Source organism: Mesorhizobium sp. M0317 (genome assembly GCF_040321555.1).
Taxonomy (GTDB): domain Bacteria; phylum Pseudomonadota; class Alphaproteobacteria; order Rhizobiales; family Rhizobiaceae; genus Mesorhizobium.
On record NZ_JAMYRV010000037.1, the window covers coordinates 1 to 55,684 of the forward strand.

Consider the following 55,684-nt stretch of genomic DNA (forward strand, 5'->3'; position numbering starts at 1 on the left):
TGGCGTCTTTTTTATAATCACCCACCAGTTTCTGCCCCTCTCTCTTTGGGGTGTTTTTTTTGACCGGGGGGCCGGCCCCCCCCCCGCGGCCCTGGCGGGGGCTGGGGGGGTCGCTGCCCGCCAACCCTCAATACGGGCTCGCTACATCCCCGGTCTCGACATACACCGCCTTCAGCTGCGAATAGAGCGCTAAAGCCGCCAGCGAGTTCTCGCGCCCGATGCCGGATTGCTTCACCCCGCCAAACGGAATTTCCACCGGCGTCAGATTGTAGGCGTTTATCCAGCAGGTGCCGGCCTGCAGTTCGGCGATCACCCTATGAGCGCGCTGCAGGTCGCGGGTGAAGACGCCGGCGGCGAGGCCGAATTCGGTGTCGTTGGCGCGGTCGATCACCTCGTCCTCGCCGTCGAACTTCAGCACGCTCATCACCGGCCCGAAAATCTCCTCGCGCGCAATGCGCATCTTATCGGTGACACCGGTGAACACGGTTGGCTCTACAAAGAAGCCGCCATCGAACCCTTGCAGCGACGGCACGTTGCCACCGCAGGCGAGCGTTGCTCCATCCTGCCTGCCGGCCGCGATGTAGGAAACGACCTTCTCCTGCTGCGCCTTGTTGACCAGCGGCCCCATCTGCGTCTCAGGATCGAGCGGATCGCCGATGCGGATCTTTTTCGTCCGCTCGACCAGCCGGTCGACGAAGCGGTCATGGATGCCGCTTTGTACGAAAACACGCGTGCCGTTGGAGCAGATCTGCCCGCTCGAATAGAAATTGCCGAGCATGGCGCCGCCGATGGCGTTTTCGAGATCGGCATCGTCGAACACGATCAGCGGCGACTTGCCGCCGAGTTCCATCGTCGCATGCTTCATCTTCGAACCGGCGAGCGACAGCACCTTGCGGCCGGTCGGCACCGAGCCGGTCACCGAAACCTTGGCAACGACATCATGGCCGACGAGGCCGGCGCCGACTTCGCCATAGCCTTGCACGACGTTGAACAGCCCGTCGGGCAGGCCCGCCTCTGAGTAGATCTCGGCCAGCGCCAGCGCCGACAGCGGCGTGTTCTCCGAAGGCTTGAATACCATGGCGTTGCCCATGGCGAGCGCCGGGGCGGATTTCCAGCCGGCGATCTGGATCGGATAGTTCCAGGCGCCGATGCCGACGCACACACCGAGCGCCTCGCGGCGCGTATAGGCAAAAGGTCCACCAAGATCGATCGCCTCGCCGTTGAAGGCGGCAACCGCGCCGCCGAAATATTCGAGGCAGTCGGCGGCCGATAGTGCATCCGCCACCAGCGTCTCCTGGATCGCTTTGCCGGTGTCGAGCGTCTCGATCCGCGCCAGATCGGCGTTGCGCGCGCGCAAAATGTCGGCGGCGCGGCGCAGGATGCGGCCACGCTCGACCGGCTTCATCCGCGCCCAGGCCGGTTGTGCGGCCCGCGCGGCTTCGATGGCGAGCTCCAGCACGTTCGGAGTCGCCGAATGCAAAGTGGCGATGACCTCACCGGTCGCCGGATAGATCACCGGCAGCGGCGCGCCGCCTTCGTCCTCGATGTAGCGGCCGTTGACATAGTGCGATGCCGTTGGCTGGGCGCGCATGCTGTTCTCCAGATGTATTCGCTATTGCGGAGCAGTCCGCCGGACAATGCCCTATCGATCCGCCACCTGCCAGCGCGGATTGATCCAGGGTTCCTGGTTGGATGGCGCCAGCGGCGTGCGGCCGAGAATGTGGTCGGAGGCCTTTTCGCCGGTCATGATCGAGGGCGCGTTGAGATTGCCATTGGTGACGCGCGGAAAGATCGAGGAGTCGGCGACCCGCAACCCGTCGATGCCGATGACGCGGCACTCCGGATCGACGACGCTCGTGATGTCATCGGCCCGACCCATCTTGCAGGTGCCGCACGGGTGATAGGCGCTCTCGGCATGATCCCGGATGAAGGCGTCGAGATCCTCGTCCGACTGGACATGCGAACCCGGCGAGATTTCCTTGCCGCGGAAGCCGTCAAAAGCCTTCTGGCCGAAGATCTCGCGGGTCAGCCGGATGCAGTGGCGGAACTCGGTCCAGTCGTCTGGATGCGACATGTAGTTGAAGCGGATGACCGGCGTCGCTTTCGGGTCGGGCGAGCGCAGCGTCACCGAACCGCGCGACTTCGACCGCATCGGCCCGACATGCGCCTGGAAGCCATGCGCCTTCGCCGCCGCCTTGCCGTCATAGCGCACCGCCGCCGGGATGAAGTGGTACTGGATATCGGGGTAGTCGACGCCGGCCTGCGAGCGCACGAAGGCCGCGGCCTCGAAATGGTTGGTGGCACCGAGGCCGGTCTTGAAGAACAGCCACTGCGCCCCGATCAGAGCCTTGGAGAATGGGTTGAGAACCGAATTCAGCGTGATCGGCTGGGTCGATTCCTGCTGGATGTAGAGCTCCATATGATCCTGCAGATTGCGGCCGACACCGGGCCGGTCGGCCACGACCTGGATGCCGTTCTCCTTGAGATGCGCGGCCGGGCCGATACCGGATAGCATCAGGATCTTGGGCGAATTGATCGATGATGCGGCAACGATCACCTCACGTCGCGCCTTAACGACCTGAATCTGTTTGTGAGCTTCGATCTCGACGCCGACAGCGCGCTGATTCTCGATAATCACACGACGGGCGAAGCCTTTGATCACGCTGACATTTTGCCGCTTGAGCGCCGGCTTCAGATAGGCTGATGCGGCCGACCAGCGGCGGCCGCCGCGTATGGTCTGCTCCATCGGCCCGAAGCCTTCCTGCTTCGAACCATTGTAGTCGTCGGTCAGTTCGAACCCGGCTTGGCGGCCGGCCTCGACAAAGGCGCCGTAGAGCGGATTCTTGCGCGGGCCACGCTGGACGTGCAGCGGGCCGCCGTGGCCGCGCCAGCCGTCCTCGCCCCCGTCACTGTCCTCCATGCGCTTGAAATAGGGCAGCACGTCGGCGAAGCCCCAGCCGGCCGCCCCCTGTTCGGCCCAGTGGTCGAAGTCGCGTGCGTGGCCCCTGACATAGACCATGCCGTTGATCGAGGACGAGCCGCCGATCACCTTGCCGCGTGGCGTCGCCAGCACGCGGCCGCCGAGATGCGGCTCCGGTTCGCTGGCAAAGCCCCAGTCGTAAAGGCTCATGTTGAGCGGGATCGACAGCGCCGACGGCATCTGGATCAGCGGCCCGATATCGGTGCCGCCGAACTCGATGACGATCACCGAATGCTTGCCGTCTTCCGACAGCCGGTAGGCCATGGCCGAGCCGGCCGAGCCGGAGCCGATGATGACGAAGTCTGCTTCAAGCATGGTTCACATGCGCCCATCGTTCATATGCGAAATAAAATCGGCGAGCGAGACATTGCCGCCGGTAGCCACAACCAGGACCGCTTTACCCGTCACATCCACCTTGCCGCCGAGCAGCGCCGCCAGAGAGGCGGCGCCCGATGGCTCGAGCACCAGCTTCATCCGTTCGAAGGCGATCTTCATTGCCCGCCGCACGGAGGCATCATCGACGGTGATGCCGCGCACGCCGGCGGTCTTGACCGCCGCAAACGGCGCGTCGCCCGGCCGCCGCGACATCAGCCCGTCGCAGATCGACTTCGGCGCGATCGGCATGGTCTCGATGGCGCCATGCGCTAGCGATGAACCCATGCCGTTGAAGCCTTCCGGTTCGACGCCGATGATCTCGGTTGCCGGCGACAGATAGTGGAAGGCGAGCGAGACGCCGCCGATCAGCCCACCACCGCCGACCGAGCAGAACAGAAGGTCGGCACTGGCGTCCTTTGCCTCGAGTTGTTCGAGTGCTTCGAGCCCGGCGCCGGCCTGGCCGGCAACGATCTCCGGATCGTCGAATGGATGCAGCAACGCCAGCCCTTCGGTCTCGGCAATCTCGCGGGCCTTGGCGGCTGCGACCTCTTCACGGGCGCGCTCGCCATGATCTGTCAGCACGACGCGCGCGCCATAGCCTGCGGTCGCATCGCGCTTGGCGGCCGGCGCGTCGATCGGCATGACGATGGTGACGGGAATGCCGAGCGCCTGGCCGGCAGCCGCCAACCCTTGCGCGAAATTGCCGGAGGAGTAGGCGACGACGCCTTTTCTGGCCTCATCCGGCGACAGCCGCTTCAACCGCCAATAGGCCCCGCGCACCTTGAACGATCCCGCCCATTGCAGCGATTCCGGCTTGATAAAGACGCGGGCCGCACCCGTCTCCTTGGCCAAGGCTGTCGATTCCAGCAAAGGCGTGATCTGCGTCGCCTTCGACGTCACGGCATAGGCCTGTCTGAGGTGCTCGAGGGAGGGGACAATTGTCATCATTCGCCTCGCGGAAAGCGTTTCTGTTCCTCGAGATTGTCGAGGTTCATGTGGTTGCGCATGTAGCGTTCCGACGCCTTCTGCAGTGGCTGGAATTCCCAGGGGTAATGCGTGCCGTTGCGCAGCGCGGGATAAACCACCCAGCGCCGCGCCTGGCTGACGCGCACCGCGGCATCGAATGCCGTCATGTCCCAGCGCGCTCGCACGGCTCCCGTGAAGGCCGCCACCAGATCGGCATGCGCCGGATCGGTGGCAAGATTGGTGCGTTCTTGCGGATCGGCTTCGAGATCGAACAGAAGCGGCGGGTCGATCTCGCAATGGATGAATTTGTAGCGGCCGTCGCGGATCGCCACCAACGGCGCGTTGGAGCCCTCGGCGGCATATTCCATCAGCACCGGCGCGGTGCGCTGTCCGCCATCAAGCAACGGCAGCAGCGACTGGCCATCGGTCCACGGCGCGATGGCAGAGATGTCGATGCCGGCGAGATCGCACAGTGTCGGCGTCACGTCGAGGTTGGAGACCGGCGCCTCGACCAGCCCGGCAGGAATACCCTTGCCGGCGATCATCAGCGGCACCCGCGCCGAACCTTCGAAGAAGTTCATTTTGAACCACAGGCCGCGCTCGCCAAGCATGTCGCCATGGTCGGAGCAGAACAGGACGACCGTGTCGTCCAGCATGCGCGTGCGTTCCAGCACCGACACCATCTCGCCGACCTTGTCGTCGAGATAGGAGATGTTGGCGTAGTAGCCGCGCCGCGAGCGGCGGATCTGCTCGGGTGTGATGTTGAAACTGTCGTAGTCGCTGGCCCGGTAGAGCCGCTGCGAATGCGGGTCCTGATTGGCATAGGGGATGAATCCCACCTCCGGCTCAAGCGCCGGACAGTCTTCATAGAGATCCCAATATTGCCGCCGTGCGACATAGGGGTCGTGCGGGTGGGTGAAGGAAACCGTCAGGCACCAGGGCCGGCTGGCCTCGTCCTCGGAGGTGCGGGCAAGATCGTAAAGTTTTTGCACCGCGTGGAAGGCGACCTCGTCGTCATACTCCATCTGGTTGGTGATCTCGGCAACGCCGGCGCCGGTGACAGAGCCCAGATTGTGATACCACCAGTCGATGCGCTCGCCGGGCTTGCGGTAATCCGGCGTCCAGCCGAAATCGGCGGGATAGATGTCGGTGGTCAGCCGCTCCTCGAAACCGTGCAACTGGTCAGGGCCGACGAAATGCATCTTGCCCGATAGGCAAGTGTAGTAGCCGGCGCCGCGCAGATGATGCGCATAGGTCGGGATCGAGGAAGCGAATTCGGCGGCGTTGTCATAGACCTGGATGCGCGACGGCAATTGCCCGCTCATGAAGGCGGCGCGGCCCGGCGCGCAAAGCGGCGAGGCCGTGTAGTTGTTGCCGAAGCGCGCCGAGCGTGCGGCCAGCGCCTTGAGATGCGGCACATGCAGGAAGTCCGCCGGCCCGTCCGCAAACAGCGTGCCGTTGAGCTGATCGACCATGACGATCAGGATGTTGGGTCGCCTTGATATCACTGAGGCTGTCACTGTGTCTGTCGCCCGCCGAGTTTGATTTCGAGATAATCTTCGACCAGCGCGATCGCGGTTTGAGCATCCGGCACGCCGTCCTTCAGCGCGCGCCTGATGTACAGCCCGTCGATCATCGCCGCGACCGCTTCCGCCGCGCGGTCGGCTTCGTTGCGCGGCAGTATGCCGATCAGTCCGCTCATCAGGTTGGAATGCAGCCGCCGCGCATAGACCCTGAGCAGCCGGCGCAAGGCCGATGATTTCTGCGCCTCGACATAAAAGGCGAGCCAGGCCGCGATGGTTTCCGGCCGGAACTGGATGTCGGAGAAGTTGACGGCGACCACCGCCGAGACGCGTTCGCGCGGCGAGCCGGCGGATTGCAGGGCACGCCGCATGTCGATGGTCAGTTCGGCCAGAATGTGCCGCATCGTCGCCAGAAGGAGCTCGTCCTTGGCGCCGAAATAATGATGGGCGAGGGCTGAGGATACACCGGCACGTCCGGCGATCTCCGACATGGTCACATCAAGCGAGCCGCGCTCGCCGATCGCCGAGATCGTCGCGTCGATGAGCGCCTTGCGGCGCAACGGTTCCATTCCGACTTTCGGCATTGGGGAGATCCAGATCAAAACAGAGATTATTTTTTATTGACGGATCAATCAATAAAAAACTCGCGCTCGGATCAACCGATCATGTCGCTCTGGCCCATCCCTTGGACTGGAAAACAGTTCACTGTTGAACAATATTAGAGGCTAATGCCGCGCTTAGACATGTTAGGCTTGCGGCAAACGGAGGTTGCCATGACCGCATGCATCGTCGGATGGGCGCATTCGCGCTTCGGCAAGCTGGAAGGCGAGACGCTGGAAGGCCTGATCACCAAGGTCGCGGTCGACGCGCTCGACCATGCCGGCATCGGTCCGGACGAGGTCGACGAGATTGTGCTCGGCCATTTCAATGCCGGCTTTTCGCCGCAGGATTTTACCGCCAGCCTGGTGCTGCAGGCCGATGATCGGCTGCGCTTCAAGCCGGCGACCCGCGTCGAGAATGCCTGCGCCACCGGTTCGGCAGCGGTTCGCCAAGGCATCCGCGCCATCGACGCCAATGCCGCCCGCATCGTGCTGGTGGTCGGCGCCGAGCAGATGACGACGACGCCCGGACCCGAGATCGGCAAGAACCTGCTCAAGGCTTCCTATCTGCCGGAGGAGGGCGACACGCCGGCCGGCTTTGCCGGCGTCTTCGGCGAGATCGCACAGGCCTATTTCCAGCGTTATGGCGACCAGTCGGATGCGCTGGCGATGATCGCCGCCAAGAACCACAAGAACGGCGTCGACAATCCGTACGCGCAGATGCGCAAGGATTTCGGCTACGAATTCTGCCGCCAGGAAAGCGAGAAGAACCCCTTCGTCGCCGGTCCGCTGAAGCGCACCGACTGCTCCCTGGTTTCCGATGGCGCCGCCGCCCTTGTGCTGACCGACACCTCGACGGCGTTGAAGATGCGCCGCGCCGTCGCCTTCCGCGCCAACGAGCATGTCCAGGATTTCCTGCCGATGTCGAAGCGTGACATCCTGTCCTTCGAAGGCTGCGAGCAGGCCTGGAACCAGGCTTTGAAGAAGGCCGGCGTGACGCTCGACGACCTCTCCTTCGTCGAGACGCATGACTGCTTCACCATTGCCGAGCTGATCGAATATGAGGCGATGGGCCTGGCCAAGCCGGGCGAGGGCGGCAGGCTGGCGCTAGACGGCACGACTGCAAAAGACGGCAGGCTGCCGGTCAATCCTTCGGGCGGGCTGAAGGCCAAGGGCCATCCGATCGGCGCCACCGGTGTGTCGATGCATGTGCTGACCGCCATGCAGTTGACCGGCGAAGCAGGCGGCATCCAGGTGCTGGGGGCAACGCTCGGCGGCATCTTCAATATGGGGGGGGCGGCCGTCGCCAACTACGTTTCCATCCTCGACCGGATCAGGTAGAAGCGGCCCGTATTTTTGGGGCGTGGTGATGACAAATCCGGTTCTGGTCGAGGTCTTGCGCGGCGCGATCGTCGAGAGCGCCCATCGCGGTGCTGTCGCAATCTTCGACGGGGACGGCAAGCCTGTCCTGGAGATCGGCGATACGGCGCGGCCGGTGTTTCCGCGCTCGGCGGTCAAGGCGATCCAGGCGCTGCCGCTGGTCGAAACGGGTGCCGCCGATGCCTATGGCTTCGGCGACCGCGAACTGGCGCTGGCCTGCGCTTCACATTCAGGCGAACCCGCGCATGTCGAACTGGCGCAGGCGATGCTGGCCAAGGCCGGCCTCGACGAGTCGGCGCTGGAATGCGGCGCCCATTGGCCGTCGAGCCACGACGCGACGATCGCACTGGCCCGCACAGGCGTCTCTCCGAACGCGCTGCACAACAATTGCTCCGGCAAGCATTCCGGCTTTCTCTGCACCTGCGTGCACTCTGGAATTGCCCATCAGGGCTACGTCAAGGCCAGCCATGCTTTGCAGGAGATGGTGCGCGACGCCATGCAGGCGGTGACCGGCGCTGCCCACGATGCGGATCACCGGGCAACCGATGGCTGCTCGATCCCCACCTATGCCGTGCCGCTGAAAAGCTTTGCGCTGGGCTTTGCCCGCATGGCGACGGGCAGGAGCCTTGGCCCTGAGCGCGCCAAGGCGGCCAAACGCCTGCTGTCTGCCTGTATGGCCGAGCCTTTCCTGGTCGCCGGCACCGGCAAAGTGGATGTGGCGCTGATGCAGGCCGCGCCCGGCCGCATATTCGTCAAGACGGGCGCCGAGGGTGTCTATTGCGCCGCCGTTCCGGAGCTTGGCCTCGGCATCGCGCTAAAATGTGATGACGGCGCCGGCCGCGCCGCCGAGGTGATGATTGCCGCTGTGCTGGCAAAACTTCTCAGCGCCGACGGCGCACTGGAGGCGAACCTTCTGGAGCGGGCCAATCCGCCGATCGAAAGCCGCATCGGCGCCAAGGCCGGCTCGCTGCGGCCGACGACGGCGCTCAGCTGACCCTGTTTCGCTCAACCGTCAGATGCGCATAGCCGCTTACGCTTGACCGCGCGAGGTCGCCGGTCGCCGGTTCGGCCCAGCGCTGGCCGATGATGGCGCCGTTCTTGGCGCCGTCGATGACGTTGTCGGAAATGATGGCGTTTCCAGCGCCTTCTACCACAGTGACGGCGATGCCGGTTCCGGCCTGACGGATGATGTTTCCCGTCGCCACAACATTGCGCATATAAGCGCCCCAGCCGATCTGCATGCCGTAGAGCGGCGCGTTCTCGATCACATTGCCCGAGACGGTGGCGTCGGCCTCGACGCTGATACCGACGCCGAAGCCCGGCGCGTCGGCGGGGTAGGGGCCGGTGGCCGAGAGGTTGCGCACGATGTTGTTCGAGCAGACACCCATACGGCCGCCGTCGTTGAAATTGACGATCGAGATGCCGTTAGCGGCACCATCGACGATGTTGTTGCCGATGATGGCGCCTTCGAAGGAGAATTCGGAATAGAGCGCCGTTTCGCCCGACCGCGAGCAGGTGTTGCCGGTCATCTGCAGATTGCTGGAACTGTTGGCGCGGATCGCCGAGAAGGCGCAGTCCGAGACGATGTTGCCGGTGACGGAGACATTGCCGGCACGGAATGCGTTGATGCCATTGCCGTTCTGCCCGGTGCCGCCGCTGCGCGCGCCGATCCGCTGCACGCGGTTGCCGCTGACGATCGTGCCGTCCTCGGCCTGCTGCCAGCGATGCACAAGAATGCCGCCATTGCCACAGTCGGATACGGTGTTGTCGGATATCGCCAGGCCAGCGGCCTCGACGGAGTAGATGCCGGCGTCCGCAGCCCCCGAAATCTCGGACCGCTCGATGCGGCCCGACGCATGCTCCAGCGCCAGCCCATGCTTGCCGCTGCCGGTGATCGTGCAATTGTCGATGACGAGATGGGCGACGCGGCGCAGGTCGAGCAGGCCTTGCGCATCGTCGGCCAACCCGCCGTTGGCGCCGTCGAAGACCAATGCGGTGAACTCTATATGCTCGGCCTGTTCGGCCGTCAGCAAATGGCCATTGCCGCCATAGAGGATGCGCGAGGCGCCCGGCACGCCCGAAAGCCTGACGCGGGCGGGCAGAGTCAGGTTGGACACGACATAGGTGCCCGGCGGCAGGAACACCGGCGCATTGCGCTGGCTTGCCTCGGCTAGCATCGTGGCGAAGGCCTTGCTCTGGTCGTCCGGTGCGTCCGGCTCCACGCCAAGCTCGGCGGCATTGATCGAGCCAAGCGCTGCCGTCTTCGCCAAGGCGTTGTCCAGCGAAACGCCGAGCACCGCAAAGCCGACAGTCCCCTTGAGAAGCGTTCGTCTGTTCAACATCGGCACAGATCCCTGCGATGAAATGGTTCTTCGCAGGAATTGGGCCAGCCGCATAGGTCTCCGCTCGGCGATAGTCCGGCCAATGACCGGGTCCGGCAAGTGGCTTGTACAGTCGCCGAAGCGGGCCTAAGTTTATCCGATGAGCAGGGCTTTTACCCGCGAGGAAGACAGCGAAAACGCCATTGCCGGCATCGGCGAGCGGCCGATCAGCCAACACCGCAATCTGGTGACGGAGCGCGGCCTGGCGATGATCGAGGACAATCTGGCCGATCTGCGCGACATTTTGGCGAAAGCCGAGCGAAAAGCCGATCGCGAGCGCATTGCCGTCGTCTCGCGCGACCTGCGCTACTGGACAGCGCGCCGCGAAAGCGCCGAGCTTTCCGTGCCGGAACCGGGCAGCGACCAGGTGCGCTTCGGCATGGGTGTCACGCTGGAAAGCGATGACCGCAAGAAAGTGCACTGGAAGATCGTCGGCGAGGACGAGGCCGACCCCTCAAAGGGCAGCATCTCACACGTCTCGCCAATGGCCGTGGCGCTGTTCGGCAAGAAGGTCGGCGACGTCGCAAGCGTCAACGGCAAGGAATGGGAAATCGTCAAGCTGTCGGACGCCTGACGCCAGCTCACCCTATTTGCACAGCCAGCTTTCGCAACGCGGGCTCATACTTGTCCATGACATCGCGAGCAGCACGCATTTGCCGTTCGACGTCGTCACACGGCACCGGCCTTAGGATGATGCCGTCGTCGGTTTCGATGATCTGGAGTTCATCGCCCACTTGCAGGCTCAAGCTGTCGAGCGTTTCCCGCGGCAGGATTACAACGCCCGATCCGTCCTCAAGTCCGTGAATGATGGTGTTCATAGCTATACCATAGGTTGCGCCCGATACTGTAACGCAACTTTGATAAGCAGTGCAACTGTTTTCCATCAGCTCGCCAGCAGCCGGTCCAGCAACCGATCCGCAGCCTCCGGAATAACCGTGCCTGGCGGGAAGATCTCCGCGGCGCCAGCTTCCAGCACCGCGTCATAGTCCTGCGGCGGGATGACGCCGCCGGCGACGATCAGTATGTCGGCGTGGCCGAGTTTCTTCAGCGCATCACGCAATTCGGGGATCAGTGTCAGGTGCCCCGCCGCCAGCGACGAGGCGCCGATGATATGGACGTCCTGCGCCACCGCCAGCCTGGCGATCTCCTCGGGTGTCTGGAACATCGCGCCGACCGTCACGTCGAAGCCGAGATCGGCGAAGGCCGTGGCGATCACCTTCTGGCCACGGTCGTGGCCGTCCTGTCCCATCTTTGCGACCAGGATGCGCGGCTTGCCGCCGGACTTCTTCTCGAAAGCTTCGAGCTTCTCCAGCAATCGGTCGACCGTCAGATTGTCGCCGAGCGCATTGCGATAAACGCCGGAGATCGTTTGCACCGAGGCGACGTGACGGCCAAAGACTTTTTCGAGCGCCAGCGAGATCTCGCCGACCGTGGCATTGGCGCGCGCGGCGCGGATGGCAAATTCCAGCAGGTTTTCGTTACCCTGCGCAGCGCGGGTCAGCGCATCGAGCGCGCTCTCGACCGCGCCGACATTGCGCGTGCCTTTCAGGTTCTGCAGCTTCGACAATTGCCGGGCCTTGACCTCGGCATTGTCGATCTTCAGCACGTCGACGTCGATGTCGTTCTCGGGGCGATGCGCGTTTACGCCAACCAGTATCTGCTCGCCGGAATCGATACGCGCCTGCGTGCGCGCCGCCGCTTCCTCGATGCGAAGTTTTGGAATGCCCTGTTCGGTTGCTGCCGCCATGCCGCCAAGCGCCTCGACCTCTTCGATATGGGCGAGCGCACGCGCCGCCAGATCGTGCGTCAGCCGTTCGATATAGGCCGAGCCGCCCCACGGATCGATGATGCGGGTGGTGCCGGATTCCTTCTGCAGGATCAACTGCGTGTTGCGGGCGATGCGCGCCGAGTGGTCGGTCGGCAGCGCCATCGCCTCGTCGAAGGAGTTGGTGTGCAGCGACTGGGTATGTCCCTGCGTCGCCGCCATCGCCTCGATCATGGTGCGGGTGATGTTGTTGTAGGGGTCCTGCGCCGTCAGCGACCAGCCGGAGGTCTGGCAATGGGTGCGCAGCGACAGCGAGCGTTCGTCGTTCGGTGCAAAATTCTTCTGCATCAGGGTCGCCCACAACAGGCGCGCCGCGCGGAGCTTGGCGATCTCCATGAAGAAGTTCATGCCGATCGCCCAGAAGAAGGAAAGCCGCGGGGCGAAACGGTCGATGTCGAGCCCGGCGGCGACGCCGGCGCGGGCATATTCGATGCCGTCGGCGATGGTGTAGGCGAGCTCCAGGTCCGCGGTCGCGCCGGCCTCCTGCATGTGATAGCCGGAGATCGAGATCGAATTGAACTTCGGCATGTGCTGGGAGGTATAGGAGAAGATGTCAGACACGATCCGCATCGAGGGCTTCGGCGGATAGATGTAGGTGTTGCGGACCATGAACTCCTTCAGAATGTCGTTCTGAATGGTGCCGGCGAGATCCTTCTGAGCAACGCCCTGTTCTTCGGCCGCGACGATATAGAGCGCCATGATCGGCAGCACCGCGCCGTTCATGGTCATCGACACCGTCATCTCGCCCAGCGGAATGCCGTCGAACAATTGCCGCATGTCGAGGATGGAATCGATGGCCACGCCCGCCATGCCGACATCGCCGGCAACGCGCGGATGGTCGCTGTCATAGCCGCGATGGGTGGGCAGATCGAAAGCGACCGAAAGGCCCTTTTGGCCGGCGGCGAGATTGCGCCGGTAGAAGGCGTTGGATTCCTCGGCCGTCGAGAAGCCGGCATATTGCCGGATCGTCCACGGCTGCTGGACATACATGGTCGGGTAGGGACCGCGCACGAAGGGCGGCATTCCCGGATAGGTGTCGAGATGCGGCAGCCCCTTGAGATCGCCCTGGCTGTAGAGATGCTTGACGGCGATACCTTCCGGCGTCAGCCGCTGGCCCTTGACCTCGACCGGCGCGCGCCGTGGCGCCGACCAGCCAATGTGGCTGAAATCCGGGATCACTGTGCGGCTCCGATTGCCTGGTCGATGCGGACCGGAAACAGCGCCTCGCACACCGCCACGCCCTCTGTGAAAGGCGGCCGCCGCTCAGCCGCCAGCGTCTCGACCGGGGCATCGTTTTTCAGCGGGTAAAGCGTGGTGCCGATGATTGCCCGTTCACCCGACCGGTAGGCCTCGGCGCGGCGCTCGGATGCTGCCTTGACGCGCTTCTGGATATGCCCTTGCTGCAGGCTTGCCAGAACGCCGCCTTCCGCTTCGATCCGCTGGAACTCTTCCCACGCCGCTTCGCACAGGCCCAGGGTCAGCGCCTCGACTGCGCCCGACCCAAATGCTGGGTCGGCGACATGGTCGATATGGCTTTCATTGGCCATGATCAACTGCGCATTGCGGGCGATGCGGCGGGCAAAGCCGGCCGGCAGCCCGAGGGCGATGGTGTGTGGCAGGATGGAGATCGAGTCCGCGCCGCCTGCTGCCGCTGCAAAGCTAGCGATGGTGGTGCGCAGGATGTTGGTTTCGGGATCCGCCGCCGTCATCATGCGGAACGACGTCTCGGCATGGATGTTGGCTGTCGATGCCGGGATGGAACAGGTTTCCTGGATGCGCGCCCACAGCCTGCGCAAGGTCCGGACCTTGGCCATCGACAGGAACTGGTCCTGGTCGACGCTCAGCGCAAAGCCGATATGGGGAGCGGCATAGACAAGCGGCTGGCGCGCATCCTCGAACATCCTGAGGTATGACACGGCGGAAGCGAGCATGGTGCCGAGTTCCTGCGCTTCCGTGGCGCCGGCATTGTGGAACACCCGCCCGTCGGCCTCCAGCAGCACACCCGGCACGCCCAGCGAGAAGAAATGCGCCAGCGATTGCGGCATCGATGCCTGCAACGCCTCGATCGACATGCGCAGCCGGCCGGTACCGGCAAAGATTGCCGCCGGGTCGATGCCGAAGGAGAGGTTCAGCTTTGCCGGGTCGGAGCGGCGCTTGCTCAGGAACGCCACCAGCCAGTCGGCGACGGCACGGCTCCAGGGATGGGCGTCGATGCGGATCTGCGTGCGGTTGAGCGGTACGCCATCCAGCACCGTTTCCAGCGCCTGCGCCGTCCTTGGCAGGCCATAGCCGAACGCATTCGGAGCACCCTCGAAGACAAGCGACAATCCCGTCGCGCCTTGTGCCACATCGTCCAGGGCCTGCGCCTTGGCGCGGCCGATATCGGGATCGTCAATGCGCTGGCTGACGATCCAGGGCAATTTGGGGTTGGCGCGCACAAGCGGCTCGGCGCCGGCGGCGCGATCGTAGAGCGGTTCGATGCGAATCTGATCGTCGGTATGCGAGACCAGTTTTTCCTCGAAGGAGGCGCCGGCGAGCGCCTTTTCGGCCAAGGCCAGCCAACGCTGGCGCTCGACGTCAGCGGGTTCGACAGTCCTGGTCAAGGCTCCGGCGCCCATCCATGTTCCTCGTTTTTATGCGGCCGCACCAGCGTCAGCCGTCCAGTCTACGGTTCCCTGCCAGATATCGCAATGCAATGCGCTTGCGCGGTTGGGATTCGCTTCCCTGACATAGGGCAGCCTGCGTGGACGAACCATGGAACGATTGCCAAACAGCGGCAAAATCCGCAAGTTCCAAAAACCGATTTGGAGGATTGGTTCAATTTAGACGATTGGCCCAATCTGGATGAATAGCCAACTGGATGGATAGCCCAATTGGAGAATAGCATTGTCGCTGCGCAATGGCCTGACTATACCCTGCGGCACGGCCACAGGCTTTTAACACATCAGTTTGCGGAGACATGGTCATATGGCTGACGACACCAGCATTTTCCTCGGCGCCAGCCGCAAGCCCGACGACAGCTATCAGCGCGCCGAACAGCTCTTGCTGCAATATGGGAACCGCCATGGCCTGATCACCGGCGCCACCGGCACCGGCAAGACAGTCAGCCTGCAGATCCTGGCCGAGGGGTTTTCCAATGCCGGCGTGCCTGTGTTCTGCGCCGATATCAAGGGCGACCTGTCCGGCATTGCCATGATGGGCAAGGCGCAGGATTTCCTGGTCAAGCGGGCCGAGCAGGTCAAGCTCGACCCTTACGACTTCCAGGAATTCCCGGTCATCTTCTGGGACCTGTTCGGCGAGCAGGGCCATCCGATCCGCGCCACCGTCTCGGAAATGGGGCCGCTGCTTCTGTCGCGGCTGATGAACCTCTCCGAAGCGCAGGAAGGCATCATGAACATCGCCTTCCGCATCGCCGATGAGGATGGCCTGCTGCTGCTCGACATGAAGGATCTGCAAGCACTGCTGGCCAACATCGCAGCGCGCGCCGACGAGATCAGCTCGCGCTACGGCAATGTCACCAAGCCGTCGGTCGGCGCAATCCAGCGCACGCTTCTGGTGCTGGAACAGCAGGGCGCGGCGCATTTCTTCGGCGAACCGGCTTTGCGCATCGCCGACATCATGCGCACCACCCGCGACGGCCGCGGCGCCATCAGCGTGCTCGCTGCCGACAGATTGATGATGAACCCCAGGCTCTACGCCACCTTCCTGCTCTGGCTGATGTCGGAGCTGTTCGAGGAATTGCCCGAGGTCGGCGATCCCGAAAGGCCGAAGCTGGTGTTCTTCTTCGACGAGGCGCATCTGCTTTTCGACGATGCGCCGAAGGTGCTGATCGACCGCGTCGAGCAGGTGGTTCGCTTGATCCGTTCGAAAGGCGTCGGTGTCTATTTCGTCACGCAGAACCCTTTGGACATCCCTGAAAAGGTTCTCGCCCAGCTCGGCAACCGTGTGCAGCACGCGCTGCGCGCCTATACGCCGCGTGAGCAGCAGGCGGTCAAGACCGCCGCCGACACCTTCCGGCCCAATCCCGATTTCGACTGCGCCACCGCCATCACCCAGCTCGGCACCGGCGAGGCGCTGGTCTCGACGCTGGAGGTCAAGGGCGTGCCGTCCATGGTGCAGCGGACATTGATCCGGCCGCCATCGTCTAGGCTTGGCCCGATCACAGCGGACGAGCGCCGCAAGCTGATCGACCAGAGCCCGGTCGCCGGCCAGTACGACCAGACCATCGACCGCGAATCGGCCTTCGAGATGCTGCAGAAGAAAGCCATGGGCGCGCAGGACGAGCAGGCGCAGCAGGCCGACACTGGCCGCTCGCGCTGGACCATTCCGGGCTTCGGCAATGACGATCCGCCGCCGCCGCAATCAGGCGGTCGCCGCGCCCCGGCGCCGCGCCCGTCCAACCGCCAGACGGTGGCCGAAGCCGCGATCAAGGCGGTGGTGCGCTCGGTCGGCTCGTCGGTCGGCCGCGCGATCGTGCGCGGGATTCTGGGCAGCCTGTCCAGGGGGCGGTGAAAAGTGTCGGCCAGCCCGCCTCGGACATGATCAGCGCCCAAAATATCGCTATTGACGGCGGTTGGTAGGGATGGCCGGCCTCCTGGAACTGCGCGACGACCGCGCTCGTCTGGTCCTGGCGCCGCAAAAGGGCGCAGCGATCGCCCGCTTCGACGCACTGGTCTGCGGCGCAACGGTGCCGCTGCTCCGCCCCGACGATGGCACCGGCGCCTCCGGCTGCCAGCTTCTGGTTCCCTGGTCGAACCGCATCTCAGGCGGCGGTTTCGCCTTCGACGGCCGCTTCCATGCGATCGAGCCGAACGTGCCGGGGGAGGCCTTTCCAATCCATGGCGACGGCTTCCAGAGGGAGTGGCGGATTGCCAGCCACAGCGCCACCGAGGCAGAACTGGTCCTCGACGCCGGTGAAATCGGCCCCTACCGATATACGGCGCGGGTCGCCTATGCGCTGCATGACGGGGCCTTGGATGCCACGCTCACGGTGGAGAATCGCACCGGCATTCGCCTGCCTTACGGGCTCGGCTTTCATCCGTGGTTCCCGCGCAGCGCCGGAACGACGCTCGAGGCGAAGGCGGCGCGGGTCTGGCTGGAGGACAAGCATCATCTGCCGGTCGGCGTGGCGCCGGTGGCCGATTACCCCGCGTGGAATTTCTCGAACGCCTCCCTGTTGCCGCGAAGCTGGGTCAACAACGCCTTCGACGGCTGGGACCGCCGCGCCAGGATCACCCAGCCCGAGGACAGGATCGCCATCTCGCTCACCGCCTCGCCATTGCTCGACGTCTTCATCCTCTATTCGCCGTCGCAGGATGCCGATTTCTTCTGCTTCGAGCCGGTGTCGCATACCGTCGATGCGCATCACGGCAAAGGGCTGACCCCGCTTGAGCACGGCGCTACGCTGAGTGCAAACATGCGCCTCGATTGGCGTTCCGCTGCTTCGCTCTGATGCGTCATGTGCACACCCACTCGCGGATCTTGCATTTTTGTCCGTTCCGCTCGCACGCCTGCAGTGTCAGGTCTTCGGCATCCCGGCGTGTTTGCGCCGTCTCGGCGCCCCAACTGGTCAGCCGCCCTTCCGGCTTCTCGCCTACGGCGAGGGCGCCGCAATGCTTGTAGGGAAAGCCGGTGTTGTCGTCATCGTCCCAATGGCGATGATTGCGGAATACGCTGACCACGGCGCAGCTGCCGCCGCCGGCGTTCTGGCAATGCTTCAGCGCGATGTCCATCGCCTCCTGCCGCTTGTCGGCGCCCCAAAAGAAGCCGTGCTTCTCGTCGGGGCTCGAATAGGCGATCGCCGCCCAGATGCCTCTCTCCTCCTGGGCCGGCGGCTCGGGCACGTCCGCCGCCGGGGCTAGGTCCGCCGCGCCCAGCCGCCCGGCGCAAAGCAACAGCATGCCGATCGCCGCAATGGCGGAATTCACCCTCATTGTACGCCTCCTTGTTTACCTGCTGCCGAGGCCACGGAAATGACGACGCAGCTGTTGCCGGTTGGCAGCAGCATCGCGTTGCCCCCTCCATTGGCCAGTTCATAGACGCTGATTTGTCCAAGATTGTTGGCGAGCTTGCTGTCTTTCGGAAGCAGGGCCGGAACATCGGCGCAATTGGCCGCGAATGGCGCCACCCTGACCATCGTACCTTCGCAAACGGATGCGGTGGGTGCCGCGAACACCAGACCTGCCGCCGGGCCGCTGTAGCCCTGTGTAGCGTAGTTCATGCCGACCAAGGCTTCCACGAGGTGTTTGTCGGGGGCCTCGTTGTTCCAGATCGACTGGACGCTGTACGTCGTGCCGGTCGTCAGCATCTGCCCAAGGGCTGGGAAAATGTTGGAACAAGACTGCAAGCCTGCCTCTTTGGCGTGTTGCAGAAATGGCGTCTCGGCCAGGGCCGGATTGGGCTGGTTGGTCTCCGCGACCGCCGGCTGCGGCAGTAAATTGTGGAGCAGGTCGTAGCGCATGGCCGCGAAGCCGGCCGTGGCGACGACGGCAATGGCGAGCAACGAGAAGACAGCGGTCCTCGCGCGGTTTCGTTGCGGTCTGCTCCGGTCTTCGATGCCGACCCGGACAGCATCCTTTCCCTGGTTGCGGGACATTATCCGGTCATGGATCGATTGCTGGTTCATCGCGATTGCCTCGTCAATTGATCGCCGCAACGGCCGCGGCCAAGCCCTTGAGGGTCGCGGTTACGTTGATCGTCCTGCCATCCGTGGTCGGGAAGGAGATGACGGATGCCGCGGCCTTCGAAATCTGTTCGCGCATGATCGGACCAACCGGCAGCATGCCGACGCAGACGGCCTGATTGCATCCGTCGAGTTGAATTTTTATCGGCTCCTTGCGCCCCTCGAATGTCAGCGAGACAGGAGCGTCGCTCTTGGCGATCGGCGGGGCGCGCAAGATGATGTAGGGGTTGCCTTCCTTGGTGGCGGCAAGCGACCAGCTGAACGCAACCTGTCCTGCCTGGTCCTCGATGATCTGGGTGACATTGCAGACCTTTTGGCGCGCCTTCAGGTTCTCGTCGCAGATCAGCGTCCAGTTCTCGAACGGACGGGTGGTCCGTTGATATTCGCCAAGCTTCGCATCCGCAGGGATCGCTACGTCGGAAGGTTTTACCCTGTAGCCGGAAGGGATTGCTTCCTGCCCGGCCGCTAACGGGCCGGACAGGAGCATTGACGTCATGGATATCGCGACAGCAAGGACTGCCTGCCTGATCATGGCCGGGCTCTAGTTCAGCGTAAGGCTGACGCCCGCGCCGACACCCCAGTGTCCGCCTGCCGTCGTACCGGACAGGTTCGCTCGAACACGTCCTTCCTCGCTGGTGTAGCCGGCGCCGAAGGCCAGGGCGCCTTCACCGCGCCAATAGCCTCCGCCGGCGGCCACGCTCAGCTTGCCGGGACGATCGTCGTAGCGCAGCGAGCCGGCCGCCAAGCCGATTGCCGCAGCCTGGCGCGCCTCGCCCCTGACCTCTCCCATGTCCATGTTGAGCTGGCTGAGTTTGGAGTCCGCATACGCATTGGCTTGCTGCAGCGTGGTGGCCGCCACCTGGTTGGTGTAGTTCTTCGAATTGTCTAGGTTGAGTGCTAACCCGCTGTTGAACTGCTGAACATTGACCGCATCGGTGTTGGCAACGCCCGGCCCGACATTGTGGATGACCACCGGCGTGTTCGGGTCGCCGCCGGCAAGGGTAATCGAGTTGGACTTGTTGCCGTTCCCGTCCTTGTCGTACTGGACGGCGAACTGATTCAGGTCGCCGACGCTACCCTGCATGGCTTCGACCGCCTGGTTGGTGGCGAAGAGCTGGCTGCCGTTGATGGCGTCGGTGGAGGTGCCGCTGATCCGGCCCGCCGCGACATTGGTGACGGTGCGCTCGTTGCCGACGGTGCCGACGCTGACCGTGCTGGTCGGAGCTGTTCCGGCGAAGGTATAGGCAACGCCGTTGATCGTGGTGCCGGTGGTGGCGACCGCCGCCGCCGTCGTCGAGCCCGCGCCGAGCGCGACGCTGCCCGGCTCGTTGGCCTTTGCGCCGGCGCCGAGCGCCACCGCCTGCGCTCCGTTGGTGGTCGCGTTGGTGCCGAGGGCGATGCTGTCGGCCTGGTTGACCGTCGAATTCTGGCCGATCGCGATGCCTCCCGGCGCCGTCTGCTGCACGATGGCGCCGTTGCCGATGCCGATGCCATTGTCGCCATTGACGGTGGTGCGCGGACCGACCGCAACCGAATCGACGCCGACCGCGAGCGAATCCGCTGCCGTCGAATTGGCATGGAAGTACAGGCTCCCCGTCACCGCGAACGAGCTCAGCGCGCCCTTCAACTGGCGAAGCGTGACCGCGTCCTGGTCCTGCGTGCCGTCGGCCACGTTGATGATCTGGCGATAGGAGGTGGAGGTGCCGACCGAGACGGCGCCGAGCAGGCTCATGTCCGCGGTGTTGTAGGGAATGAGGCCGGTGCCGGAGAGGATCGACCCCGATACGGGCGCGACCGCCCGATCCGAAACCGAGCCGGCGCCAAGCGCCACGCCGCCGATGACGCTGGCCTGGGTGTCGCGGCCGAGCGCCAGCGCATTGTCGGCGCTCGCGGTCGCCTGGTAGCCCAGGGCGGAAGAGCCGATCCCTTGCGCGAAGGAGTCCGCGACGGCAAGCGTCCTGTCGTTGGTGCGCACATAGCGGATGCCGTCGCCATTGGCGTCGGTGTAGGCCAGCGAGGTGTCGCCGGCAATATTGCTGATCGAATTGCCGAGATTGGTGATGTCAGCAGTATTGGCGGCGATATCGGTGGTGTTCTGCGTCACCTGCTGGTTGGTCGCAAACAGCTGCGAGCCGTTGACCGCATCGGTCGAGGAGTTGCTCAACTGCCCGGCCGCGACGTTCTGGATCTGGCGTTCGGCGCCCACCGAGCCGACCGAGAATGCACCCGCGGGCGTCGCGCCGGCGAAGGTGTAGGCAACGCCGCCGATCGTGGTGCCGCCGACCGCCGTGGTCACGGTCGACACCGCATTCGCGCCGATCGCAACGTCGCCGGCATTGTTGGCCACGGCATTCGGGCCGACCGCAACGGAATCCGTCCCCAGGGCCTGGGAATCCGCCAGCGTCGAATTGGCATGGAAATACTTGATGCCGCCGCCGGTGCTGATGCTGTTGATTGTGTTGCCGAGATTGGTGATGTCGGCGGTGTTGGCGGCGATGTCGGTCGTATTCTGCGTCACCTGCTGGTTGGTGGCGAAGAGCTGCGAGCCGTTGATCGCGTCGGTCGACGAATTGCTGAGCCGGCCCGCCGCGACATTGGTGATGGTGCGTTCCGCGCCGACCGCGCCGACGCTGACGGTGCTTGCCGGCGTCGTGCCGGCGAAGTTGTAGGCGACGCCGCCGATCGTCGTGCCGGCGGTGCCGACCGCCGCGGCGGTTACCGAGCCCGAGCCGAGCGCCACGTCGCCGGCGTTGCTGGCGTTGGCGAGGGCGCCCAGCGCGATTGCATTCTGGGCGCCGGCATTCGCTCCTACGCCGAGAGCGGTCGCTTGAAAGGCGGTTGCAAACGCGTTCTGGCCGATCGCGGTGCTGGACGTGGCTGTGGCATTGGCGTTGGCACCGACGGCGGTGCTGTATTGGCCCGAGGCCTTGGAGATGTATCCCATCGCCGTTGCGTCAAGCGCCGATGCGACGGCGCCGCTGCCGAAGGCCGAGGCGTTGGCGTCGGAGGCGCTCGAATTGGTGCCGGCCGCGATGGCGTTTGTCCCCGTCGCGGTCGCGACTGGTCCGATAGCAACGGAGTCCGTGCCCGTTGCGGACGAGTCCGCCGCCGTCGAATTGGCGTGGAAATACTTGATGCCGCCACCGGTGCTGATGCTGTTGATCGTGTTGCCGAGATTGGTGATGTCGGCGGTGTTGGCGGCGATGGCCGTCGTGTTCTGCGTCACCTGCTGGTTGGTGGCGAAGAGCTGCGAGCCATTGATGGCGTCGGTCGACGAATTGCTGAGCCGGCCCGCCGCGACATTGGTGATGGTCCGCTCCGCGCCGAGCGCGCCGACGCTGACAGTGCTCGTCGGCGTCGTGCCGGCGAAGCTGTAGGCCGTGCCGCCGATCGTCGCGCCGCTGGTGCCGACCGCCGTCGCGGTCACCGAGCCCGAACCGAGCGCTACGTCGCCGGAGCTTGCCGTCGCCGTCGCGCCGTTGCCCAGCGCGACATTGCCGGCAAGGCCGGCTGCACCCGCCGTCGAGCCATTGCCCAGCGCCACGGAGCCTTGCCCGACGGCCTTGTTGTTGTTGCCGATGGCAACCGCGCCTGCGGCCTGGTTTGCGGCTGTGGCGGTTGCCGTGCCGTCGCTGTTGGCGATGTTGTTGGCGCCGCCGGTGAAGGCGCCGGTGCCGCTGGCATAGCTCGGATCGCCGATGGAGACCGCGCCGTTGCCGTAAGCCGTGTTGCCCGAACCGATGGAGACGGCCTTGCCGCCGGTTGCCACCGCATTGGTGCCCATGGCGACCGCTTCGGCCGAATCCGCCTTGGCGTTGTTGCCCACGGCGATGGCGCTCGTGGCGCTGGCGGTGGAGAGGGCGCCCAGCGCAACCGCATTCTGGGCGCCGGCATTCGCTCCTACGCCGAAAGCGGATGCTTGAACGCCGGTTGCAAACGCGTTCTGGCCGATCGCCGTGCTGGACGTGGCGGTGGCGTTTGCGTTGGCGCCGACGGCGGTGCTGTATTGGCCCGAGGCCTTGGATATGTACCCCATCGCCGTTGCGTCAAGCGCCGACGCGACGGCCTCACGTCCTACGGCAGCGGAATCAGCGCCGCTGGCGACAGATCCCCAGCCTGCGGCTGTCGCATAGTTGTTGCTGGCCGTGGAACTGGTGCCGAGGGCTGTGGAATTGCCTCCCGAAGCAACGGACAAGGTGCCCAAGGCATTGGCGCCTGCCCCGGTGGCACTGGCCTGGACGCCGAGGGCAACGGAATTGACACCGCTCGAGATCGTACCTTGGCCAAGTGCCATCGCTCCGCCTGTACCGGAGGCTGCCGCATTCAGGCCGATTGCGACGCCGTATTGGGTCGACGCACTGGCGTTGCTTCCCATCGCAACGGCATCGGCGGAAGATGCTTTCGCGGCGGTGCCGAGCGCGACGGCAGAAGCGCCGGAAGAGACCGAATTCGTGCCGATCGCGATGCTGTTGGGCAGTGCGGTGTTGGCCTGAACACCCGCCAGTGCGCCGACGCCGAATGCGATGGACTGGTTGCCCCAGGCACTGGCGGTGTTGCCCATCGCCGTTGCGCTCGTTCCGGTCGCTTTGGTCAGGACGCCTATGGCAACGGTGTTTTGCTGATTTGCCGTGACATCCGTACCAAGGGCGATGGCGCCCTGCGAGAGCGCGCCTGATCCCGCGAGGGTGCGCCCGCCAATGTTGATGGAGTTGATGCTGGTCGCGGTCGCCTGGAATCCAATGGCGACGGCATTCTGGTTGCTTGCGACAGCGCTGTTACCTTGGGCAATCGAATCCACGCCGGATGCCGTTGCCCCGAACCCGAGCGCGGTGGCGCGCAATCCGGTCGCCCGGGTAACAGGGCCGATCGCGGTCGAGTTGACTCCGTCGGCACGCGCATTATTGCCAAAAGCGGCCGCGCTTGTGGTTGCAACCGAATTGACGCCAATAGCGCTTGCTGCGTCCCCGTTGGCCTTGGCGTTCCCGCCCACGGCGAGGGCATTGACGCCGGTTGCGCCTGCGAAGACACCTATGCCTATGGAATTGAGGCCATTGACACCCATCGCATAGCCGATGGCGATCGTGCCGTCGCCCGTTGCACTGTTGGAACTGCCCAACGCCACGCTGTTATTGCCATTCGTCGCGGCGCCGTTACCGATGGCGACGGCGTTGCCGCCGGTCGCCGAACCGCCGCCAGCCTGATATTGTGCCTGGGCCGGTGTGGCGAGGCCGAGCGCGGCGATCGCGGCCAGGCCGCCGAGCACGCTGGCCGGGCTCACGCCACAGGCCAGAGCCGAACGCACGCTGGTGCCGCTTCCCAATGTTCCCAGACCCATATTCTTGCGACCGAATCCAAGAACCCGGTGAGCCATGCGCAGCACCGCCATCAGGCGGCGCCGCACCGAGCGGCTGTCGGCCGCGCCCGCGATCCAGTTTCCGACAAAGCTTGAAGAAAGTTCGATCCTTCTCCGCCCCTCGACGCGTTTGGTCATGCTAGTTTTTCCTCGCAATTGCCGAGGCGCTCTGATGTGCCGCACCATTCGCCTCGGTGGCCAAAAAATCTTCGAAATTGCGCGTCTTCTCCCGCAACGAGAGACCGACCTTCGCGCCTTGTTTTTCAATCAGCTGATAGGCGCTCGCGACCCATGGCTGCGTCGGTTCTGGAACCGTATGCAGTGCAGCCTCCGTCCGTTCCGGCGGCAGGCTTACCGCCACCAGCGCGCGGCAGAGATCGAAATGAAATCCCGGATCGCCTTCACCACAAGCCGGAGAGGTCAGTCCAAGCACGAAACAGGCCAGGAGATGGTCGAGTTCCGCAGCGCTGATCCGGCTGGCGTATTGGCGTTGCAGTGCAGCCCAGGCCGCTTCGGCCTTAGGCGCGAAGACCTCGATTTCCGCGAATTGAATGTCCATGGGACAATCCGACATGCTGTATCATCTGGTTGCTCCCCCGCCCCAAATGACTTCCATCGCGACCATGAGCACATTCGCGGTGCAGGTATTTTGGAATAATCCGGAATCTTTGTAGGAAAATCCGGTATTTGGTCCCTGCGCGACGACTGTGACTGCTCTGCCACACAACCTTCGACTATACTGAAGATCAATCGAGGTATCGCCACGGACAATCATGCGCGCCGCAACAAGCGTTAACGTTGCAGCTTCACCTGCCTGGGGGTTCTGTTCCGGTATCTGGACATGGTGACTGTCAAGTGGCTCTGGTCCGAGAATCCACTGAGATGAGCGACTTCCGCAATCGACAGGTCGCTCTCGATGAGAAGTTTTTCGGCGAAATCGAGACGCAGCCGCAGCAGATATTTGTGCGGCGGCTCGCCAAAAGTCTTGGTGAATGCCAGGATGAAATGGCTCGGCGACAGGCCACAGAGTGCGGCCAGCTCGGCCACCGCGATCTTGCTGGAAAAATTTACCTCCAGGAATTCCCGCACCCGCCGGGCGCTGCGGTTCGACAGACCGCCCTTTGGGGCTTGTGGCAACTTTCGCGCTCCTGCGTAGTTCCGAAGCAAATGGACGCCGAACATGGTGACCAACGAATCGACATAGAAGTCGTTTGGAGTTTCCCGATCCGTCAGTTCCGCCTTTAGCAACTGCGCGAGTTGCAGCGCCTGGAAGTCGACGGTCCCGTACGGCGGCGGTTGAAGCTCGGCATGGCCGGTGTCGAATTCACGCGTTGCCAGCTCGAAGAGACTCTCGGGGGTGAGCGCCACGATTGCGCTTTCCGTGGTGGATGACCTGGTCACCTTGCCGCCGAGATCGGCTGGGACGACCATGATCATACCGACGTCGCCGTCGTATTCGTGGACTTTGTCGCTGCCCAGCGATGCCGCTATCCCTGGTGAGGGTGTAAGCAGAACCGAAGCGAAATGTTCCGCCGCTTTGAATGTGTGTGATCCCGGCCGATGAACGACATGAGCCGCGCCGCCTCGAAACGTGACCAGGTAGCGCCCCGCGCTTTCCGGAATTCCGTCGAAGATGCGACGATCCGCGCGCCGCCGCTCTGTCCCGGCGCTTTCCTGGACGTTGCCTCTATGTTGCATCTTCGTCTCTGCCACTGCTGCGCCGATCAATCCAATCCTGTGCTGTATCGAGGCGCCCAGAATTCACGTTTGCTCCTGGGCGTTCCTTCGAATCCTACAGATGCTGCTTTATATTGAAAAGAAGAATTTGAGCTCAAGCGAAAATTTTACCAGGATTTTGACTATAAATTTACAGGTTTGAATTTTTAGCCAAGGCTACCTGAATATTTTCCGATCTTATCTTACCATTTTTAGCCTAGTTATTGTGCACAGTGCGCCGTCACAATCCAGCGTTGTATTCTGAATATAGATCGCGCGGCCATTGACAGAGCTGGTCGACTATCTGTCATCGCCACGGACGATCCAGCAGCAGTTATCGCCCGAACCATGGCTTCTTTCCCTTGTGCTTCTTCATGGCGGTGGCCAAATGGCCTTGATCCGAAAATCCCGCGAGGTAGGCGACTTCGGCGATGGCGACCCTCCGGGAGCGATCCAGGGCTGCGGACAGAGCATATCCCGCTCCCTCGCATGGTTGCTCTTCTGGGATTGGCATTTTCGGGGATTGTGTCGAGGGCGTGCCGATCGACCCGATCGGCGCCTGCGCTGCGTTCCTGAACCTCGCCCGCATTTTTCATTCAGCCTTGCCTCAGCCGCTTTGCCAGCCCATCGAAATTCCGTGCCGTGCAAACAGCCAACCCGGAAATCCGGACGGTAATTTGTATCCCCCATAGTCCTGCCCAAAGGCAGCGTAGCGCATCCCGCGGATAGAAAAAACATTGTAGGTGAAGAAAAAAGTTCGCGCGAGAAAAACATGGCCTGGCTTGGCCGGCGCTACGGAATTATCCGGCTCACGCAGGCCTGCTAAAGATCGCCTCGGCGTTTCTCGTACAGATCCCAGGACAGCTCGACCATGGCCAGAAGAACGTCTTCCTGGCTCCACCCGGCGGCAACCGCCGCCTCGACAATTCCGCGGACGAGCGGCAGCAATTGCCGCTCGCATTCGGCCGAAAGGTTGGCCTCGGCGCCGTCGGCAGGCGGACTATCGAAATCAAATCCCACCATCGGCGTTCCCCCGCCATCAATGATCTAATGAAATGTATGTCTCTGCAATCATACACCCGTCTAATATACATCAATCGGTAACGAAACACAGCAGCGTCGAGATTGACAGGGCATGGCCGCCCCGATTGCAGCGGCTCCATGGTTCGTCTGGACGTCTTTTTTGGCCTCCTGTTGCCGGCATTGCATATCTTGGATGCGAACCCCAGGCATTCGCGTAAAGCTATCGGAATCCTGGCGGGGGTTTGCCGCATGGAGCGGCGAACCTGCCGCTTCATGACATCGATGAAGTCGATCAGGTCACCGGGCCGAGCAGGACCGAGCCATCCGGCACCCCGCCATCGATCGGGATGGCTCTGCGGTTTGCGCCCGCCGCCATCGGCTGGCCGATGTCGGACGTCACGATGACCGGGCTCTTCGACGGCACGCGGTCGTAGAGGTCGATGATGTCCTGATTTATCAGGCGCACGCAGCCTGACGAGACGGATTTGCCGATCGAGTTCCATTCCGGCGAGCCATGCAGGCGGTAGAGCGTGTCGACGTTGTCGTGGAACAGGTAGAGCGCGCGGGCGCCGAGCGGGTTCTTGAGGCCGCCGGGCATGCCGCCGTTCTTGGCGCTGTATTCTTCCAGTTCAGGCTGGCGGGCAACCATCTCATCGGGCGGCGTCCATTTCGGCCATTTCTGCTTCCACTGGACGACGGCGTCTCCCGACCATTCGAAGCCGGCGCGGCCGAGGCCGACGCCGTAACGGATCGCCTGGCCGCCTTCGCGCACCAGATAGAGGAAATGGTTGGTCGTATCGACGATGATGGTGCCTGGCCGCTGGCCGGTCGGATCGGGAACGATCTGGCGCAGGAACTGCGGGTCCATCTTCTTGATCGGGATGGCCGGGAGCTCGAACCCGCTGTCGGAAATCGGGCCGTACATCGTCGCATAGTCGCCGAGCGGCGGCTCGTCATAGGTCGGCGGTGGCGGTTCGACCGGCGCCGGCGCCGGGCCGGTGGTGGTGCAGGCGGAGACCGCAATCGAAGCGGCGCCAAGGGCTGCAGCATTCAGAAAGCCGCGACGGCTCAGGCGATAGGGGTCGATTTCGGTCTTCAACATGGTTGCCTTTTTTAAGTCTCGAATCGCAAGAAAGCGTGAATGCCTTCAAGCGGCGCAGTGGTCGGCCTCCCCCAATGCCTGACGCGATAGGCGGTTCCGATTCTGGCCTGAGGGTGGACAAACAAAGGCGAAGCTGTGACCGCCCTGCCACTGTTGCTCGAAGGCAACAGAGTGATCAGCCGCCGGTCAGCAGGCCTTCAAGCGACGGCAGGATCAGCGCCGGCGGGAAATCCCGGTATTCCTCGGGCTGGTTGGCGCGGTTGATCCAGACGGTGCGAAAGCCGAATTTGGTGGCGCCGGCGATGTCCCAGCGGTTGGACGACTGGAACGAGACGGCGCCCGGATAGAGCCGCCAGCCCGTCGCCACCATGTCGTAGGTCGACGGGTCGGTCTTGAAGCGCCTGACGGCGTCGACCGAAAAGATATCGTCCAGCACCTGGTCGAGGGCGGCCGACTTGACCGCCGCTTCCAGCATCTCGGGCGAGCCGTTGGACAGGATTGCGAGCTTGGCGCCGGATGCTTTCAGCGCCTTGAGCACGGCCGGCACTTCCGGATAGCAGTCGAGCCGCCAATAGGCTTCGAGCAGCTTGGCCTTCAGTCCCTTGTCGGCGGAGGGAACCTTGAGCAGGGCGAAATCGAGCGCCTGTTCGGTGAGCTGCCAGAAATCGGCATAGCCGCCCATCAGCGTGCGCACCCAGGAATATTCCAGCTGCTTGGCGCGCCAGATTTCCGAAAGCAGCGGGCCGTCGGGGCCGATCTCGCCGTCATGACGGCGCACGGCTGCGTGCACGTCGAACAACGTGCCATAGGCGTCGAAAACGTAAGCCGCGTAATGCATGGCGACAGTTTTGAGGGCAGGCGGCGCAAGGTGCAAGCATCGATTGTAGTCTTGATCGCTTTGTTGGGCGCTCTGGCCTCAACAAAAACCGCTCCATGCCGGTTGACGGCGCCGGTCAAAGCATCTTCCAATGCTTGGCACAGGCAGCTTTGAAGCGGAACCGAACAATGACACTGGCGACTGCGGCGCTATCGGCGACATGGACCTTCGTCGACGGCGACTGGTACGAAGGCAACGTCGCCATTCTGGGTCCGCGCAGCCACGCCATGTGGCTCGGCACCAGCGTCTTCGACGGCGCCCGCTGGTTCGAAGGCGTCGCCCCCGATCTCGAACTGCATGCCGCCAGAGTGAACGCCTCGGCGATCGCGCTCGGCCTCGCGCCATCGATGAACGTCGACCAGATCGTCGGCCTGACCTGGGACGGGCTGAAGAAGTTCGACGGCAAGACAGCGGTCTACATCAGGCCGATGTACTGGGCCGAGCATGGCGGCTATATGGGCGTGCCGGCCGATCCGGCCTCGACCCGTTTCTGCCTCTGCCTTTACGAATCGCCGATGATCTCGCCGACCGGCTTTTCGATCACCGTGTCGCCGTTCCGGCGGCCGACCATCGAGACCATGCCGACCAATGCCAAGGCCGGCTGCCTCTATCCCAACAATGGCCGCGCCATTCTCGAAGCCAAGGGACGCGGCTTCGACAATGCGCTGGTGCTGGACATGCTGGGCAATGTCGCCGAGACCGGAACCTCGAACATCTTCCTGGTCAAGGACAGCCACGTGTTGACGCCGGCGCCCAACGGCACCTTCCTGTCCGGCATCACCCGCTCGCGCACCATGACGCTGCTTGGCGATTACGGCTTCAACACCACGGAGAAGATGCTGTCGGTGCGCGACTTTCTTGAAGCCGACGAGATATTTTCGACCGGAAATCATTCCAAGGTCGTGCCGATCACCCGCATCGAGGACCGCGATCTGCAGCCCGGGCCGGTGGCCAAGAAAGCGCGCGACCTTTATTGGGAATGGGCGCATTCGACTTCCGCCGGTTGAGCCGCTAAAAGGCAATTGGCGCTTCATTCCGGAGTTGTTCCAGATCAATGCAGCCCTATCTTAATCCGGTATCCGCACCGGATTTTTCCATGAGGAGTATGACCGATGGCTTTTGAATTGCCCGCCTTGCCCTACGACTACGAGGCCTTGCAGCCTTACATGTCGAAGGAGACGCTGGAGTATCACCACGACAAGCACCACAAGGCTTATGTCGACAACGGCAACAAGCTGGCCGCCGAAGCGGGCCTTGGCGATCTGTCGGTCGAAGAGGTGGTCAAACAGTCGTTCGGCAAGAATGCCGGCCTCTTCAACAACGCAGCCCAGCACTACAACCACATCCATTTCTGGAAGTGGATGAAGAAGGGCGGCGGCGGCAACAAGCTTCCGGGCGCCCTGCAGAAGGCTTTCGACGCCGACCTCGGCGGCTACGACAAGTTCAAGGCCGACTTCATCGCCGCCGGCACCACGCAGTTCGGTTCGGGCTGGGCCTGGGTCTCGGTCAAGGACGGCAAGCTGGCGATCTCCAAGACGCCGAACGGCGAGAACCCGCTCGTCCATGGCGCATCGCCGATCCTCGGCGTCGATGTCTGGGAACATTCCTACTACATCGACTACCGCAACGCGCGGCCGAAATATCTCGAGGCCTTCGTCGACAGCCTCATCAACTGGGACCATGTCCTTGAAATGTACGAAGAGGGTCGCGCATGACCCCGAAAATCGTCTTCGATCTTCGGAAAGGATCATGCGCAAAATCAAAGCGTTACAGCGTCCTTTGCGCGCCAGGAATGGCGCGCGGCGCTGTAAGAGCCTGATCGACCCAGAGAAGCCCCGGTACTCCGGGGCTTTTCTTTCTCAGCTGAAGCAGCAGGCACACAAAATTCGGCAGAATCCGGCCGGCGGACAGGGAATAATCCCGGCCCGCCCTCCGTTAACGTTAGGTCGCGACCCCTCATCATCCTGGAGCCAATTGAATGAGAAAGCTTGTTATCGCCATCTCTATGCTCAGCCTTGCCGCCTCGGCGGCTTTTGCCGACCCGATCCTCGACCGACAGGGACTGATGAAGGAACGAGGCAAGATTGTCGGCGGCCTGTCGAAGATCGCCAAGGGCGAAGCGGACTTCGATGCCGCCGCCGTGCTGACGGCGCTGCAGGCGCTGCAGGTCAACGCGGAAAAGTTCGATGTCGATACGCTGTTCCCGCCCGGCAGCGACAGCGGTGATACCACCGCCTCGCCCAAAATCTGGAAAGACATGGCGGGCTTCAAATCGACCGAAGACAAGTACCTCGCCGACGTCAAGGCCGCAGTCGCCGCCGCACCCGCCGATGTCGATGCGCTGAAGGCGCAGATCGATACGCTCGGCAGTGATTGCGGCACCTGCCACAAGACCTATCGGGTGAAGAAGAGCTGATCCCGGGCAATGCCCTTGTGGAAAAAATTTGTCGGCGCCGCCCTTGTCCTGGGCGTCGTCGGTGCCGGCGCCGGCTGGCTGTTGTCGGCGCCGGTCAAGCTCGACACTGACACCCTGGCGCAGCTCGGCCCCGGCGACGCCGCCAGGGGCAGGCGCATTTTCAATGCCGGCGGCTGCACCTCCTGTCACGCCAAGCCGGGCTCGCAAGGCGACGGCCGTTTGCAACTGGTCGGCGGCCTCGAGCTCAAGACGCCGTTCGGCACCTTCGTGCCGCCCAACATCTCGCAGGATCCCAAGGACGGCATCGGCGCCTGGACGGTCGAGGACCTTGCCAACGCCATGCTGAAGGGCGTGTCGCCGTCGGGCGAGCATTTCTATCCAGCCTTTCCCTACGCGTCCTACGCCCGCATGAAGCCGGCTGATATTGCCGATCTCTATGCGTTCCTGAAGACGCTGCCGGCGGTCGCCGGCAAGGCGCCCGACAATTCCCTGACTTTCCCCTTCAACATCCGCCGCGGCCTCGGCCTGTGGAAGCGGCTCCATCTCAGCAAGGAGCCGGTGACTGCCTTTGCCGATGGCACGCCTGATCTGGTACTCGCCGGCCGCTATCTGGTCGAGGGGCCCGGCCATTGCGGCGAATGCCACACGCCGCGCGATGTCACCGGCGGCACCAGGAAGAGCCAGTGGCTGGCTGGCGCGGCGGCCGCCGAAGGCAGCGGCATCGTGCCGAACATCACATCGGGCGAAGGCGGGCTCGGTGACTGGTCGGAAGCCGACATCGCCAACTATCTCGAAACCGGTTTTACCCCTGATTTCGATTCGGTCGGCGGCGCCATGGTCGACGTGCAGCGCAACATGGCCGAACTGCCGCCGGCAGATCGCGCGGCGATAGCCGCCTATCTCAAGGCGGTGCCGCCACATCCCAACGGCTACCCGGTGCGCAGCAAGCCGGCCAAGTGATCCCGGCTACAGGTGGCCATCTACAGGTGGCGATCGCCGAGGAAGTCGAAGCCCGTCTCGAAGAAATGGCTGTAATTGCAGGTCAGTTCCTCGCCGGGTGCGATGTCGCGCAAGGCATAGGTTTCCTCGGGCGAGGAGACATCGCAATTCGGTTCGTCGTCATGGTTCATGTAGCGGGCGTCGTCGGCTTCGAAGACGATGTAGTTCGGATCCCGGCGGTCTGGATAGGAATAACGGTCGAGATAGTTCTTCACCGGGCCGCTCTCGCCTTCATAGGTCTCGACGTCGATGATCCGGTCGAATCTGGGGTCGAGCTTCCAGACCAGCGTGCCCTTGGCAATGTGGTTCCTGGCGAAAACCCCGATGCCCTGGATCGGTGATTTCTCGAGATAGGTGTCGACGAGCAACATAGTGGCCCCTTTGCGTATGTCATGGTCTGGAAGGTGGCGCGCATGGGTAGCGCGCAGCCATTGCAAATGCGAGTGAAAATGAGCAGCCCGGAATTCAAAAAGTGACGACCGGCGCGCCTCGACAGGCGCGCCTTTCGCATCGACATCAGCGCTGCTGCAAAGCCAGACGAACGCCTAACGCGCAGTAGATGCCGCCAACCACCTTGCCTTGCCATTTCACCACCGACGGATTGCGGCGCAGGAACGTGCCGAGCCGGCCCGCACTCACGGCAAAGACGACTGTGCTGAAAAGGCCGAGCAGAACAAAGATTATGCCCAGCGTCATCAGCTGGAGCATCACCGATCCGTTTTCAGGCCGCACGAACTGGGGCAGGAAGGCGAGGAAGAAAAGCGCCGTCTTTGGATTAAGCACTTCGGTCAGGACAGCTTGACGAAACGCCTTGCTGGCGGAGATCGCGAGTGCGCCGGCAGTAGGGTCGGCCGGTATTCTCTCGATGATCGCGCGAATGCCGAGGTAAACCAGATACGCCGCGCCGATGTATTTTACGACGCTGAACAGCGTTGCCGAAGTGGCGATGATCGCCGAAATGCCGACCATCGCCATGATGGTATGGAACACATCGCCAGCCGCGACGCCCGCGCCCGTCGCGACGCCAACCCTGGTTCCGGAACTCGTCGCGCGCGCGACCGTCAAAAGCGTGGCTGGGCCAGGAATAAACACAAAGCCAAGCACAACCGCTATGTAAGCCGTCAAGGTGGATAGATCGATCATTGCGACGCCTCCGTTGCATTCTCAGCCTTGCCCGTAACCTCGGGTTCGGGCTTGGCCGTAACCTTGAGCGCGAAGGAGTAGGTATAGGCGATCTCCTCCAGCCTTGAAAAGCGGCCGGAGGCGCCGGCATGGCCGGAATCCATGTTGATCTTGAACAGCACCGGATTGTCGCCGCTCTTGCGCTCGCGCAGCCGGGCCACCCATTTGGCCGGCTCCCAATAGGTGACGCGCGGATCGGTGAGGCCGGCCAGCGCCAGTATCGGCGGGTAGTCGTGATCGGCGACATTGTCATAGGGTGAGTAGGCGGCGATCGTTTGGTAATCTTCCGCCGACGCGATCGGGTTGCCCCATTCCGGCCACTCCGGCGGCGTCAGCGGCAAGCTTGCGTCGAGCATCGTGGTCAGCACGTCGACAAAGGGAACCTCGGCAACGATGGCGCCGAAATTTTGCGGCGCCATGTTGGCGATCGCACCCATCAGCATGCCGCCGGCCGAGCCGCCTTGCGCGACGATGCGGTCGTGATGGGTGTAACGCTCGGCGACGAGATGCTGCGCGACGGCGATGAAATCGGTGAACGTGTTCATCTTGTGCGCCCGTTTGCCGTCGTCATACCAGCCATAGCCCTTGTCCTTGCCGCCGCGGACATGGGCGATGGCAAAGACAAAGCCACGGTCGACCAGCGAGAACCAGTTGGTGTTGAACGCCGCCGGAATGGCAATGCCGTAAGAGCCGTAGCCGTAAAGCAGGCACGGTGCGGAGCCATCGAGCGGCGTGTCGCGGTGGTGCAGCAGCGAGACCGGCACCAGTTCGCCATCGGCGGCCGGCGCCATCAACCGGCGCGTGACATAATGATCCGGATTGTGACCGGACGGCACTTCCTGGGTCTTCAGCAGCACACGCTCGCGGCTGCGCATATTGTAGTCGAAGACCTGCGCCGGGGTCGTCATCGACGAATAGGTGAAGCGCATGATCTCGGTGTCGTATTCATAGGACCCCGACAGGCCGAGCGAGAACGCCTCTTCGTCGAACGAGATCAGATGCTCCTCGCCGCTGCGGCGATCGCGAACGACGATGCGCGGCAGCCCTTCCTTGCGCTCGAGCCTGACCATATGATCCCTGAAGCCGACCACCGACAGGATCAGCCGGCCTGGCTCGTGCGCCACCAGCTCTTCCCAATTGGCGCGAACCGGGTCATCAGCCGGCGCCGTCATGATCTTGAAGTCCTTGGCGCCGTCGGCATTGGTGAGGACGAAGAAGATGTCGCCGCCTTCTTCCAGATCATATTGCAGGCCAGTCTCGCGCTTTGCCACCAGCTTTGGCTCGGCGAAAGGCTCATCGGCGCGCATCAGGTGATATTCCGAGGTTTCGTGATCGTTGATCCCGATCATGATCCATTCGTTGGAGCGCGTGCCGCCGACATCCATGAAGAAGCCGGGATCGGTTTCCTCATAAATCAGCCGGTCATTAAGGGGGCTGCCGCCGAGCGCGTGGAACAGCACCTTGGACGGGCGATGATTGTCGTCGAGCCTTGTGTAGAAGAAGCCGTCATCGGCGGCATTCCAGACGCCGCCACCACTGGTGGCCTCGATCTGGTCGCTCAGTTCCTTGCCGCTGGTGAGATCGCGCACGCGAAGTGTGAAGAATTCAGAGCCCTTGTCGTCGAACGCCCACAACAGCTTGCGGTGATCGGCCGAATGGTCGACGCCGCCGAGGCGGAAATAGGGCTTGCCCTCGGCTTCCGCGTCGCCATCGAGCAGGATCTGCTCATCGCCGCCATCGCGCGGCATGCGGAAATAGCGGGGCTGTTCGCCGCCAAGCTTGAAGGATGAGCCGTAAGCATAGGGGCCATCCTTCATCGGCACCGTCGAATCATCTTCCTTGATGCGCCCCTTCATCTCGCCGAACAGCTGCTTCCGAAGCTCTAGCGTATCGGCCATAAGCACTGCTTGATAGGCGTTTTCGGCTTCGAGATGGGCGCGGATGCGGCCCTCAAGCAGGGAAGGGTCCCTGAACATCGCCTGCCAGTTCTCGGCCCTCAGCCAGGCATAGTCATCTGTGCGGGTAATGCCGTGATGCGTGTCGAAGACGGGGTGTTTCTCGGGGCTCGGCGGGCTGGCGGTCGGAAAAGCTGAGGTCTTGGTCATTGCGTCTCACTGAAGAAATTACTTGAATGGCAAATGAACACGCCGATCAGCGCGGGTTCAAGGGCCGGGATGTATTGGTTGCGGCGGGCTCGGGAGATGAGCCAAAAGGAGAGGATGATGAATTTCCATATCAACACCGCTGCGGCTCTCGCCGTCGTCGCTTCGACCGTTCTGGCTTTCACCGGCCAGTCTCATGCAACCGCGTTCGCCGCTTGGCAAGTGGCTGGCGTGCCGTTCGGCGACACGCTCAACGTTCGCAAATATCCGTCCGGCACCTCGCAGAAGCAGGCCGCCTATCCCAACGGGACGATCCTGCAGATGACCGGCAAGTGCACCGGCGGCTTGAATCTTCTGGAGATCGCCGGCCAGCCGCACTGGAAACAGAAACAGGCAATTCGCTATCAATGGTGTCAAGTTTGGCACGACCCGGCGCAAAATGGTGGTTTTGTTAGTGGCTGGGTCTATGGAAAATACCTCACGCCGTATTGAATCCGGTCAGACCGAAGATCTTCTTCGGCGTGTTTCGCCAACGCTTTGCAACTTGCGGTTTGGTACGAATCCGACAATCAGCCGCCCAAACCTCGAAGCATAGACCAAGCATCGCTGCCCACTTTATGAGTCCTTGCTGATTTAGCGGTGGTGTGACCTTACGTCATGCTAGTCCTGGTCCGACCAGAAAATATCGCGAAGTTACAGAGTGCACGAAAGATTGAAGCTGAAGAGCGACTATTCGATGAATATCGTTGAATATAGCGCAAGATGCGAATTGACTTACTTTGTCTGTGGGCTCATTAAGATGCCCGGACGCGAATCCATGAAGCTCTTCCCGCGTGAAATTCGCGCCATGCCCGATCTTCCAAAAAGGGCGCAAACAGAAACATCCTTCGTTGGGGCCTAAACCATGGATATCGTCGAAACACCTTCCAGAAATAGCGATGCGCTGATCGAGCTGACCGCCGATGTGGTGGCAGCCTATGTCAGCAACAATCCCGTGCCGGTCGGCGAATTGCCGAACCTTATCGCTGATGTCCATGCCGCTCTCGGGCGCGTGGGCGGAGCAAGCGAACAGCCTCCGGCCGACAAGCAGAAGCCTGCGGTAAACCCGAAGCGCTCTGTTCATGACGATTACATCGTCTGCCTTGAAGATGGCAAGAAGTTCAAGTCGCTGAAGCGCCACCTGATGACCCATTACGGTCTGACGCCCGATGAATACCGCGAGAAGTGGAATCTCGACGCCAGCTATCCGATGGTTGCCCCCAACTATGCCGCTGCCCGTTCGCAGCTGGCCAAGAAGATGGGCCTCGGCCGCAAGCGCAAGGGGCGGTAACACCGGCTCCAATGGACAAGATCAACGGCGCCCCTTACGGCGCCGTTTTTGTTCCTAGAACAATTCCAGGAAAACTGCCGAGCGCTTTCCCTTGGAATTGCGTCGAAAGAAGAGAAGATAGAGCAATCAAGCAGTCTGCTTGAGAGCCATCTCGGCGTCCCGCTTGACGCGCTTGACCATCGAGCGCAGGCCATTGGCCCGCTGCGGCGACAGATGTTCGTCGAGGCCAAGCGACCTCAGCGTCGCCTCGGCGTCCGTTTCAAGGATCTGGCTGGCAGTCCGTCCCGAAAACAGCGCCAGCATGATGGCGACCAGACCGCGCACGATATGAGCGTCTGAATCGCCTGTGAAGGTGATGACCGGATCGGCGCCCGGCGCTCGGCTCGTGGTCAGCCAGACCTGGCTGACGCAGCCCGGCACCTTGTTGGCGGCGTTGCGTTCGGCGTCGGGAAATGGCGGCAGCGCTTCGCCGAGCTCGATCACATAGCGATAGCGGTCTTCCCACTCGTCGAGCAGGGAGAAGTCGTCGCGGATCGTCTGGATCGTCGTGGCCATTGCTCGGGATATAGTCATCCGCGGCTGCGGCGTCACGGAAAAAGAAGAAAAGCACCGCAGGCATCGAGAGGTCCGACCGGCCTGCGGTGTCGCTGTAGATACAGCTGAAACGGTGTTTAGTTCTTCGCCACCAGCTTGGCAGGTATGTTGACTGTCGCCGGCAGCACGATGTCCTTGGCGACGCTGCCGGTGGCCAGCGATGTATCGGGCGAGGTCTCGGCGCTCTTGTCGTCCAGCATGGCGGCGGCGATCTTGGCGGTTTCCTTGGCCCGGGCGCTGATCGTATGCATCGCCGACTTGCCGGTTTCGCAGACGTCCGGCTTACGCTCGCAAATGCCGGCGATGTCGCCGACCGCTTCGCGCGCCGCAAAAAGCGCCTGGAACGGCCCGACGCTTTCGCGGCCATCCTCGTCGGGGCCGACGGTCAGCGGCAGCGCCAGCAACACCAGCGAAAACCAGAACGCCATTCTTATCAAAAAGCCCATCGATCTGCCCTCTCGTCCAATGACCGGATCATGCGTCCATGCGCAATGACCTCTTTATATCAGCGACAATGGCACATGAGGCGCAAAGGACGGCTTTCCTGCTCAGCGAAAATTTTCCTCAAATTTTAGGCAAATTCGAAGCGAGGCGTTTTGCAGTGCATTAGCCTCAAATGCCGGCAATTTTCTTAACCTTGCAGTAACCATCTAAGCGATTGTTGCGCATGGATATCTTCAGAAGAGCAGGCATGCCGGCTCAGGGTTTCGCAGCCACGGGCACGCCCTTTGCACATAACGCTCCGTTTACTATGGCTACAAATGGCGGTGCATTCCGGTGCCGGCGCTCCAATTTTTGCCGCAGCGCGCTCGTTGTTCCGGTCAGCCTTATTCATTCCTTAAACGCTGGATGCGAGTTTCAAACAAGCAAAAGCGACCTGCAAAGCAGGGCAGTCACGACCGGGTGCGAGTGCGTTGAGTTTGACAACTGCCAGATACATTGAACTGCCTGGCGCGCTGGCGGCCGGTTGCGAACGCATGGTCCATCCGGCCATCATCGGCCAGGGCGATCGCCTGCGCCAGCGCCGGTTCATCGGCATCATGCTTGCCGCTCCGTTCTTCGCCGCCGGTGCGGCGGTGACACTGGTCACCTCGGGCATGGGCGCCGCCGTCACCGTCGCAACCATTTTCGCCGCCTTCGGTCTTTGCTGGTTCGCCGCCTTGCTGGTGGCGGCGTCGGGCAAGATGACGCTGGCAGCCCAGGTTGCCCTTGCCGCCGGCGGTCTTGCCCTTGCCGGCGCCGTCGCGGCAGCAGGCGGCCTGGCGTCGCCGGTTGCGCTGCTGGCCCTGGCACTGCCATTCGAGGCCTGGTGGATCGGCGGTTCAAAGCGCGCGGCACTTTGGGGCGGCCTCTCAACCTTGGCCGCAATGCTGCTGCAGCCCTTTGTCGGCTCTGTCGTCCCGCTCGGAGGGGCGCAAGTCGCGGCGTGGCACTGGCTGCTGCCGCTCGCCTGGGGCCTGACGCTGGTTCCCCGGCTCGCAGCCCTCGGCGATGCCGCACGCGCGCAGCCCGCGCTGCTTCCAAACGACCGCCTTGAAGATATGATCGACGCCGTTGTCCTGCATGTCGCCCGGCATGGCGAGGTCCTGGATGCCTCGGCCAAGGCGCGCACCATCCTGAAGCTGCCGCCGGAACTGCTTTTCGGCGCCGGGCTGTTCGACCGCATCCACCTGTCCGATCGCGTCGCTTATCTCAGCGCGCTTGCCGACATGCGCGATGGCGCCCTGGCGCGCCGGCTCGATCTTCGGGTAAGGCTGCCGCAGGACGGCAGCGCCTCGACGGCCGACAATTACCGGCCATTTCAGCTCGAACTGATGCGTGCCGAAGAGCAGCAGGAGACCTTCACCCTGCTGCTGCGCGAGAACGACGAGACTGCCGAATTGCGCGACGAGCTTGCTGCCGCCAATGAGGCCGCAGCGTCGGCCGAGGTGGCAAAGGGCCGCTTCCTGGCGGTCGTCAGCCATGAGCTTCGGACGCCGCTCAACGCCATCATCGGTTTTTCCGACATGCTGCTGCATGAGATGTTCGGCGGCTTCAAGGACCCGCGCCAGAAGGAGTATGTCAGCCTGGTGAAGGAGTCGGGCCAGCATCTGCTTGCCGTCGTCACCTCCATCCTTGATGTCTCGAGGATCGAGGCCGGCGCCTACGCGACCGAGCCCGAACCGTTCCGATTCATCGAAGCGGTCGAGATGTGCCAGTCGATGATGCAGCTGCAGGCGAATGCCAAGAACATCGATCTCCAGGCGCAGATTGCGCCGGACGCCGGGGAGATCAATGCCGACCGTCGTGCCGTGCAGCAGATCCTGATCAACCTCGTCTCCAATGCGGTCAAGTTCACGCCCGATGGCGGCAATGTCGTCGTCGGCGCCAAGCGGATCGGCTCGCGGCTGCATTTCTGGGTCAGGGACACCGGCATCGGCATCGCCGAGGAAGATTTTGTCAATCTCGGAAAGCCGTTCATGCAGATCCAGAATGACTATACGCGCCGCTTCGAGGGCACCGGGCTCGGCCTGTCGCTGGTCAAGGGCCTGGTGGCGCTGCACGACGGCACGATGTCGATCGAAAGCATGCCGGGCGAGGGGACGACGGTCACGATCAGCCTGCCGGTGAACGGGCCGAAGAGGAGCGCGACCGACAGGAACGGCGTGCTGCCGATGCCCGCGACCAGGACGAAAGGCGACGCGAAAGGGGACAGGAATGGCTCGCTCCGCAAAACAGCCTAAGGCGGTCAAGCGCCGCAGCGGCGCGTTCGAGGCCGGCGCGATTGCGCTCGGCGGCGCGATCTCGCGCAATCCGGTCCTGGTCGGCGGGTCGACCGCCTTCCTGGTGACGCTGTTCTACGTTTCCGCCAACGCGCTGTGGTACCAGCCGTTTCCGCATGCCGGCGCCTTCTTCGCCACCCGCAGCATCGAGGGTTTTCCGCACCCCGGCGCGGACGAACCCGAAACCACCATCAACATCCTGCGGCCCGGCCCGGCACCGGTCAAAAGCGACCCGACCGTCGAGCAGGTCCAGGGCATCCTGAAGGATCTCGATTTCTACACGGGAACGGTCGACGGCATTTCCGGGCCGAATACCCAAAAGGCGATCCAGGCATACCAGCAGAAAGTTGGCCTGCCGGCCTCCGGTGAGATCGACGCCGTCCTGCTCGACCAGCTCGGCGCCAAGCAGACAACAGCTGGCATCCCGCATCCTGTGCCGAGGCCCGTGGATATGGCCGCCGCTCGAGTTGCCGCGCCCGAGGCCGCGCCTGCGCTCATCCCGGTTTCCGCGTCGGTATCCGCCCAGGCGCCCGATGCCCGCATCGTCAAGATCCAGGCCGGCCTGAAGGCATTCGGCAATGACGACATGCAACTCGACGGCGTCGTCGGCGCCCGCACCAAGGCGGCGATCAAGGAATTCCAGTCGCTGTTCGGCCTGCCGGAAACGGGCGAGCCCGACGAGGTCGTCTACGTCAAGATGCGCGAGATCGGCCTGACCAATTGAGGGTCAAGACGACCGCTCGCGGATAGCCGAAAATCCGGCTAAGACGCCGCGCATGTCCTCCGGAGCCTCGTCATGCGCGTAACCACCGAGTTTTGGGTGTCGGCCCTGCTGCGCCGTGTGTTCGGCGCCGGCGGCTTTGCGGCCGTCGTCAAGCGCGGCGCGACCGAGGCCGGCGCTGTCTTCGTGCTCTCCCGCGGCAGGCTGGGCGACGTCTCCCTGTTCGGCCCGGCGCCGCAGACGAGCTACGATTCGGACAAACCGGATGATCGCTTTTTCACGCTGCTCGGCGCCGGCGACGATGCCGCCGCGCTTGACGCCAGGCTTGAGCGGGAGAAAAAATTCGATCCCGACATCTGGGTGGTCGAAATCGAGGCCGGAACGGTTTCCGTCGAGGAGCTTCTCTCCGTCAAGACGCCTTGAGGCTGGCCCCTAAGCTGGCTTTGTCGACGTCCGGCGCTTGGTCGCCATTCGCGGCGACAGGGGTGTTGCCGCGCACCGCTCGCGACAATGTTTCGGCCTTCCAGCCGCGCACCTTGTCGAGCGCCGCCTCGTGGTGCAGCAGCCGGTAGCGGTCGAGGAAGATGCGGATCGCCTGCGGGTGCGGAAACTCCCGGGGGTAAACCGCGACCACGATCAGGAATGCCCTGTCCTCACTGAGGTCGAGCGCCCGCAGCGCGGCGAGCAGCGAGACATAGCTCGAATGCTCGGTCAGCGACCGCGCCGTCGAGAAGTCGATGTCGAGCGCGTCGGCAAGCGCGGTCTGGAAGAAGGCGGCGTTGCCGGTCAGCGCCGTCTCGCGCAGCTTGCTGTAAGTTGCTAAGCCGACGAAGGGATTGACCGATGTCGCCTCGCCCTCGGCGAGCATCATCGAGCGCAGGCGGCGCCTGGCGGTTTCGGCGGCGCTGCCGGGCAGTTTTGGTGCGCTGGGAGCGGCGGCAGCGGCTTCGGCGTCGGCGCCCGCCACGTCGGCGATCGGCTCGGGCTGCCGCACGCGCACCAGGGTCGGCTTTTCCAGCGCCTTGATCAACTGCGCGATGGTCGGGTTCAAATCCTTGCGGCGGGCAATGGCGCGCGCATGCGGCAGGCCGTGGCGGCCGATCAACGCGATCAGGTCGATGTCGCCCAGCGCCCGCGAACGGACGAGCAAGGGCGCGCAGACATCGACCGGCTCCTCGCAAAGCCGCCGCACCAGGGCGGCCGGCGCATATTCGCATTCGGACAGGGCGGCGGCGACATAGCGGCGCGATTCGTCCGGCACGCTGTCGAACAGCGGCAGCGTCAGATCCTCGAGCTGGGCGATCTCGCGGCGCGACGGGCGGGTCAGCGAGCAGAACGCCGACACGGCGGCGCGAAACAGCCTTTCGGCTTTTCCCGATTCTGTCCGTATGGCGATTTGCCTGAAATCCGAAGCTGACACGGAAGATACGCCCGACACTCGACACAACCCGGACCATGCTCAACCGCAACTGTGTCGGTTTCGCGCTAGGCCTGGAACAAACATCAAATTAGCCGCGATCCGTTAGCGCTCCGTTAACCCTCTGCCTGCCTTAATCACATTTGGAGGCGTTGCGTTGTGCTCCGGGGCAACCGAGAGGAATACGCGAACCATGGGCAGGGTACTGTCTTTCGTGCCGCGATCGGCACCAGTCAATCGAGCAGTTCAGGACACCGGTACGCCGGCGGCGGTGATCATTTTCCCCGGCGTCCGCTACGAGCATCCGCCATTGGCGGGCCAGGCGCGACCGGCGGACCAGCCGGGCACACCACGGACGCCTGTTCCGCACCACTGAATTTGCTGGTCGTCGGGGTGAGGTCAGTAGTCCTGCAGTTCGCAGGAGCTCTGGTCCAGGAACTGCGACACAACCGGCTTCCAGCTGTCGTCAGGCACCAAGGCGCGGATGACGAAGATGCCTTCCTCGATCGGCGCCTCGACGAAGATCGCCCCTTGCAGGTCTTCGGGAAGCTCCCTGCGCACGTCGATCATCTGTGCCGGCGTCAGCACCACGGTGTCCAGCTTGTTGCCGGTCGCCGTGCGGTCGTTGAATGAATAGAAATTGTGGCCGTTGCGGTCATAGACCGACACCGACCAGAACGGCACGCTGCCCGGCGCCTTGATCCGCACCATGCCTTCGGCAAGGTCGAAGCGGCAGGCGGCGGCGTAAAACAGCGGATCTACCGACTTCACCACCGGCGCGCCGCCCGCCTCGGCATCCAGCCTGGTCATCTTGTAGAGGTCGGACGCCATCGCCAGCCGTGACCAGGCATCGCGCTCGGTAAATTCCGGCACCAGCAAAAGCACCACGATGTGGATGATGCCGGCGCCGACCAGGCCGAGCAGGATGGCGTGCAGCAGCCTACGCATTGCAGCCAGCCTTGACGATCCGGGGCAGCGACACGTCGGAAAGGCCGGTGCTTGAGGCAATCGGCGTGTCGTAGAAGGTGAGCACGAAATACATCCGGCCAAAACCTTCGGTCAGAAGCCAGTTGCCGGGGGCCGGACGGTTGCCGACGGCGATGATCACCGAATTGTCGGGCTGACGCAGCACCTGGTAGGATTGCAGCGCCGCCAACCTTTGCTTGCCGGTGTCGACCACGCCGAGCGATTGATCCGCGGCATAGAGCGTCCAGAACCGGGCGGTGGGGAAACTGCCCTCGATCCTGTAGTCGCATTGCCGCTGAAGCTCATCGCCGGCCGCATCGCGTTCGGCGATGAAGGACAAGCCCTCGGCCTTGCCGAGCGCCAGCACGCCCTCGCGCGCCACGCGCGCCTTCGAATAGGGGTCGGCATCTTGCGTGCCGATCTCGGGGAAGGCGGTCCATTGGCCGATGCTGATCGCGCCGACGCCGCTCTGCGCCCGCAGCGCATACCAGACGCTGCCGCCGCCGAGGCCGATGGCCATGGCAAGCGAAAGCAGCGTGAAAAAGGCGGTCTTGAGCATGAAGAACCGGGACGAGAGAATTATCGTTCGGGGATATAGCGGGGCAGGCCACAGAGCAAGCAGCGCTGTGGAATCAAAGCGCCGACAGGGTCTCCGGTGTCTGCGGCGAGCCGAGCACGGGCGCGGCCTGGAACACCTTGGTCATCTCGCGCAGCGTCTGTGTCGTGCGGCTGGACAGCACCGCCGGGCGCTCGGCCGCGGCATCGGCGGCTGCCTGATCGGCATTTTTCTTCTCCGCTTCCTCGGCTTTGGCCGCGATCTCTTCGTCGACGAAGGGCTTGTCGAGGCCGGGGATCGGCTTCAGGTCGATATTCTGGTGCGCGTAGACCATCAGCCGCTGCCACACCATCGCCGGCAGCGTGCCTCCGGTCATGTTGCGGGTCGGGGTGAAGTCGTCATTGCCGAGCCAGACGGCAGCCGTGTAATTGCCGGTGAAGCCGACGAACCAGGCGTCGCGATAGGATTGCGTCGTCCCCGTCTTGCCGGCGACGACGATGTTGGGCAGCTGCGCGCGCCGCGCGGTGCCGATCGCCGGCACCGCAGCCAGCATGGTGTTCATGTATTTCAGAGCCTGTTCCGACAAAACGCGATGCGGCGCCGGCGCATCCTTGGCAAAGTCGTAGACGACATCGCCGGTGCGGGTGACGAGCTGGGTGATGCCGTGCCGCGAGCCGGCGAAGCCGTTCTGCGCGAACACGCTGTAGCCCGTCGCCTGGTCCATGACCGTCATGCCCGATGTGCCGAGCACCATGGTCTTGTGCGACTCCAGCGGCGATTCCACGCCGAATGATTCGGCCATCGCCTTGATCGGGCCGATGCCGAGATAGTCCTTGGCCAGCCGTACCGGCACGGTGTTGATCGATTTGGCGATCGCCGTGATCAGCGTCACGTTGCCGGCCGAGCCGCCATTGTAATTGTGCGGTGACCAGCCGCCCCAGCTGATCGGCCCGCCTGAGACGACGGAGTCCGGGGTGAACCCGTGCTCCATGGCGGTGGCGTAGACGTAAGGTTTGAACGAGGAGCCGGTCTGGCGCAGCGCCTTGGTGGCGCGGTTGAACTGGCTTGCGCCATAGTCGCGGCCGCCGACAATGGCGCGCACCGCGCCATTGGTCTCGATCACCACAACGGCGCCCTCGGTGACGTTGTATTCCTTGCCGAACTGGCGGAGATGGAATTCGACGGATTCCTCCGCCGCTTTCTGGATGTTGGCGTCGAAAGTGGTGTGGGCGACCAGCGAATGCTGGCCGGGCTTGGCGATTTTCTTGACCTCATCGAAGGCCCAGTCGAGGTAATAATCCGGGCTCTTCTGCTCGCCGCGGTCGACGATCTCGGCCGGATGCAGCCTTGCCTGCAGCACCTGGCCTTCGGTCATGAAACCGGAATCGACGAGGTTCGACAGCACCACATTGGCGCGAGCACGGGCAGCGGGCAGGTTGATGTGCGGGGCGTATTTGGTCGGCGCCTTGAACAGGCCGGCCAGCATCGCCGCCTCGGCGAGGTTCAGATCCTTGACGCTCTTGCCGAAATAGAAATCCGCCGCCGCCTCGATGCCGAACGTGCCGCCGCCCATATAGGCGCGGTCGAGATAGAGCTGCAGGATCTCCTTCTTCGACAGATTGGCCTCCAGCCACAGCGACAGGAAGGCTTCCTTGATCTTGCGCTGGAAGGTCCGCTCATTCGACAGGAACAGGTTCTTGGCCAGCTGCTGGGTGATGCTGGAGCCGCCCTGGACGACGGAATTGGCCCGCACATTCTCGAAGATGGCGCGCGACAGGCCGAGCACGTCGATGCCGTAGTGCTCGAAGAAGCGCCGGTCCTCGGTCGCCAGCACTGCTTTGATGACATGGTCCGGCATCTCGTCGACAGGCACGGAATCGCGCTGGATGATGCCGCGCTGGCCAATCTCGTTGCCGTAGCGGTCGAGGAAGGTGACGGCGAAATCGCCCTGACTGCGCCAGTCGCCGGTGGTGATCTGGAAGGCCGGCATCGCGAGTGCGAGCAGCACGACGACGCCACCGGCGCCCATCGTAAAACCTTCGCTCAGCACCTCGATGATGCCGCGTCGCCAGCCGGTGACGCGGAAGCGCCGCGAAAAAATGGTTGCCGATTCCCAGAACTGGCCGGCCTTGAAGCCGATTTCGTAGAGCGAGGAATCGATCCACGCGTCCACCGCCAGCAATGCGGCGGCGATCGGACCTCTTCGTCTTGGACGTCGTTCTAAAGGACTGGCCATTCCCGAAACTCACCCAACCCACCTGAGAACCGCAAGCGGGCAATTTCAGGGCGGGCATACCCGGCGAAGACTATTCTTCCATTTCAGCCCGGCTCACAAGGGCAGCCAGGCCACACCGCACGGTTTGTTGAGCGCCGCCCGGATCGTGACGCTGGAGGTCGACGCCGTCGATGCCGACGCCAGTGGCTTCGAGCCAGTCTGGCACAAGGGCCGGCGCGTCGGCTTCGTCGCCTCAGCCGGCTATGGCTACACAATAGGCAAAAGCGTCGCGCTGACGTTGCTGGGCGACGAATTCGCCGGGGAGGGGACCGCGCTTTGGGTGCACATTGTCGGCGTCGAGCGGCCGGCGCGAATTATTCCGGCCTCGCCATACGACCCCGAGGGCAGGCGATGCGGCAATGAGGAGTTTTGGCCATGGTCGATGACATTATAAGGGAGACCAGGCGCGAGCGCCGGCGCGGGCACACCGGTGAGGCCGGCAGCGGGTCAAGCCGCCACCCGAACTATCGCTCGCTCAAGAACCCGTTCCTGCCGCAGCCGGTGTTTTCGGACGACCGGGTCGCGGCCATCCACGACACGGCGTTGCGCGTGCTGGAAGAGCTCGGCATCAAGGTGCTGCTGCCGGAGGCGCGCACCATCTTCGCCCGCTCCGGCGCGATGGTCGACGAGGACAGCCAGATGGTGCGCATCGGCCGCGATATCGTCACCGCCGCACTGGCCTCGGCGCCAAAATCCATCCGGGCGCTGGCCGGCAATCGCAGCCGCGACCTCACGCTCGAACTCGGCTCGATGACGTTCCTCGCCGGGGCCGGGGCGCCCAACGTCACCGATCTCGAACGCGGACGGCGTCCGGGCACGCTCGCCGCTTTCGAAGAACTGACCAAGCTTGTTCAGAATTTCGACGTGCTGCATATGCTCGGCCCCTGGATCGAGCCTCAGGATGTCGACAACCGTTTGCGCCACTATGCCGTCAACCGTGCGCAGCTGACCCTGTCGGACAAGTTTCCCTTCGTCTTCGCCCGAGGCACGCCGCAGGTCGAGGACGGGTTCGAGATGATCCGGTTGGCGCGCGGCCTCTCGCAGGACGAGTTCCTGGCCGGCGTCCATTGCTATACCGTCATTAACACCAATTCGCCGCGCCAGCTCGATATTCCGATGGCGCAAGGCATCATCGACTTCGCCAAGGCCAGCCAGGTGTCCATCATCACGCCCTTCTGCCTGGCCGGCGCCATGGCGCCGATCACCGTCGCCGGCGCATTGACGCTGCAGCATGCCGAGGCGCTGGCTGGTCTCGCGCTGGCGCAGATGGTGCGGCCGGGCGCACCGGTGGTTTACGGATCCTTCTCCTCCAATGTGGACATGAAGTCCGGCGCACCGGCCTTCGGCACGCCCGAGCACGTCAAGGCGACGCTGGGCGCCGGCCAGCTGGCGCGCTTCACCGGCCTGCCTTGGCGGTCCGGCGGCGGCAGTGCGGCCAACATTTCCGATGTGCAGGCGGCGCACGAGACGCAGTTCGCGCTGTGGGGCTCGGTGCTTGCCGGCGCCACCGTCTGCATCCATGCCGCGGGCTGGCTGGAGGGTGGCCTCAGCGTCTCCTACGAGAAGCTGATCACCGATATCGAGGCATTGCAGACGGTTGCCGAACTCTGCGCTACGACCCCCGGCGACGAGGATTCGATCGGCTTCGAGGCGATCGCCGAAGTTCAGCCGGGCGGGCATTTCTTCTCCGCCGGCCACACCATGACGCGCTACCGCACCGCTTTCTACGAGCCGCTGGTCGCCGACTGGTCGAATTTCGGCAGCTGGACGCAGTCCGGTTCGAAGTCGGCCACCGAGCGCGCCACCGGCATCTGGAAGCGGACGCTGGCCGACTTCCAGCCGCCGGCGTCGGCCGTTGCCACATCCGATGTGCTCGACGAGTTCATTGCCCGCCGCACCGAAGAGGGCGGAGCGTTGCCGGTGTCGTGAGGTTGGCAGCCGTCACGTCGGCCGCTTGTCGCCGGTCTTCGACGGCTCGCGGCGAATCGGCCCGGCATCGGCCTGCCTGTGCTTGTCGGCGGCAATCCGGCGGATGCGATCGAAGCGGCTCTCCTCCGCCGGCTTGGTCGCGGATACAGCGTTTGGCTTCGGGGCGAATGTGATCATCTGTCGATCTCCCTGTCGTTGATGACTGGTCTTGACTGACTGACGGAAATTCCTGGCTCGCCGGGGAAATGTCCCCGGCAGCCTGTTCTGATTTATGCCCGCCCAGATTCCCAGGCGGGCAATTTTCGGGCGATGGTCAGTAGCCGCCCATCCCGCCACCGCCGCCCGCAGGCGCCGCATCCTTGGCCGGGATGTCTGTGATCATCGCTTCGGCGGTGATCAGAAGGGCGGCGATCGAGCCGGCGTCCTGCAACGCGGTGCGCACCACTTTCGCCGGGTCGACGATGCCGGCCTTGATCATGTCGACATAGACCTCGTTCTGGGCATCAAAGCCCTGATTCTGGTCCTTGCTGTCGGACAGCTTGCCGACGACGATCGAGCCTTCGACGCCGGAATTCTCGGCGATCTGGCGGATCGGCGCTTCGAGTGCCCTGAGCACGATCGAAATGCCTGCCGTCACATCGTCATTGGCGCCAGTCAGCCCGGCCAGCGCCGATCTGGCGCGCAGAAGCGCCACGCCGCCGCCGGGCACGATGCCTTCTTCCACCGCCGCGCGCGTCGCATTCAGCGCGTCGTCGATGCGGTCCTTCTTTTCCTTCACTTCAGACTCGGTGACGCCGCCGACGCGGATGACGGCAACGCCGCCGGCGAGCTTGGCCAGCCGCTCCTGCAGCTTCTCCTTGTCGTAGTCGGACGTGGTCTCCTCGATCTGGCCCTTGATCTGCGCGATGCGCGCCTGGATGGTCGCCTTGGTGCCGGCGCCGTCGATGATCGTGGTGGTGTCCTTCTCGATCAGTACGCGCTTAGCGCGGCCAAGCATCTCGATGGTGACGTTTTCGAGCTTGATGCCGAGATCCTCGGAAATCATCTGGCCCGATGTCAGCACGGCGATGTCTTCCAGCATCGCCTTGCGGCGATCGCCGAAGCCCGGCGCCTTGACGGCCGCGACCTTGAGGCCGCCGCGCAGCTTGTTGACGACCAGCGTCGCCAGTGCTTCGCCTTCGACGTCTTCCGAGATGATCAGCAGCGGCCTGCCGCTCTGCACCACTGCTTCGAGGATCGGCAGCATCGCCTGCAGATTGCCGAGCTTCTTTTCGTGGATGAGCACGTAAGGCTCTTCCAGTTCGACGCGCATCTTGTCGGCATTGGTGACGAAATAGGGTGAGAGATAGCCGCGGTCGAACTGCATGCCTTCGACGACGTCGAGTTCGGTGTCGGCGGTCTTGGCCTCCTCGACGGTGATGACGCCGTCATTGCCGACCTTGTCCATCGCCTTGGCGATCATGGCACCGACGCTGGCATCGCCATTGGCGGCGATGGTGCCGACCTGCGCGATCTCGGCCGACGACTTGACCTTCTTGGCCTTCGCCTTGATGTCCTTGACCACGGCGGCGACAGCCTGGTCGATGCCACGCTTGAGGTCCATGGGGTTCATGCCCGCGGCAACCAGCTTGGCGCCTTCGCGCAGGATCGATGCGGCCAGCACCGTGGCGGTGGTGGTGCCGTCACCGGCGAGGTCGTTGGTCTTCGAAGCCACTTCGCGCACCATCTGCGCGCCCATGTTCTCGAACTTGTCGGCAAGCTCGATTTCCTTGGCCACCGTCACACCGTCCTTGGTGATGCGCGGCGCGCCATAGGCCTTGTCGATGATGACGTTGCGACCCTTGGGGCCGAGCGTGACCTTCACCGCATTGGTGAGGATCTCGACGCCGCGCAGCATGCGGTCGCGCGCGTCAGTGGCGAATTTGATTTCCTTGGCAGACATTTTTTTCAATCCCGTTGGTGTGGTGAAGCAAGCGGCTCGCCGGAGCCTGGCAAAGCCAGACCGGTCAAGCGGCCTTCTTGGCTTTGACGCTCTTCTCGGTGACGACCGTCCCGCTCTTTCCGATATTGGCCGTCTCGCTCTTGTCGATCACGCCCATAATGTCGGCTTCCTTCATGATCAGCAGGTCCTCGCCGTCGATCTTGACCTCGGTGCCCGACCATTTGCCGAACAGGATGAAGTCGCCGGCCTTGACGTCGAGCGGAACAAGCGCGCCGTTTTCGTCGCGTGCGCCCGGCCCAACGGCGATGACTTCGCCTTCCTGCGGCTTTTCCTTGGCATTGTCGGGAATGATGATGCCGCCCTTGGATTTGGTATCGCCTTCGGCGCGCCGGATGACGACGCGGTCGTGGAGTGGCCGAAACTTCATGAGAACTTCTTTCTGGGGCCGGCATAGGCGACCGCGCCGTTCTTATAGGCGTGTTGGCACTCGATAGATAGGAGTGCCAAAAATTATTCGTGGCCAGAATTAAATATTAAAAAGTATTATGATGTCTGCCGGGTTCGAAACGTCGCGAGGCGCCTAGATATTTCAAAAAATTGAATTTCGAGGCAAAAGTGACTATTTATATCGTAAGTTCGATTTCACAATTTCAGGAACGAAGGAGATTTAGGCGATGGCCGAAGGCAATCAGAGCATCATGGAAAAAGCTGAAGCGCGCTTCATGGACAAGCAGAAGAAGACGGCCGAGCGCAACAAGGCAACCTCCGACTACATGTCCGAAGCGAGGGCCAGGGAGATCAAGACGGCAAGGCTCAGGGAATTGCGCCTGGCCAAGGAAGAGGCCGACCGCGTCGCGGAAGCCTTGAACCCGACACCGAAGAAGAAGCGGGCGACAGTCAAGAAAGCCGCCGCCGCGCCGAAGGGGGGCACGTCATGAGCCTGACATTCCCCAATCCAAGCCGCTTCTATGACGAGGCCGGCAAGCGCGTCCGCTTTGTCGGCCATGACGGCATGTTCCAGATTTCCTTCTCGGTCGCCGCCGATGCCCTCTCGAAGGCGCCATCAGGGACGGCGACCGCGGAAGCCACCTATCTGGCGGCCTTCGATACCGCGTCCAGCTCCATCCATGACATTGCCAGCAAGGCCTACGCCCGCACCCGCAAGAGCATTTATGTGCTCACAGCCGCGGATTTCGGCTAGCGCGCGTTCGTCTTGCATCAGAGCGGCTGAGATCAGCGTGCGTCAGGACTTGCGGTCGGCTTTCGCCCGCCGCTTGACGTCCCGGCTGTTCAGGCGGTCGGCCATCGCTTCCGCATCGCGCAAATTCATGGCCACCATCACCTGTTGCTTAAGCTCGACAGGCTGGCCGGTGAAGATGTCGAAGATAGTCCAGCTCTCGGGCTCGTCCATGCGCAACGCGTAGCGGTTTGCCATATCGGCATCAGGCCTTTGACATGAAAAATGCCGCCGCCAGGATCAGGATTGTCCAGGCCACCACCGACAGCTTCAAGGCCAGGCCGCCATGCATTGAAAGTATCTCGCGCATGCGCAGGGCCACGGTGCTCTTCGACAGGGCGGGTGCTGCCGCAATCGCGACCGGGGGCTTGACGCCGAGCTTTCCAAAAGCCGGCAGCAGCGGTGGCGTTCGCATGAAATGACCTCGAATTGCCGGAGAAAACAGGGCTCCTCATAACACCCTTCTTGAAACTCCCCGCATGCCAAATAGAACCCAGTCCGTGAAAGGGCCATGCCGCCCGATTCGCCGCCTTCCATCAGGCGGATCGTCATCTGGCGAAATCCGTGCAACGCGGTTAGGTTGCGCGCGAAACTGAGGTTGTTCAAAGCGTGACAGGCGAACGGAGACGACGATGACGGCGCCCGGCGATTTGCTGCAAGCCTTGTTCATCAGATTGAAGAGCGACGCCTCGCTGACGGCGCTGCTCGGCGGCGCCGGGTTGCGCGAGCAGGCGGCCGACAGTGCCGCCTTCCCTTATGTGACCTATGGCAGGACCAGCGCATTCGATCTGGACACCGGCGCCGACAATGATGACGACCAGCTCATCACGCTGCATGTCTGGTCGAAGGCGCAAGGCGAGGCCGAGACGCGTCTGATCATGGACAGCATCCGGGCGCGCCTTGACGGCGCCGCTTTCGCCACCGGCTCGCGCGACCAGACCCGCCTGTCGCTGGAGTTCGCCGAGGCCCGCTACGACGAGGACCTGGCGCTCTACCACGGGGTGCTGCGGATACGCGCTCTCACCGAACAAAGTGATTGAAGCAACCTAGATCTGCGCCTGGATCTCGGCCTTGTCGATGACTGACCACACCTCGCGGATGCGACCCCCTCCGAATTCGTAGAAAACATTCTCAGCGAACGACACGCGCTTGCCGTTCACCGGCAGGCCGAACAGCACGCCCTTGGGATGACAGTCGAAATGCAGGCGCGCCGCCACGCGCGGCGGCTGGCAGACCAGCAGTTCGATGTTGAAGCGGAGGTCGGGAATCGCCTCGAAATCGCCTTCGAGCATACGGCGATAACCCGACAGGCCCAGCATTTCGCCATTGTGCTGCACCTCGTCGCCGACAAAGTCTCCAAGTTTCGCCCAGTCCTGGGCATTCAGGCAAGCGATATAGCCCCGGTAAAGGTCGGCAAGGTGTTTATCCGTCATGGCGCACTCCGATGATTTGACGTTTTCCCGCGCTATTTAGGGCGGCCCTTCAGAATGGTCTCGCCTTGACCTGTTCCCAATCTGGCTGCGAATTGAGAACCTGCGCGCAAAAACCATAGCCGCGCAGCCGGTTTTCCGGTTATGAATCCATTGCCCGGTCTGAGGGACTGGGCGGTAGGATTGTATTCATTCGTTTCGCGCGCAGGGGGTATTGCGGGGATGGATTTTCACCCGTTCACCGTTCATTTCACGTTCAGCACAGTTGCGTTACAACGCCGACCATGAAAACGCTTGGCTCTCATGTCAGAACCGCGATACTGGCGCTCACAGCGGCCGGCCTGTTGGCGTCGCAAGCGACGCCGGCAGCCGCGGCGGATTGCTACGCGATCGGCCAGCAGGTTGCCGAGCAGAATGGCGGCACGCTGGCCAAGGCTTCGCAGACGACGCGTGGCGGCCAGGAGGTCTGCGTCATCGTCGTGCTTGTGCCGGGCAAGGACGGCCAGCGTCCGCGCCGCTCCGAGATCGTCGTCCCGGCGAACTGATCCAATCTTCCCCCTTGCAGGGTCGTTTCCCAGACCACCGGAATCGGCCTATAGCTGACCCATCAACAGGCCTGACCGATCATGCGCGTACTCGTCGTCGAAGATGACAAGGATCTCAACCGGCAACTGGCCGACGCGCTGGTCGATGCCGGCTATGTCGTCGACCGCTCCTATGACGGCGAGGAGGGGCATTTCCTCGGCGACACCGAGCCCTATGATGCCGTCGTGCTCGACATAGGCCTGCCGCAGATGGACGGCATCAGCGTCGTCGAGCGCTGGCGCCGCAACGGCCGCAAGATGCCGGTGCTGATCCTGACAGCGCGCGACCGCTGGAGCGACAAGGTGTCGGGCATCGATGCCGGCGCCGACGACTATGTCACCAAGCCGTTCCACATCGAGGAGGTGCTGGCCAGGGTGAGGGCGCTGATCCGCCGCGCCGCCGGCCATGCCTCGTCCGAGCTCACTTGCGGGCCGCTGCGCCTCGACACCAAGGCCTCCAAGGCCGATGTCAACGGCGTGCCGCTGAAGCTGACCTCGCATGAGTTCCGCCTGCTGGCGTATCTGATGCACCATATGGGCGAGGTGGTGTCGCGCACCGAGCTGGTCGAGCATCTCTACGACCAGGATTTCGACCGCGATTCCAACACCATCGAGGTCTTTGTCGGCCGGCTGCGCAAGAAGATGGGCATCGACATGATCGAAACCGTGCGCGGCATGGGCTATCGCATGCGTGACCCGGAGGCGTAAGGCGGAACCGCTCCCCACACCAGCAAGGAAGCCTTTTTCGGCGCGGCTCTGGCCACGCTCGCTGGCCTTCCGCGTCATCGGCTTTTCCACGATCTGGGCGATCCTCACCCTGATCGTCATCTTCACTCTGATCACCACGCTCTACCGCCAGGCCAGCGAGCGCGGCTTCGACAGCCTGCTGTCGGCGCATCTGTTCAATCTGATCGGCTCGGTAGGCGTTTCCGAATCCGGCCAGCTCACCGGCGCTCCCGACCTCGGCGACCTCCGCTTCTCGGAGCCGAATTCGGGCTGGTACTGGTCGGTGGAGCCGGCTTCCGAAGGTGTGCACGGCGACCTTCATTCGTCCTCGATGACCACGACGATCCCGTCGCCGACCGTCGCCGAGGTGCCATTCAATTCGAGCTTCCAGCGCAGCTACTCCACTGACGGCATCGGCGACGAGCAGCTCGAAGTGTTCGAGAGCGAATTCGTCCTCGACGCCAAGAACCGCGCCGCGCGCTTCCGCGTGATGGGCAACAAGACCGAGCTCGAACAGGAGATCGCCACCTTCCAGGGCCGATTGCTGACCTATCTCAGCCTGTTCGGCGTCGGCATGATCGCCATCAATGCGATCGCCATCCTGCTCGGCCTGCAGCCCTTGCGCCGGGTTCGCAACGCACTTGCCCAAGTCCGCGAAGGCACGGCGCAGCGGCTCGATGGCCAGTTTCCCGCCGAGATCGAGCCGCTCGCCAACGAGACCAATGCGCTGATCGAAAACAACAAGCGCATCGTCGAGCGCTCGCGTACGCAGGTCGGCAACCTTGCCCATTCGCTGAAGACGCCGCTCGCCGTGCTGATCAATGAGGGCCGGGCTCTCGGCGGCGCCAAGGGCCAGCTCATTGCCGAGCAGGCGGCGTCGATGCAGAAACAGGTCGACCACTACCTGCAGCGGGCTCGGGTCGCCGCGCAGCGCGACAGCGTCGTCTACCGCACGCCGGTGACCCCGCTGGTGCAGCGCATGGTGCGCGTGCTGCAAAAACTCAAGCCTGATGTCAGCCTGTCGCTTACGCTGCCGGCGGCCGACATCGTCTTTGCTGGCGAGCGCGAGGATTTGGAGGAACTGCTCGGCAACCTTCTCGACAATGCGATGAAATGGGCGAAGAGCACTGTTGCCGTATCCGTCACGCCGGCCGCAGCCGGCCTGTTCGAGCTATCGATCGAGGATGACGGTCCCGGCATCCCCGAGGACAAGGCCCGCGATGTCTTGAAACGCGGCCGGCGCCTCGACGAGACAAAGCCGGGAACCGGGCTCGGACTTGCCATCATTGCCGACCTCGTCAACGAGTATGGCGGGGCGCTGGCGCTGGAACGCTCCACGATGGGCGGGCTGAAGGCGGTTGTGCGCTTGCGGAGCTTGCAATGATGTACTGCCCAGGGCCAATCGACACGGCCGAATGCCTGTGTTATGGCGGCCCCTCGATTGCACAAAAGCCGTTAAAAACGGCCAAATTTCCGACAAATGTCAATAGTATGACGTCCTGACGCCCCCGATGACGCGGCCCCCAGCGCATCCCGTTCAAGAAAACCGGTTGTTGGCATGAAGATTCGCGTTGCGCTCGTTTCCGCACTGCTCGCTCTTTCCGGCTGCGGAACGCTGGGCAAGGGCAGTGGCCCGGATATCTCCATCACCAATCCGCCCGCGTCACCTCCCTCGGGTGCCAAGGTCGCGACGACGATCATCTCGGCCATGGCTGGCGGGCTCGTCGGCGGGTC

The 55,684-nt window shown here is 63.3% G+C and carries 56 protein-coding genes (1 of these 56 cut by a window edge); 23 read left to right on the top strand and 33 right to left on the bottom strand.

Translation table 11 applies throughout. The annotated features are described in order from the left end of the window. Positions 1-127: 127 nt before the first annotated feature. Genes betB through betI form a run of 5 tightly spaced genes read right to left on the bottom strand, consistent with a single transcriptional unit; the run spans position 128 to position 6,428 of the window. The gene (gene betB, locus NKI88_RS22800; RefSeq protein ID WP_023709830.1) at positions 128-1,591 is read right to left on the bottom strand and encodes a betaine-aldehyde dehydrogenase; all 1,464 of its coding nucleotides are present in this window, start codon (positions 1,589-1,591) and stop codon (positions 128-130) included. A 51-nt stretch (positions 1,592-1,642) separates the two neighbouring features. Then, the gene (betA, locus tag NKI88_RS22805; RefSeq protein WP_352657375.1) at positions 1,643-3,295 is read right to left on the bottom strand and encodes a choline dehydrogenase; all 1,653 of its coding nucleotides are present in this window, start codon (positions 3,293-3,295) and stop codon (positions 1,643-1,645) included. A 3-nt stretch (positions 3,296-3,298) separates the two neighbouring features. Next, positions 3,299-4,303, bottom strand: a complete 1,005-nt coding sequence (locus tag NKI88_RS22810) for a threonine/serine dehydratase family protein (RefSeq protein WP_023732057.1) — start codon at positions 4,301-4,303, stop codon at positions 3,299-3,301. Continuing rightward, the gene (betC, locus tag NKI88_RS22815) at positions 4,300-5,829 is read right to left on the bottom strand and encodes a choline-sulfatase (RefSeq protein ID WP_352512414.1); all 1,530 of its coding nucleotides are present in this window, start codon (positions 5,827-5,829) and stop codon (positions 4,300-4,302) included. Before betC ends, NKI88_RS22810 begins: the two co-directional genes overlap by 4 nt. An 8-nt stretch (positions 5,830-5,837) precedes the next feature. Beyond that, positions 5,838-6,428, bottom strand: coding sequence for a choline-binding transcriptional repressor BetI (betI, locus tag NKI88_RS22820; protein ID WP_023670745.1), 591 nt, complete (start codon positions 6,426-6,428; stop codon positions 5,838-5,840). A 189-nt stretch (positions 6,429-6,617) separates the two neighbouring features. On the opposite strand from betI, the gene NKI88_RS22825 reads away from it, so the two are divergent. After that, complete coding sequence (locus NKI88_RS22825) at positions 6,618-7,784, top strand: acetyl-CoA acetyltransferase (protein ID WP_352657379.1); 1,167 nt, start codon at positions 6,618-6,620, stop codon at positions 7,782-7,784. Positions 7,785-7,812: 28 nt separating this feature from the next. Next, positions 7,813-8,817 carry an asparaginase gene (locus tag NKI88_RS22830; RefSeq protein WP_352657382.1) on the top strand — a complete coding sequence of 335 codons (1,005 nt, stop codon included), beginning with the start codon at positions 7,813-7,815 and terminating at the stop codon, positions 8,815-8,817. On the opposite strand, the gene NKI88_RS22835 is transcribed toward NKI88_RS22830, so the two are convergent. Next, complete coding sequence (locus NKI88_RS22835) at positions 8,810-10,165, bottom strand: TIGR03808 family TAT-translocated repetitive protein (protein WP_352657385.1); 1,356 nt, start codon at positions 10,163-10,165, stop codon at positions 8,810-8,812. The two genes, NKI88_RS22830 and NKI88_RS22835, sit on opposite strands and share 8 nt — an antisense overlap. Before the next feature lie 139 nt (positions 10,166-10,304). Between NKI88_RS22835 and greA the strand changes: the two genes are divergently transcribed. Then, positions 10,305-10,778, top strand: a complete 474-nt coding sequence (gene greA / locus NKI88_RS22840; RefSeq protein WP_023698161.1) for a transcription elongation factor GreA — start codon at positions 10,305-10,307, stop codon at positions 10,776-10,778. A gap of 7 nt (positions 10,779-10,785) precedes the next feature. Here the strand turns inward: greA and NKI88_RS22845 are convergent, their stop codons facing one another. The 3 genes from NKI88_RS22845 to NKI88_RS22855 all read right to left on the bottom strand — a co-directional run bounded on the left by NKI88_RS22845 (position 10,786) and on the right by NKI88_RS22855 (position 14,647). Next, on the bottom strand, positions 10,786-11,022 hold the full coding sequence (locus NKI88_RS22845; protein ID WP_023698162.1) for an AbrB/MazE/SpoVT family DNA-binding domain-containing protein: 237 nt from the start codon (positions 11,020-11,022) through the stop codon (positions 10,786-10,788). Between the two features lie 65 nt (positions 11,023-11,087). Beyond that, the gene (scpA, locus tag NKI88_RS22850) at positions 11,088-13,208 is read right to left on the bottom strand and encodes a methylmalonyl-CoA mutase (protein WP_352657389.1); all 2,121 of its coding nucleotides are present in this window, start codon (positions 13,206-13,208) and stop codon (positions 11,088-11,090) included. Next, positions 13,205-14,647, bottom strand: a complete 1,443-nt coding sequence (locus NKI88_RS22855) for a methylmalonyl-CoA mutase subunit beta (RefSeq protein WP_352657392.1) — start codon at positions 14,645-14,647, stop codon at positions 13,205-13,207. The genes scpA and NKI88_RS22855 overlap by 4 nt, the downstream gene beginning before the upstream one ends. Positions 14,648-14,996: 349 nt before the next feature. Here NKI88_RS22855 and NKI88_RS22860 point away from each other — a divergent pair, with 349 nt between their 5' ends. Together NKI88_RS22860 and NKI88_RS22865 are read left to right on the top strand one after the other, a co-directional pair. Next, positions 14,997-16,541 (top strand): helicase HerA-like C-terminal domain-containing protein, encoded by a 1,545-nt coding sequence (locus tag NKI88_RS22860; RefSeq protein WP_352657394.1) that lies wholly within the window; start codon positions 14,997-14,999, stop codon positions 16,539-16,541. Positions 16,542-16,611: 70 nt separating this feature from the next. Then, positions 16,612-17,481: an aldose 1-epimerase gene (locus NKI88_RS22865; protein ID WP_352657396.1), complete on the top strand. Its 870-nt coding sequence runs from the start codon at positions 16,612-16,614 to the stop codon at positions 17,479-17,481. A gap of 4 nt (positions 17,482-17,485) precedes the next feature. Here NKI88_RS22865 and NKI88_RS22870 read toward each other — a convergent pair whose 3' ends face one another. From NKI88_RS22870 to NKI88_RS22910, 9 genes are all read right to left on the bottom strand, one after another. After that, a complete protein-coding gene (locus tag NKI88_RS22870) occupies positions 17,486-17,962 on the bottom strand; it encodes a DUF4189 domain-containing protein (protein WP_023687219.1) in 477 nt (158 codons plus the stop codon). Further along, complete coding sequence (locus NKI88_RS22875; protein WP_023727661.1) at positions 17,959-18,654, bottom strand: hypothetical protein; 696 nt, start codon at positions 18,652-18,654, stop codon at positions 17,959-17,961. The genes NKI88_RS22870 and NKI88_RS22875 overlap by 4 nt, the downstream gene beginning before the upstream one ends. Positions 18,655-18,667: 13 nt before the next feature. Beyond that, complete coding sequence (locus NKI88_RS22880) at positions 18,668-19,243, bottom strand: invasion associated locus B family protein (protein WP_352657399.1); 576 nt, start codon at positions 19,241-19,243, stop codon at positions 18,668-18,670. 9 nt (positions 19,244-19,252) lie between these two features. After that, positions 19,253-24,202: a YadA-like family protein gene (locus NKI88_RS22885; RefSeq protein ID WP_352657402.1), complete on the bottom strand. Its 4,950-nt coding sequence runs from the start codon at positions 24,200-24,202 to the stop codon at positions 19,253-19,255. A gap of 1 nt (position 24,203) precedes the next feature. Next, positions 24,204-24,623, bottom strand: coding sequence for a hypothetical protein (locus tag NKI88_RS22890; protein ID WP_023687221.1), 420 nt, complete (start codon positions 24,621-24,623; stop codon positions 24,204-24,206). A 233-nt stretch (positions 24,624-24,856) separates the two neighbouring features. Beyond that, complete coding sequence (locus tag NKI88_RS22895; RefSeq protein ID WP_352657406.1) at positions 24,857-25,792, bottom strand: helix-turn-helix domain-containing protein; 936 nt, start codon at positions 25,790-25,792, stop codon at positions 24,857-24,859. 810 nt (positions 25,793-26,602) lie between these two features. After that, positions 26,603-26,803 (bottom strand): hypothetical protein, encoded by a 201-nt coding sequence (locus NKI88_RS22900; RefSeq protein ID WP_023684556.1) that lies wholly within the window; start codon positions 26,801-26,803, stop codon positions 26,603-26,605. Positions 26,804-27,095: 292 nt separating this feature from the next. Next, positions 27,096-27,905 carry a L,D-transpeptidase gene (locus NKI88_RS22905; protein WP_023735542.1) on the bottom strand — a complete coding sequence of 270 codons (810 nt, stop codon included), beginning with the start codon at positions 27,903-27,905 and terminating at the stop codon, positions 27,096-27,098. Between the two features lie 175 nt (positions 27,906-28,080). Next, on the bottom strand, positions 28,081-28,743 hold the full coding sequence (locus NKI88_RS22910) for a haloacid dehalogenase type II (RefSeq protein WP_023834440.1): 663 nt from the start codon (positions 28,741-28,743) through the stop codon (positions 28,081-28,083). Positions 28,744-28,910: 167 nt separating this feature from the next. On the opposite strand from NKI88_RS22910, the gene NKI88_RS22915 reads away from it, so the two are divergent. The 4 genes from NKI88_RS22915 to NKI88_RS22930 all read left to right on the top strand — a co-directional run bounded on the left by NKI88_RS22915 (position 28,911) and on the right by NKI88_RS22930 (position 32,158). Then, positions 28,911-29,789, top strand: a complete 879-nt coding sequence (locus tag NKI88_RS22915) for a branched-chain amino acid aminotransferase (RefSeq protein ID WP_023747501.1) — start codon at positions 28,911-28,913, stop codon at positions 29,787-29,789. A 105-nt stretch (positions 29,790-29,894) separates the two neighbouring features. Continuing rightward, positions 29,895-30,497: a superoxide dismutase gene (locus tag NKI88_RS22920; RefSeq protein ID WP_352657411.1), complete on the top strand. Its 603-nt coding sequence runs from the start codon at positions 29,895-29,897 to the stop codon at positions 30,495-30,497. Between the two features lie 263 nt (positions 30,498-30,760). Continuing rightward, positions 30,761-31,198, top strand: coding sequence for a c-type cytochrome (locus NKI88_RS22925; protein ID WP_352657414.1), 438 nt, complete (start codon positions 30,761-30,763; stop codon positions 31,196-31,198). Positions 31,199-31,207: 9 nt separating this feature from the next. Continuing rightward, entirely contained in the window at positions 31,208-32,158 is a 951-nt protein-coding gene (locus tag NKI88_RS22930; protein ID WP_352657416.1) for a cytochrome c, read from the top strand. Between the two features lie 20 nt (positions 32,159-32,178). On the opposite strand, the gene NKI88_RS22935 is transcribed toward NKI88_RS22930, so the two are convergent. The 3 genes from NKI88_RS22935 to NKI88_RS22945 all read right to left on the bottom strand — a co-directional run bounded on the left by NKI88_RS22935 (position 32,179) and on the right by NKI88_RS22945 (position 35,484). Beyond that, a complete protein-coding gene (locus NKI88_RS22935) occupies positions 32,179-32,568 on the bottom strand; it encodes an SET domain-containing protein (RefSeq protein ID WP_023673684.1) in 390 nt (129 codons plus the stop codon). A gap of 145 nt (positions 32,569-32,713) precedes the next feature. Continuing rightward, positions 32,714-33,340 carry a LysE family translocator gene (locus NKI88_RS22940; protein WP_023692796.1) on the bottom strand — a complete coding sequence of 209 codons (627 nt, stop codon included), beginning with the start codon at positions 33,338-33,340 and terminating at the stop codon, positions 32,714-32,716. Next, positions 33,337-35,484, bottom strand: coding sequence for a S9 family peptidase (locus tag NKI88_RS22945; protein ID WP_352657419.1), 2,148 nt, complete (start codon positions 35,482-35,484; stop codon positions 33,337-33,339). Before NKI88_RS22945 ends, NKI88_RS22940 begins: the two co-directional genes overlap by 4 nt. A gap of 114 nt (positions 35,485-35,598) precedes the next feature. On the opposite strand from NKI88_RS22945, the gene NKI88_RS22950 reads away from it, so the two are divergent. Continuing rightward, complete coding sequence (locus tag NKI88_RS22950) at positions 35,599-35,973, top strand: SH3 domain-containing protein (protein WP_023702200.1); 375 nt, start codon at positions 35,599-35,601, stop codon at positions 35,971-35,973. 412 nt (positions 35,974-36,385) lie between these two features. Beyond that, on the top strand, positions 36,386-36,811 hold the full coding sequence (locus tag NKI88_RS22955) for a Ros/MucR family transcriptional regulator (RefSeq protein ID WP_023673680.1): 426 nt from the start codon (positions 36,386-36,388) through the stop codon (positions 36,809-36,811). A gap of 126 nt (positions 36,812-36,937) precedes the next feature. Here NKI88_RS22955 and NKI88_RS22960 read toward each other — a convergent pair whose 3' ends face one another. Then, the gene (locus NKI88_RS22960; RefSeq protein ID WP_023673679.1) at positions 36,938-37,366 is read right to left on the bottom strand and encodes a SufE family protein; all 429 of its coding nucleotides are present in this window, start codon (positions 37,364-37,366) and stop codon (positions 36,938-36,940) included. A gap of 116 nt (positions 37,367-37,482) precedes the next feature. After that, entirely contained in the window at positions 37,483-37,851 is a 369-nt protein-coding gene (locus tag NKI88_RS22965) for a DUF5330 domain-containing protein (protein WP_023684546.1), read from the bottom strand. 531 nt (positions 37,852-38,382) lie between these two features. Between NKI88_RS22965 and NKI88_RS22970 the strand changes: the two genes are divergently transcribed. The 3 genes from NKI88_RS22970 (at position 38,383) to NKI88_RS22980 (ending at position 41,311) form a co-directional block, all read left to right on the top strand. Beyond that, a complete protein-coding gene (locus NKI88_RS22970) occupies positions 38,383-40,128 on the top strand; it encodes a sensor histidine kinase (protein ID WP_352514274.1) in 1,746 nt (581 codons plus the stop codon). Further along, positions 40,103-40,891, top strand: coding sequence for a peptidoglycan-binding domain-containing protein (locus NKI88_RS22975; RefSeq protein WP_352514203.1), 789 nt, complete (start codon positions 40,103-40,105; stop codon positions 40,889-40,891). The genes NKI88_RS22970 and NKI88_RS22975 overlap by 26 nt, the downstream gene beginning before the upstream one ends. Before the next feature lie 72 nt (positions 40,892-40,963). Then, positions 40,964-41,311: a DUF1491 family protein gene (locus NKI88_RS22980; RefSeq protein ID WP_023698568.1), complete on the top strand. Its 348-nt coding sequence runs from the start codon at positions 40,964-40,966 to the stop codon at positions 41,309-41,311. On the opposite strand, the gene NKI88_RS22985 is transcribed toward NKI88_RS22980, so the two are convergent. The 4 genes from NKI88_RS22985 to NKI88_RS23000 form a co-directional block, all read right to left on the bottom strand. Beyond that, positions 41,298-42,308 (bottom strand): hypothetical protein, encoded by a 1,011-nt coding sequence (locus NKI88_RS22985; protein ID WP_352514204.1) that lies wholly within the window; start codon positions 42,306-42,308, stop codon positions 41,298-41,300. The two genes, NKI88_RS22980 and NKI88_RS22985, sit on opposite strands and share 14 nt — an antisense overlap. Positions 42,309-42,704: 396 nt before the next feature. Then, positions 42,705-43,253, bottom strand: a complete 549-nt coding sequence (locus NKI88_RS22990; RefSeq protein WP_352657423.1) for a DUF1254 domain-containing protein — start codon at positions 43,251-43,253, stop codon at positions 42,705-42,707. After that, positions 43,246-43,830 carry a DUF1214 domain-containing protein gene (locus NKI88_RS22995; protein WP_352657426.1) on the bottom strand — a complete coding sequence of 195 codons (585 nt, stop codon included), beginning with the start codon at positions 43,828-43,830 and terminating at the stop codon, positions 43,246-43,248. Before NKI88_RS22995 ends, NKI88_RS22990 begins: the two co-directional genes overlap by 8 nt. A gap of 73 nt (positions 43,831-43,903) precedes the next feature. After that, a complete protein-coding gene (locus NKI88_RS23000) occupies positions 43,904-46,063 on the bottom strand; it encodes a transglycosylase domain-containing protein (RefSeq protein ID WP_023684539.1) in 2,160 nt (719 codons plus the stop codon). A gap of 127 nt (positions 46,064-46,190) precedes the next feature. Between NKI88_RS23000 and NKI88_RS23005 the strand changes: the two genes are divergently transcribed. Next, complete coding sequence (locus NKI88_RS23005; protein ID WP_023727644.1) at positions 46,191-46,496, top strand: glycine cleavage T C-terminal barrel domain-containing protein; 306 nt, start codon at positions 46,191-46,193, stop codon at positions 46,494-46,496. Beyond that, positions 46,478-48,031, top strand: coding sequence for a trimethylamine methyltransferase family protein (locus NKI88_RS23010; RefSeq protein WP_352657429.1), 1,554 nt, complete (start codon positions 46,478-46,480; stop codon positions 48,029-48,031). The genes NKI88_RS23005 and NKI88_RS23010 overlap by 19 nt, the downstream gene beginning before the upstream one ends. Positions 48,032-48,043: 12 nt before the next feature. Here NKI88_RS23010 and NKI88_RS23015 read toward each other — a convergent pair whose 3' ends face one another. From NKI88_RS23015 to NKI88_RS23025, 3 genes are all read right to left on the bottom strand, one after another. Next, on the bottom strand, positions 48,044-48,208 hold the full coding sequence (locus tag NKI88_RS23015; protein ID WP_023687237.1) for a hypothetical protein: 165 nt from the start codon (positions 48,206-48,208) through the stop codon (positions 48,044-48,046). 136 nt (positions 48,209-48,344) lie between these two features. Next, on the bottom strand, positions 48,345-49,973 hold the full coding sequence (gene groL / locus NKI88_RS23020; protein ID WP_023692807.1) for a chaperonin GroEL: 1,629 nt from the start codon (positions 49,971-49,973) through the stop codon (positions 48,345-48,347). Positions 49,974-50,037: 64 nt separating this feature from the next. After that, complete coding sequence (locus NKI88_RS23025) at positions 50,038-50,400, bottom strand: co-chaperone GroES (RefSeq protein WP_352657433.1); 363 nt, start codon at positions 50,398-50,400, stop codon at positions 50,038-50,040. A gap of 247 nt (positions 50,401-50,647) precedes the next feature. Between NKI88_RS23025 and NKI88_RS23030 the strand changes: the two genes are divergently transcribed. Both NKI88_RS23030 and NKI88_RS23035 read left to right on the top strand, forming a co-directional pair. Then, positions 50,648-50,911, top strand: coding sequence for a hypothetical protein (locus NKI88_RS23030; RefSeq protein WP_023670169.1), 264 nt, complete (start codon positions 50,648-50,650; stop codon positions 50,909-50,911). Beyond that, positions 50,908-51,174 (top strand): DUF1488 family protein, encoded by a 267-nt coding sequence (locus NKI88_RS23035; protein WP_023705437.1) that lies wholly within the window; start codon positions 50,908-50,910, stop codon positions 51,172-51,174. Before NKI88_RS23030 ends, NKI88_RS23035 begins: the two co-directional genes overlap by 4 nt. A 42-nt stretch (positions 51,175-51,216) precedes the next feature. On the opposite strand, the gene NKI88_RS23040 is transcribed toward NKI88_RS23035, so the two are convergent. Then, positions 51,217-51,408: a hypothetical protein gene (locus tag NKI88_RS23040; RefSeq protein ID WP_023670171.1), complete on the bottom strand. Its 192-nt coding sequence runs from the start codon at positions 51,406-51,408 to the stop codon at positions 51,217-51,219. A gap of 7 nt (positions 51,409-51,415) precedes the next feature. Continuing rightward, positions 51,416-51,625, bottom strand: coding sequence for a hypothetical protein (locus NKI88_RS23045; protein ID WP_023702192.1), 210 nt, complete (start codon positions 51,623-51,625; stop codon positions 51,416-51,418). A 217-nt stretch (positions 51,626-51,842) separates the two neighbouring features. On the opposite strand from NKI88_RS23045, the gene NKI88_RS23050 reads away from it, so the two are divergent. After that, positions 51,843-52,250 carry a DUF3168 domain-containing protein gene (locus NKI88_RS23050; RefSeq protein ID WP_352657438.1) on the top strand — a complete coding sequence of 136 codons (408 nt, stop codon included), beginning with the start codon at positions 51,843-51,845 and terminating at the stop codon, positions 52,248-52,250. 6 nt (positions 52,251-52,256) lie between these two features. On the opposite strand, the gene NKI88_RS23055 is transcribed toward NKI88_RS23050, so the two are convergent. Beyond that, positions 52,257-52,643, bottom strand: a complete 387-nt coding sequence (locus NKI88_RS23055; RefSeq protein ID WP_352657441.1) for an ester cyclase — start codon at positions 52,641-52,643, stop codon at positions 52,257-52,259. A 281-nt stretch (positions 52,644-52,924) separates the two neighbouring features. Here NKI88_RS23055 and NKI88_RS23060 point away from each other — a divergent pair, with 281 nt between their 5' ends. From NKI88_RS23060 to NKI88_RS23075, 4 genes are all read left to right on the top strand, one after another. After that, complete coding sequence (locus tag NKI88_RS23060) at positions 52,925-53,185, top strand: hypothetical protein (RefSeq protein WP_352657444.1); 261 nt, start codon at positions 52,925-52,927, stop codon at positions 53,183-53,185. 81 nt (positions 53,186-53,266) lie between these two features. Continuing rightward, on the top strand, positions 53,267-53,932 hold the full coding sequence (locus NKI88_RS23065) for a response regulator transcription factor (protein ID WP_352657447.1): 666 nt from the start codon (positions 53,267-53,269) through the stop codon (positions 53,930-53,932). Beyond that, positions 53,916-55,334 (top strand): ATP-binding protein, encoded by a 1,419-nt coding sequence (locus tag NKI88_RS23070; protein WP_352657450.1) that lies wholly within the window; start codon positions 53,916-53,918, stop codon positions 55,332-55,334. Before NKI88_RS23065 ends, NKI88_RS23070 begins: the two co-directional genes overlap by 17 nt. A gap of 174 nt (positions 55,335-55,508) precedes the next feature. Further along, a protein-coding gene (locus NKI88_RS23075; RefSeq protein WP_352657453.1) for an RT0821/Lpp0805 family surface protein crosses the window boundary here: on the top strand, positions 55,509-55,684 show its start. The gene runs 268 nt beyond the window's last position; only the first 176 of its 444 coding nucleotides appear in the window; the start codon lies at positions 55,509-55,511; the stop codon falls past the right edge of the window.

Bases quoted from the DNA above. Each gene is read 5' to 3' on its own strand.
- greA (WP_023698161.1), top strand. From the start codon at position 10,305: ATGAGCAGGGCTTTTACCCGCGAGGAAGACAGCGAAAACGCCATTGCC.
- NKI88_RS22910 (WP_023834440.1), bottom strand. From the start codon at position 28,743: ATGCATTACGCGGCTTACGTTTTCGACGCCTATGGCACGTTGTTCGAC.
- NKI88_RS22855 (WP_352657392.1), bottom strand. From the start codon at position 14,647: ATGGGCGCCGGAGCCTTGACCAGGACTGTCGAACCCGCTGACGTCGAG.
- NKI88_RS23065 (WP_352657447.1), top strand. From the start codon at position 53,267: ATGCGCGTACTCGTCGTCGAAGATGACAAGGATCTCAACCGGCAACTG.
- NKI88_RS22935 (WP_023673684.1), bottom strand. From the start codon at position 32,568: ATGTTGCTCGTCGACACCTATCTCGAGAAATCACCGATCCAGGGCATC.
- NKI88_RS22960 (WP_023673679.1), bottom strand. From the start codon at position 37,366: ATGGCCACGACGATCCAGACGATCCGCGACGACTTCTCCCTGCTCGAC.
- NKI88_RS23060 (WP_352657444.1), top strand. From the start codon at position 52,925: ATGAAAACGCTTGGCTCTCATGTCAGAACCGCGATACTGGCGCTCACA.
- NKI88_RS23010 (WP_352657429.1), top strand. From the start codon at position 46,478: ATGGTCGATGACATTATAAGGGAGACCAGGCGCGAGCGCCGGCGCGGG.
- NKI88_RS22860 (WP_352657394.1), top strand. From the start codon at position 14,997: ATGGCTGACGACACCAGCATTTTCCTCGGCGCCAGCCGCAAGCCCGAC.
- NKI88_RS22810 (WP_023732057.1), bottom strand. From the start codon at position 4,303: ATGATGACAATTGTCCCCTCCCTCGAGCACCTCAGACAGGCCTATGCC.
- NKI88_RS22830 (WP_352657382.1), top strand. From the start codon at position 7,813: ATGACAAATCCGGTTCTGGTCGAGGTCTTGCGCGGCGCGATCGTCGAG.
- NKI88_RS22920 (WP_352657411.1), top strand. From the start codon at position 29,895: ATGGCTTTTGAATTGCCCGCCTTGCCCTACGACTACGAGGCCTTGCAG.
- NKI88_RS22945 (WP_352657419.1), bottom strand. From the start codon at position 35,484: ATGACCAAGACCTCAGCTTTTCCGACCGCCAGCCCGCCGAGCCCCGAG.
- NKI88_RS22980 (WP_023698568.1), top strand. From the start codon at position 40,964: ATGCGCGTAACCACCGAGTTTTGGGTGTCGGCCCTGCTGCGCCGTGTG.
- NKI88_RS22975 (WP_352514203.1), top strand. From the start codon at position 40,103: ATGGCTCGCTCCGCAAAACAGCCTAAGGCGGTCAAGCGCCGCAGCGGC.
- NKI88_RS22845 (WP_023698162.1), bottom strand. From the start codon at position 11,022: ATGAACACCATCATTCACGGACTTGAGGACGGATCGGGCGTTGTAATC.
- NKI88_RS23050 (WP_352657438.1), top strand. From the start codon at position 51,843: ATGACGGCGCCCGGCGATTTGCTGCAAGCCTTGTTCATCAGATTGAAG.
- NKI88_RS22990 (WP_352657423.1), bottom strand. From the start codon at position 43,253: ATGCGTAGGCTGCTGCACGCCATCCTGCTCGGCCTGGTCGGCGCCGGC.
- NKI88_RS22965 (WP_023684546.1), bottom strand. From the start codon at position 37,851: ATGGGCTTTTTGATAAGAATGGCGTTCTGGTTTTCGCTGGTGTTGCTG.
- NKI88_RS22905 (WP_023735542.1), bottom strand. From the start codon at position 27,905: ATGTTGAAGACCGAAATCGACCCCTATCGCCTGAGCCGTCGCGGCTTT.
- NKI88_RS23035 (WP_023705437.1), top strand. From the start codon at position 50,908: ATGAGCCTGACATTCCCCAATCCAAGCCGCTTCTATGACGAGGCCGGC.
- groL (WP_023692807.1), bottom strand. From the start codon at position 49,973: ATGTCTGCCAAGGAAATCAAATTCGCCACTGACGCGCGCGACCGCATG.
- NKI88_RS22930 (WP_352657416.1), top strand. From the start codon at position 31,208: ATGCCCTTGTGGAAAAAATTTGTCGGCGCCGCCCTTGTCCTGGGCGTC.
- NKI88_RS22915 (WP_023747501.1), top strand. From the start codon at position 28,911: ATGACACTGGCGACTGCGGCGCTATCGGCGACATGGACCTTCGTCGAC.
- NKI88_RS22885 (WP_352657402.1), bottom strand. From the start codon at position 24,202: ATGACCAAACGCGTCGAGGGGCGGAGAAGGATCGAACTTTCTTCAAGC.
- NKI88_RS22955 (WP_023673680.1), top strand. From the start codon at position 36,386: ATGGATATCGTCGAAACACCTTCCAGAAATAGCGATGCGCTGATCGAG.
- NKI88_RS22950 (WP_023702200.1), top strand. From the start codon at position 35,599: ATGATGAATTTCCATATCAACACCGCTGCGGCTCTCGCCGTCGTCGCT.
- NKI88_RS23000 (WP_023684539.1), bottom strand. From the start codon at position 46,063: ATGGCCAGTCCTTTAGAACGACGTCCAAGACGAAGAGGTCCGATCGCC.
- NKI88_RS23015 (WP_023687237.1), bottom strand. From the start codon at position 48,208: ATGATCACATTCGCCCCGAAGCCAAACGCTGTATCCGCGACCAAGCCG.
- betB (WP_023709830.1), bottom strand. From the start codon at position 1,591: ATGCGCGCCCAGCCAACGGCATCGCACTATGTCAACGGCCGCTACATC.
- NKI88_RS22870 (WP_023687219.1), bottom strand. From the start codon at position 17,962: ATGAGGGTGAATTCCGCCATTGCGGCGATCGGCATGCTGTTGCTTTGC.
- NKI88_RS23055 (WP_352657441.1), bottom strand. From the start codon at position 52,643: ATGACGGATAAACACCTTGCCGACCTTTACCGGGGCTATATCGCTTGC.
- NKI88_RS22900 (WP_023684556.1), bottom strand. From the start codon at position 26,803: ATGGTGGGATTTGATTTCGATAGTCCGCCTGCCGACGGCGCCGAGGCC.
- NKI88_RS22890 (WP_023687221.1), bottom strand. From the start codon at position 24,623: ATGGACATTCAATTCGCGGAAATCGAGGTCTTCGCGCCTAAGGCCGAA.
- NKI88_RS23030 (WP_023670169.1), top strand. From the start codon at position 50,648: ATGGCCGAAGGCAATCAGAGCATCATGGAAAAAGCTGAAGCGCGCTTC.
- NKI88_RS22880 (WP_352657399.1), bottom strand. From the start codon at position 19,243: ATGATCAGGCAGGCAGTCCTTGCTGTCGCGATATCCATGACGTCAATG.
- NKI88_RS22970 (WP_352514274.1), top strand. From the start codon at position 38,383: ATGGTCCATCCGGCCATCATCGGCCAGGGCGATCGCCTGCGCCAGCGC.
- NKI88_RS23025 (WP_352657433.1), bottom strand. From the start codon at position 50,400: ATGAAGTTTCGGCCACTCCACGACCGCGTCGTCATCCGGCGCGCCGAA.
- NKI88_RS22865 (WP_352657396.1), top strand. From the start codon at position 16,612: ATGGCCGGCCTCCTGGAACTGCGCGACGACCGCGCTCGTCTGGTCCTG.
- NKI88_RS23045 (WP_023702192.1), bottom strand. From the start codon at position 51,625: ATGCGAACGCCACCGCTGCTGCCGGCTTTTGGAAAGCTCGGCGTCAAG.
- NKI88_RS22995 (WP_352657426.1), bottom strand. From the start codon at position 43,830: ATGCTCAAGACCGCCTTTTTCACGCTGCTTTCGCTTGCCATGGCCATC.
- NKI88_RS22940 (WP_023692796.1), bottom strand. From the start codon at position 33,340: ATGATCGATCTATCCACCTTGACGGCTTACATAGCGGTTGTGCTTGGC.
- NKI88_RS22925 (WP_352657414.1), top strand. From the start codon at position 30,761: ATGAGAAAGCTTGTTATCGCCATCTCTATGCTCAGCCTTGCCGCCTCG.
- NKI88_RS22835 (WP_352657385.1), bottom strand. From the start codon at position 10,165: ATGTTGAACAGACGAACGCTTCTCAAGGGGACTGTCGGCTTTGCGGTG.
- NKI88_RS22875 (WP_023727661.1), bottom strand. From the start codon at position 18,654: ATGAACCAGCAATCGATCCATGACCGGATAATGTCCCGCAACCAGGGA.
- NKI88_RS22825 (WP_352657379.1), top strand. From the start codon at position 6,618: ATGACCGCATGCATCGTCGGATGGGCGCATTCGCGCTTCGGCAAGCTG.
- betA (WP_352657375.1), bottom strand. From the start codon at position 3,295: ATGCTTGAAGCAGACTTCGTCATCATCGGCTCCGGCTCGGCCGGCTCG.
- NKI88_RS23040 (WP_023670171.1), bottom strand. From the start codon at position 51,408: ATGGCAAACCGCTACGCGTTGCGCATGGACGAGCCCGAGAGCTGGACT.
- betI (WP_023670745.1), bottom strand. From the start codon at position 6,428: ATGCCGAAAGTCGGAATGGAACCGTTGCGCCGCAAGGCGCTCATCGAC.